At 71.4% G+C, this 44,210-nt stretch carries 36 protein-coding genes, 2 tRNA genes and 1 pseudogene; 32 read left to right on the top strand and 7 right to left on the bottom strand.

Annotated elements, in window-relative coordinates:
- From GA0115233_RS29535 to GA0115233_RS29510, 6 genes are all read left to right on the top strand, one after another.
- On the top strand, positions 1-357 hold a 357-nt coding region (locus GA0115233_RS29535), incomplete at its 5' end, for a hypothetical protein (protein WP_176711986.1).
- Between the two features lie 335 nt (positions 358-692).
- Positions 693-1,808 carry a DegT/DnrJ/EryC1/StrS family aminotransferase gene (locus GA0115233_RS29530; RefSeq protein WP_093723374.1) on the top strand — a complete coding sequence of 372 codons (1,116 nt, stop codon included), beginning with the start codon at positions 693-695 and terminating at the stop codon, positions 1,806-1,808.
- Positions 1,805-2,830, top strand: a complete 1,026-nt coding sequence (locus GA0115233_RS29525) for a Gfo/Idh/MocA family protein (RefSeq protein WP_093723373.1) — start codon at positions 1,805-1,807, stop codon at positions 2,828-2,830. Before GA0115233_RS29530 ends, GA0115233_RS29525 begins: the two co-directional genes overlap by 4 nt.
- Positions 2,820-4,379: a glycosyltransferase family 4 protein gene (locus tag GA0115233_RS29520; protein ID WP_255310396.1), complete on the top strand. Its 1,560-nt coding sequence runs from the start codon at positions 2,820-2,822 to the stop codon at positions 4,377-4,379. The genes GA0115233_RS29525 and GA0115233_RS29520 overlap by 11 nt, the downstream gene beginning before the upstream one ends.
- Positions 4,376-6,025 (top strand): glycosyltransferase family 2 protein, encoded by a 1,650-nt coding sequence (locus tag GA0115233_RS29515; RefSeq protein WP_093723372.1) that lies wholly within the window; start codon positions 4,376-4,378, stop codon positions 6,023-6,025. Before GA0115233_RS29520 ends, GA0115233_RS29515 begins: the two co-directional genes overlap by 4 nt.
- Before the next feature lie 9 nt (positions 6,026-6,034).
- Positions 6,035-7,318, top strand: a complete 1,284-nt coding sequence (locus GA0115233_RS29510; protein WP_093723371.1) for a nucleotide sugar dehydrogenase — start codon at positions 6,035-6,037, stop codon at positions 7,316-7,318.
- Here the strand turns inward: GA0115233_RS29510 and GA0115233_RS29505 are convergent.
- Entirely contained in the window at positions 7,305-7,916 is a 612-nt protein-coding gene (locus GA0115233_RS29505) for an acyltransferase (RefSeq protein WP_093723370.1), read from the bottom strand. The genes GA0115233_RS29510 and GA0115233_RS29505 overlap by 14 nt on opposite strands.
- 240 nt (positions 7,917-8,156) lie before the next feature.
- Here GA0115233_RS29505 and rplU point away from each other — a divergent pair, with 240 nt between their 5' ends.
- From rplU to GA0115233_RS29470, 7 genes are all read left to right on the top strand, one after another.
- Positions 8,157-8,477 (top strand): 50S ribosomal protein L21, encoded by a 321-nt coding sequence (gene rplU, locus GA0115233_RS29500; RefSeq protein ID WP_004001309.1) that lies wholly within the window; start codon positions 8,157-8,159, stop codon positions 8,475-8,477.
- A 14-nt stretch (positions 8,478-8,491) separates the two neighbouring features.
- Positions 8,492-8,746 (top strand): 50S ribosomal protein L27, encoded by a 255-nt coding sequence (rpmA, locus tag GA0115233_RS29495; protein ID WP_073938528.1) that lies wholly within the window; start codon positions 8,492-8,494, stop codon positions 8,744-8,746.
- A 156-nt stretch (positions 8,747-8,902) separates the two neighbouring features.
- Entirely contained in the window at positions 8,903-10,345 is a 1,443-nt protein-coding gene (gene obgE, locus GA0115233_RS29490) for a GTPase ObgE (protein WP_093723369.1), read from the top strand.
- Positions 10,346-10,440: 95 nt separating this feature from the next.
- Positions 10,441-11,634 (top strand): hypothetical protein, encoded by a 1,194-nt coding sequence (locus GA0115233_RS29485; RefSeq protein WP_093723368.1) that lies wholly within the window; start codon positions 10,441-10,443, stop codon positions 11,632-11,634.
- A gap of 191 nt (positions 11,635-11,825) precedes the next feature.
- Positions 11,826-13,325, top strand: a complete 1,500-nt coding sequence (locus GA0115233_RS29480) for a bifunctional cytidylyltransferase/SDR family oxidoreductase (RefSeq protein WP_093723367.1) — start codon at positions 11,826-11,828, stop codon at positions 13,323-13,325.
- 125 nt (positions 13,326-13,450) lie between these two features.
- Complete coding sequence (locus GA0115233_RS29475) at positions 13,451-15,499, top strand: hypothetical protein (protein ID WP_255310395.1); 2,049 nt, start codon at positions 13,451-13,453, stop codon at positions 15,497-15,499.
- 200 nt (positions 15,500-15,699) lie between these two features.
- Complete coding sequence (locus GA0115233_RS29470; RefSeq protein ID WP_093723365.1) at positions 15,700-16,908, top strand: glycosyltransferase family 2 protein; 1,209 nt, start codon at positions 15,700-15,702, stop codon at positions 16,906-16,908.
- Positions 16,909-16,952: 44 nt separating this feature from the next.
- Here the strand turns inward: GA0115233_RS29470 and GA0115233_RS29465 are convergent, their stop codons facing one another.
- Both GA0115233_RS29465 and GA0115233_RS29460 read right to left on the bottom strand, forming a co-directional pair.
- Positions 16,953-19,010, bottom strand: a complete 2,058-nt coding sequence (locus GA0115233_RS29465) for a hypothetical protein (RefSeq protein WP_255310394.1) — start codon at positions 19,008-19,010, stop codon at positions 16,953-16,955.
- A gap of 115 nt (positions 19,011-19,125) precedes the next feature.
- Positions 19,126-20,553 carry a polysaccharide pyruvyl transferase family protein gene (locus GA0115233_RS29460; RefSeq protein ID WP_093723364.1) on the bottom strand — a complete coding sequence of 476 codons (1,428 nt, stop codon included), beginning with the start codon at positions 20,551-20,553 and terminating at the stop codon, positions 19,126-19,128.
- A 178-nt stretch (positions 20,554-20,731) separates the two neighbouring features.
- Between GA0115233_RS29460 and proB the strand changes: the two genes are divergently transcribed.
- From proB to GA0115233_RS29435, 5 genes are all read left to right on the top strand, one after another.
- Positions 20,732-21,859, top strand: coding sequence for a glutamate 5-kinase (gene proB, locus GA0115233_RS29455; protein WP_093723363.1), 1,128 nt, complete (start codon positions 20,732-20,734; stop codon positions 21,857-21,859).
- Positions 21,860-22,032: 173 nt separating this feature from the next.
- A complete protein-coding gene (locus GA0115233_RS29450; protein ID WP_093723362.1) occupies positions 22,033-22,509 on the top strand; it encodes a hypothetical protein in 477 nt (158 codons plus the stop codon).
- Positions 22,510-22,621: 112 nt separating this feature from the next.
- Positions 22,622-23,908 (top strand): glutamate-5-semialdehyde dehydrogenase, encoded by a 1,287-nt coding sequence (locus GA0115233_RS29445; RefSeq protein ID WP_093723361.1) that lies wholly within the window; start codon positions 22,622-22,624, stop codon positions 23,906-23,908.
- Positions 23,909-23,995: 87 nt separating this feature from the next.
- Positions 23,996-24,580 carry an SCO2584 family spore wall biosynthesis protein gene (locus GA0115233_RS29440; RefSeq protein ID WP_176711985.1) on the top strand — a complete coding sequence of 195 codons (585 nt, stop codon included), beginning with the start codon at positions 23,996-23,998 and terminating at the stop codon, positions 24,578-24,580.
- A 100-nt stretch (positions 24,581-24,680) separates the two neighbouring features.
- Positions 24,681-25,754, top strand: a complete 1,074-nt coding sequence (locus GA0115233_RS29435) for an SCO2583 family membrane protein (protein ID WP_093723359.1) — start codon at positions 24,681-24,683, stop codon at positions 25,752-25,754.
- A 3-nt stretch (positions 25,755-25,757) separates the two neighbouring features.
- On the opposite strand, the gene GA0115233_RS29430 is transcribed toward GA0115233_RS29435, so the two are convergent.
- Positions 25,758-26,858 carry a M48 family metallopeptidase gene (locus GA0115233_RS29430; protein WP_093723358.1) on the bottom strand — a complete coding sequence of 367 codons (1,101 nt, stop codon included), beginning with the start codon at positions 26,856-26,858 and terminating at the stop codon, positions 25,758-25,760.
- 292 nt (positions 26,859-27,150) lie between these two features.
- Here GA0115233_RS29430 and GA0115233_RS41245 point away from each other — a divergent pair, with 292 nt between their 5' ends.
- The 6 genes from GA0115233_RS41245 (at position 27,151) to GA0115233_RS29400 (ending at position 31,104) form a co-directional block, all read left to right on the top strand.
- On the top strand, positions 27,151-27,315 hold the full coding sequence (locus GA0115233_RS41245; protein ID WP_093723357.1) for a hypothetical protein: 165 nt from the start codon (positions 27,151-27,153) through the stop codon (positions 27,313-27,315).
- Positions 27,316-27,377: 62 nt separating this feature from the next.
- The gene (gene nadD, locus GA0115233_RS29420) at positions 27,378-28,016 is read left to right on the top strand and encodes a nicotinate-nucleotide adenylyltransferase (protein ID WP_093723356.1); all 639 of its coding nucleotides are present in this window, start codon (positions 27,378-27,380) and stop codon (positions 28,014-28,016) included.
- Between the two features lie 19 nt (positions 28,017-28,035).
- Entirely contained in the window at positions 28,036-29,694 is a 1,659-nt protein-coding gene (locus GA0115233_RS29415) for an LCP family protein (RefSeq protein WP_093723355.1), read from the top strand.
- Between the two features lie 100 nt (positions 29,695-29,794).
- Entirely contained in the window at positions 29,795-30,241 is a 447-nt protein-coding gene (gene rsfS / locus GA0115233_RS29410; protein WP_093723354.1) for a ribosome silencing factor, read from the top strand.
- The gene (locus GA0115233_RS29405) at positions 30,238-30,909 is read left to right on the top strand and encodes a histidine phosphatase family protein (protein ID WP_093723353.1); all 672 of its coding nucleotides are present in this window, start codon (positions 30,238-30,240) and stop codon (positions 30,907-30,909) included. Before rsfS ends, GA0115233_RS29405 begins: the two co-directional genes overlap by 4 nt.
- Positions 30,910-31,031: 122 nt before the next feature.
- Positions 31,032-31,104, top strand: a tRNA-Ala gene (locus tag GA0115233_RS29400).
- Between the two features lie 21 nt (positions 31,105-31,125).
- Here the strand turns inward: GA0115233_RS29400 and GA0115233_RS29395 are convergent.
- A complete protein-coding gene (locus GA0115233_RS29395; RefSeq protein ID WP_093723376.1) occupies positions 31,126-31,983 on the bottom strand; it encodes a helix-turn-helix transcriptional regulator in 858 nt (285 codons plus the stop codon).
- A 213-nt stretch (positions 31,984-32,196) separates the two neighbouring features.
- On the opposite strand from GA0115233_RS29395, the gene GA0115233_RS29390 reads away from it, so the two are divergent.
- The 3 genes from GA0115233_RS29390 to GA0115233_RS29380 all read left to right on the top strand — a co-directional run bounded on the left by GA0115233_RS29390 (position 32,197) and on the right by GA0115233_RS29380 (position 34,260).
- A complete protein-coding gene (locus tag GA0115233_RS29390) occupies positions 32,197-33,558 on the top strand; it encodes an MFS transporter (RefSeq protein WP_255310397.1) in 1,362 nt (453 codons plus the stop codon).
- A gap of 247 nt (positions 33,559-33,805) precedes the next feature.
- Positions 33,806-34,039, top strand: coding sequence for a hypothetical protein (locus GA0115233_RS29385; protein WP_003976229.1), 234 nt, complete (start codon positions 33,806-33,808; stop codon positions 34,037-34,039).
- Positions 34,040-34,187: 148 nt separating this feature from the next.
- Positions 34,188-34,260: transfer RNA gene (locus GA0115233_RS29380), tRNA-Ala, on the top strand.
- 122 nt (positions 34,261-34,382) lie between these two features.
- On the opposite strand, the gene GA0115233_RS29375 is transcribed toward GA0115233_RS29380, so the two are convergent.
- Positions 34,383-35,993, bottom strand: coding sequence for an NADH-quinone oxidoreductase subunit NuoF family protein (locus tag GA0115233_RS29375; protein WP_093723352.1), 1,611 nt, complete (start codon positions 35,991-35,993; stop codon positions 34,383-34,385).
- On the bottom strand, positions 35,990-37,315 hold the full coding sequence (locus tag GA0115233_RS29370) for a hypothetical protein (protein WP_093723351.1): 1,326 nt from the start codon (positions 37,313-37,315) through the stop codon (positions 35,990-35,992). The genes GA0115233_RS29375 and GA0115233_RS29370 overlap by 4 nt, the downstream gene beginning before the upstream one ends.
- 422 nt (positions 37,316-37,737) lie before the next feature.
- Here GA0115233_RS29370 and leuS point away from each other — a divergent pair, with 422 nt between their 5' ends.
- The 5 genes and pseudogenes from leuS to GA0115233_RS29340 all read left to right on the top strand — a co-directional run.
- A complete protein-coding gene (leuS, locus tag GA0115233_RS29360; protein WP_093723349.1) occupies positions 37,738-40,608 on the top strand; it encodes a leucine--tRNA ligase in 2,871 nt (956 codons plus the stop codon).
- A gap of 158 nt (positions 40,609-40,766) precedes the next feature.
- Positions 40,767-41,513 (top strand): hypothetical protein, encoded by a 747-nt coding sequence (locus tag GA0115233_RS29355; protein WP_093723348.1) that lies wholly within the window; start codon positions 40,767-40,769, stop codon positions 41,511-41,513.
- A gap of 71 nt (positions 41,514-41,584) precedes the next feature.
- A complete protein-coding gene (locus GA0115233_RS29350; RefSeq protein WP_093723347.1) occupies positions 41,585-42,430 on the top strand; it encodes a DegV family protein in 846 nt (281 codons plus the stop codon).
- 96 nt (positions 42,431-42,526) lie between these two features.
- Complete coding sequence (locus GA0115233_RS29345) at positions 42,527-43,447, top strand: ComEA family DNA-binding protein (RefSeq protein ID WP_093723346.1); 921 nt, start codon at positions 42,527-42,529, stop codon at positions 43,445-43,447.
- Between the two features lie 80 nt (positions 43,448-43,527).
- Positions 43,528-44,210 (top strand): annotated as a pseudogene (locus GA0115233_RS29340) (MBL fold metallo-hydrolase); the annotation flags it as partial.

The raw sequence follows: 44,210 nt of genomic DNA, 5'->3' as shown, positions 1-44,210 counted from the left end.
GCCCGTCCGCGCCGCCGTGCGGTGCGCAAGGCCACCGCGCCCACCGCGCCCGAGGAGGCGGCCGTCGTGGTCGTCCCCGCGGCCGCTGAGACCGTCACGGAGACGGCCGCGGAGTCGCCCGCCGAGGAGGCCCCGGCCACCGAGGAGGAGCCCGCCCCGGCCAAGAAGGCCGCGGCGCGCAAGACGGCGAAGAAGGCCACCGCCAAGAAGGCCGCGACGAAGAAGACCGCGGCCAAGAAGACGGCGGCGAAGAAGACGACCGCGAAGAAGGCGACGGCCAAGAAGGCCGCGGCGAAGAAGACCGTGGCGGCGGAGCAGAGCCTGCCGTCGGTCTCGGCCACGACCGACGAGGCCTGACCGGCACGACCGGCCTGACCGGCCTGACCGGCCTGACCGGCACGACCGAGGAGCCGGGGGCCACAGCGCCCCCGGTCCCACCCGGCCCACCCGAGCGCGGGGCACCGACCACATCGGTGCCCCGCGCTTTCGCGTTCGTCCGGTCGGGTCATTACCTGCCGTAACAGGTGTGTCCTGATTTCGCACGGGTCACCCTTTATCCACTTTCCGTGGCTATCCGAGCCGCAGCGAGAACGTCCAAGGGATGCGGACGTACTGCGCTCGACGACCGTCCCTCCCGGCCCGGCACGACGTGGTGCGTCCCCTTGTGGGTCGCCCAGGAGGAGAGGGAGTCGATGGACGACGCCCAGGAGCCGGTACCGGCTGCCAAGCCCGTTGTCGACGAGGAGGAGATCGAGGCCGCGGTGCGCGTGCTGCGCAGCGGCCGGGTCGTCCAAGGACCCGAGGTCAGCGCCTTCGAGGAGGAGTTCTCCGCGCTGGTGGGCGGACGCCACTGCGTCGCCGTCAACTCCGGCACCTCGGCGTTGCAGCTGACGCTGATGGCCCTGGGGATCGGCCCCGGCGACGAGGTGATCGTCCCCTCCTTCTCCTTCGCCGCCTCGGCCAACGCCGTGCGGCTGACCGGCGCGGACGTGGTCTTCGCCGACATCGAGCCGCACACCTTCGGCCTCGACCCGGCCGCCGTCGAGGCCGCGGTCACCCCGCGCACCGCCGCCGTCCTGCCGGTCCACCTCTACGGCCACCCCGCCGCCATGGACCGGATCACCGCGGTCGCCGAGAGGCACGGGCTGGCCGTGGTCGAGGACGCCTGCCAGGCGCACGCCGCCGCGCTGCACGGCACGCCGGTCGGCGCGTTCGGGGTCGCCGGGGCCTTCAGCTTCTACCCGACCAAGAACATGCACAGCCTGGAGGGCGGCATGGTCGCCACCGCCGACGCGGAGATCGCCCGCACCCTGCGGCTGCTGCGCAACCAGGGCATGGAGCAGCGCTACGCCCACGAGATCATCGGCGCCAACGTCCGTATGACCGACGTCTGCGCCGCCGTCGGCCGGGTGCAGCTGGCCAGGCTGCCCGGCTGGACCGAGCGGCGGATCGCCAACGCCGCCCACCTCACCGCGCACATCACCGCGCCGAACGTGGTGACGCCGGGCACCGCCGAGGGCGCCCGGCACGTGTACCACCAGTACACGGTGCGCGTCCGGGGCGACCGGGACGCCGCCACCGCCCGGCTGACCGAGGCCGGGATCGGCAACGCCGTCTACTACCCGACCCCGATCCACCGGCTCAAGCCGTACTGGGAGCCGGACCAGAAGGCGGGCCGCACCTGGGACCTGCCGGAGACCGAGCGCGCGGCCGCCGAGGTCGTCTCGCTCCCGGTCCACCCCGCCCTTTCCCGGCGGGACCTGGACCGTGTCGTGACCGCTGTGAACACCCTGGGGGAGCTGCTGTGAGCACCGCGAGACCCCTGCGGGCCGGACTGGTCGGCCTCGGCTCGATGGGCCGCCACCACGCCCGTGTCCTGGCCGGTCTGGACGGCGTCGACCTGGTCGGTGCCGTCGATCCGGTGGGCGACTCCGACGGCGCCGCGCAGGGCGCGCCGGTCCTCGCCACGGTGGAGGAACTGCTGGCTCTGGGCATCGACTACGCCGTCGTCGCCTGCCCCACCGGTCTGCACGAGGAGATCGGCCTCCGGCTCGCCGAGGCCGGTGTGTGCGCCCTGGTCGAGAAACCGGTCGCCGACACCGTCAAGGGCGCCCGTCGTCTGGTGGAGGCGTTCGAGGCGCGCGGGCTGGTGGCCGGGGTCGGGCACATCGAGCGCTGCAATCCGGCGCTGCGCTCGCTGCGCGACCGTCTCGAAGCCGGGGAGCTGGGCGACGTCTACCAGGTCGTCACCCGCCGCCAGGGCCCCTTCCCGCACCGCATCGCCGATGTCGGCGTGGTCAAGGACCTGGCCACGCACGACATCGACCTCACCGGCTGGATGACGGGCCACGCCTATGTGTCGGTCTCCGCGCACGTCGTCTCCAAGAGCGGCCGGCCGCACGAGGACATGGTCTGCGCGGTCGGCCGACTGGACGACGGCACCATGGTCAACCACCTGGTGAACTGGCTCAGCCCGCTGAAGGAACGCTTCACGTCGGTCACCGGCGAGCGCGGCTGCTTCGTCGCCGACACCCTCACCGCCGACCTCACCTTCCACTCCAACGCGGCGGTCACCACCGAGTGGGAGGCCCTGCGCGCCTTCCGGGGCGTCTCCGAGGGAGACATGATCCGCTACGCCATCCCCAAGCGGGAGCCGCTGCTCGTGGAGCACGAGCTGTTCCGGGACGCGGTCCTCGGCAGGCCCGCCGACATCTGCACCCTGCGCCAGGGCATGCGCACCGTCGAAGTGGCCGCCGCGGTGCTGGAGTCGGCGGTCTCGGGCCGCAGCGTCGAACTGCAGACGGAGGAGCTGGCGGCCCATGGCAACTGAGCACGACACCGAGACCCGCCGGGTGGCCACGCGCGGACGGATCGTGATGCTGGTCGACAACGGCGTCCGCGGCGACTCGCGCGTGCAGAAGGAGGCCCGCTCGGCGGCCGAGGCCGGCTGGGACGTCGTCCTGCTGGGCAGGGCCAAGGGCCGGAAGCCGGAGAGCTGGCGGATCGGCGAGGCCGAGGTCCGGCTGATCCCCGTGCCCACGCCGATGGTCCGGCGCCGCCACGAGTACCGCCGCGCCGTGCTGCGCTCCCCGCTGGCCTACCGGCCCGGCCCGCTCGCCGAGTACCGCAAGCAGCGCGTCAAGGCCTGGCGTGCCGACCTCAACATCCGGCTGATCCTCGCCCGGCAGGAGGGCACCGCCCTGACCCGGCTGCGGCTGGCGGTGCCGCGGCTGACGGCAAGGGCGGCCTACCCCTGGGTGAAGCTGCGCCACCGCAGGACGCGGGCGCTGGACAAGCGCCGCAAGGACATGGACTCGCCCCTGGACCGTTTCACCACCGCCTTCTGGCTCAGGACCATGGGCGACCGCAGCTGGCGCCGCCTCGACCCGCACCTGTGGGACTTCGAGCTGGCCTACGGCAAGGTCGTCGACGAACTCGAACCGGACATCGTCCACGCCAACGACTTCCGCATGCTCGGCGTCGGCGCGCGGGCCAAGCTGCGCGCGCGGGCCCGCGGCAGGGACGTTCGGCTCGTCTGGGACGCCCACGAATACCTGCCCGGCATCAAGCCGTGGAGCCCGCATCCGCGCTGGCACGTTGCCCAGTGCGCGCACGAGCGCGAGTACGCCCGGCACGCCGACGCGGTCACCACCGTCTCGGAGACCCTCGCCGGGATGCTCCAGGTGCGGCACGGGCTCAAGGAGCGCCCCACGGTCGTGCTCAACGCCCCGGACGCCGAGATCTCGCCGGAACAGGCCGCCGAACCCGTCCCCGACCTGCGGGAGCTGTGCGGTATCGGCCCCGAGGTGCCGCTCACCGTCTACAGCGGCTCGGCCGCCCCGCAGCGCGGCCTGGACATCATGGTCGAGGCGCTGCCGCTGCTGCCCGAGGTGCACACGGCGTTCGTCGTGCTCAACACCGAGTCCCCGTATGTGCGGACCCTGCGGGCGCGGGCGGAGGAGCTGGGCGCCGCCGACCGGCTGCACCTCGTGCCGTACGTGCCGCACTACCAGGTGGCGCGGTTCCTGTCGGCCGCGGACGTCGGGGTCATCCCTATCCACCACTGGCCGAACCACGAGATCGCGCTCATCACCAAGTTCTTCGAGTACTCCCACGCCCGGCTGCCCCTGGTGGTCAGCGATGTGCGGACGATGGGCGCCACCGTCACCCGGACCGGTCAGGGCGAGGTGTTCCGCGCCGAGGACCTGGAGGACTACGTGCGCGCGGTGAAATCGGTGCTCGGCGACGCCGAGCGGTACCGGGGCGCGTACGACACGCCGGGGCTCCTCGACGGGTGGACGTGGGAGGCGCAGGCCGAGGTGCTGGACGGCGTTTATGCGCGCCTGGCCGGCGAAAGAGCACGAGAGCGGTGGGCATGACCACGCCCGACGTCACCGTGATCGTCGCCGTCTACAACACCATGCCGTACCTGACGGAGTGCCTGAACTCCCTGATCGGGCAGAGCATCGGCCTGGACCGGCTGGAGGTCGTCGCGGTCGACGACGGCTCCACCGACGACAGCGGACGCGAACTCGACCGCTTCGCCGAGCGGTACCCGGACACCGTCAAGGTGATCCACCAGGCCAACTCCGGCGGCCCGGCGGCCCCCAGCAACCGTGCCCTGGAGCTGGCCGGGGGCCGGTACGTGTACTTCGTCGGCTCCGACGACTACCTCGGCGAGGAAGCGCTGGAGCGCATGGTGGCCGTCGCCGACGAGCACGGCTCGGACGTCGTCGCCGGCCGGATGACCGGCGTCAACGGGCGGTACGTGCACCAGGCGCTGTACAAGGAGAACGCGGTCGACGTCAGCCTGTACGACTCGGCGCTGCCGTTCACCCTCGCCAACACCAAGCTGTTCCGGCGGGAACTGGTGGACCGGTACAAGCTGCGCTTCCCGGAGCATCTGCCGGTCGGCAGCGACCAGCCCTTCACCATCGAGGCGTGCGTGCGCGCGCGGCGGATCTCGGTGGTGGCCGACTACACCTGCTACTACGCGGTCAAGCGCGGCGACGCGAGCAACATCACCTACCGCGCCGACCACCTGGCCCGGCTGCGGTGCACCGCGGAGATCATGGACTTCACCGCGCGGCTGGTGGAGGAGGGACCGCGCCGGGACGCGGTGCTGCTGCGGCACTTCACCTGGGAGCTGGCCAAGCTGGTCCAGGACGACTTCCCCGCCCTGGACCGCGCCCTCCAGCGGGACATCTGCGCCGGGATCGCCCGGCTCGCCGACGCCTACTTCACCGACGGCATCCGCGACGCCATGGACGTCAAGCGCCGGGTGCGGATCTGTCTGGCGCGGGCCGGGGCGGTGGACGAGCTGTGCGAGGCGATCACCTCGGAGAAGCTGCGCGGGGCGCCGCCGTTCGTCCTGGAGGGCGGGCGAGCCTTCGCCCGCTACCCCGGCTACCGCGATCCGCGCGTCGCCCTGCCCGACCGCTGCTTCGAACTCGTGGGCGAGGCGGTGCCGGGGCGGCTGGCCAAGGGCACCGAGCTGCTCGCCTCCGCCTGGGAGCAGGAGGGCGAGGGGATCACGTACACCGCGTCGGTCAGGACCGGCGTCGTCGGCGATGTCTCCGGTGCCGTCCTGCGGCTCGCCCACGGGGCCATGCCGTCCTCGGCCGACAAGCCCGGCGCCCGCAGGCTCCCGGACGGGCACGGCCTGCCCGAGCCGGTCGGCGAGTTCCGCACCGAGCCCGCCGCGGACGGCTCCGGCACCGTGCTGCACGCCCGCGTCCCGCTGGAGCGGCGCGACGCCAGACTCGGCGTCCGCCTCTACCTGGACGTCGCCGGGGACACCTACGAGATCCCGGTGCGCGGCAAGGGCAAACCGATGCCGCTGGCCCGCCGCTGGGGCGCCCACGACGATCCGTACCGGGCCTCCGCCCTGGTCAACTCCAAGGGACGGGTGGTGATCGACACCGCCCGTATGTTCCCGCCGAAGCCGTCACTGACCGAGCGGGTGAGGGCGCGCCTCACGCGCGGCGCACAGCCGGCGCGACCCGCAGCGAAGAGGAAGCAGTAGCGACCGCCCATGAACATCTGTGTAGTAGCGCTCGGCAAGATCGGACTCCCGCTGGCCGTGCAGTTCGCCACCAAGGGCCACCGGGTCATCGGCGCGGACGTCGACGAACGGGTCGTGGACCTGGTCAACGCCGGTGCCGAGCCGTTCCCCGGCGAGTACGACCTCGACGTCCGGCTCAAGCGGGCCGTCGACGCCGGGCTGCTGACCGCGACGACGGACACCGCAGCCGCGGTCGCCGAGGCCGAGGCCGTCGTGGTGGTGGTCCCGCTGTTCGTGGACGCCGAGGGTGTGCCGGACTTCGGCTGGATGGACGCGGCGACGAAGGCCGTCGCGCAGGGACTGCGGCCCGGCACCCTGGTGTCGTACGAGACGACGCTCCCGGTCGGTACTACCCGCACCCGCTGGGCGCCGATGCTCGCCGAGGGCTCCGGGCTCGGGGCGGGCGAGGAATTCCACCTGGTCTTCTCGCCGGAGCGGGTCCTGACCGGCCGGGTCTTCGCCGACCTGCGCCGCTATCCGAAGCTGGTCGGGGGCATCGACGAGGCCTCGACGACCCGTGGCGTGAAGTTCTACGAGCAGGTCCTCGACTTCGACGAGCGCCCCGACCTGCCGCGGCCCAACGGCGTCTGGGACCTCGGCACCGCCGAGGCCGCCGAGCTGGCCAAACTCGCCGAGACGACGTACCGCGACGTCAACATCGGCCTGGCGAACCAGTTCGCGCGCTTCTCCGACGCCCACGGCATCGACGTCCAGAAGGTCATCGAGGCCTGCAACTCCCAGCCCTACAGCCACATCCACCAGCCGGGGATCGCCGTCGGCGGCCACTGCATCCCGGTCTATCCGCGGATGTACCTGTGGAACGACCCCGCGGCGACCGTGGTGCGCTCCGCCCGCGAGGCCAACGCCGCGATGCCCGAGTACGCCGTCGACCTGCTGGCGGCCGCGTACGGCGACCTGAGCGGGGCGCCCGTCCTCGTGCTCGGCGCGGCTTACCGCGGGGGAGTGAAGGAGACCGCCTTCTCCGGGGTGTTCCCCACGGTCGAGGCGCTCCGGGCGCGCGGCGCGCTGCCGTACGTCTCCGACCCGCTCTACACGGCCGAGGAACTGACCGCGCTCGGCCTCCTGCCGCACCGGGGTGAGAAGGTGACGGCGGCGATCCTCCAGGCCGACCACGCCGAGTACCGCGCGCTGACCCCGGCCGACCTGCCGGACGTCACGGTCCTGGTGGACGGGCGCCGTGCCACCGACCCCGAGGCCTGGCAGGGCGTGCGCCGCATCGTCATCGGGGGCTGACGGCGCGCTCGGTCAACACGCCCTCCTTCTCCTCGTACAGGGCGCCGGTGCGCGGGCACTCCCACACGCCCGGTTCGCCGGGCCGCTCGACCAGGCGGACGCCAGTCCGGCCGACCCAGCCGACCCGGCGGGCGGGGACGCCCATGACCAGCGCGAAGTCGGGGACGTCCTTGGTGACGACGGCGCCCGCGGCGACCATGGCCCAGCGGCCGATGCTGAGCGGCGCCACGCACACCGAGCGCGCCCCGACGGACGCCCCCTCGGCGATCCGCACCCCGACGGCCTCCCAGTCACCGCCGCGCTTCTGGACGCCCTCGGGGTCCACGGAGCGCGGATTGTGGTCGTTGGTGAGCACCACGGCGGGGCCGATGAAGACACCGTCCCCGAGCTCGGCGGGCTCGTAGACGAGGGCGTAGTTCTGCAGCTTGCAGTTGTCGCCCATGCGTACTCCGGAGCCGACGTACGCGCCGCGGCCGATCACACAGCCCGTGCCGAGGCGGGCGTGCTCACGGATCTGCGCCAGCTCCCATACGCTGCTTCCGGCGCCGATCTCGGCCGTGTCGTCGACCTGTGCGCCGGGCTGGATCCTGTAGCTCACTTCTCCGCCTCCGGTGATCGGCTCCGCTGCGTGAGCATACGGCGACGGGAGCGAAGGGGCCCGGTTTGACCCCCATGGCGTGGCCCCGTAACCTTGACCGTCGGCGTGTCCGTGGATATAGGCGCGCCACATCCCCGTAAACCTCTTCCTCCGGAGCACTGGGTGTCCTGGAGAGGCTGTCCGCGTGCCGGGCGGCTGGACTGCGGGGGTGCCGTTCCCGAGCGAGAGAGTGAGATCCGCGTGTACGCCATCGTGCGCAGCGGTGGTCGCCAGCACAAGGTTGCTGTCGGCGACATCGTTGAGGTTGACAAGATTTCCACTGCCAAGGTGGGCGACACGGTCGAGCTCTCGACCCTGCTCGTTGTCGACGGCGACTCCGTGACCAGCGACCCGTGGGTGCTGGCCGGTATCAAGGTCCAGGCCGAGGTCGTGGACCACCACAAGGGCCAGAAGATCGACATTCTGCGCTACAAGAACAAGACCGGCTACCGCCGTCGTCAGGGCCACCGCCAGCAGTACACGGCGATCAAGGTCACTGAGATCCCCACGGCTGCGAAGTAAGGGACTGAGGAGAGATGGCACACAAGAAGGGCGCATCGTCCACCCGTAACGGCCGCGACTCGAACGCTCAGCGGCTCGGCGTGAAGCGCTTCGGCGGTCAGGTCGTCAACGCGGGCGAGATCCTGGTCCGTCAGCGCGGCACCCACTTCCACCCGGGCGCGGGCGTCGGCCGTGGCGGCGACGACACGCTGTTCGCCCTGCAGGCCGGCGCGGTGCAGTTCGGCACCAGCCGTGGCCGCAAGGTCGTGAACATCGTTCCGGTCGCCTGAGCAGGCTGATCGGAAGCTTTCGCGAGGCGGACCTCACTTCCCGGTCGGGAAGGCGGGTCCGCCTTTCGCGTGTTGTAGACGTGTTGTAGACGTGATGTAGACAGAGACACATACAGCACACCGAGACATTTCGTACGTAACTGGAGGCACTGAACCATGACCACCTTCGTGGACCGCGTCGAGCTGCATGTCGCCGCGGGTAACGGAGGCCACGGCTGTGCCTCCGTCCACCGTGAGAAGTTCAAGCCGCTCGGCGGACCGGACGGCGGCAACGGCGGGCGCGGCGGCGACGTCATCCTGACCGTCGACCAGTCCGTGACCACGCTGCTGGACTACCACCACTCCCCGCACCGCAAGGCCACCAACGGCAAGCCCGGCGAGGGCGGCAACCGCTCCGGCAAGGACGGCCAGGACCTGGTCCTGCCGGTCCCGGACGGCACCGTGGTGCTCGACAAGGCGGGCAATGTCCTCGCCGACCTGGTCGGCCACGGCACGTCCTTCGTCGCCGCCCAGGGCGGCCGGGGCGGTCTCGGCAACGCGGCCCTCGCCTCCGCCCGCCGCAAGGCGCCCGGATTCGCGCTGCTCGGTGAGCCCGGGGACCTCCAGGACATCGTGCTGGAGCTCAAGACGGTCGCCGACGTGGCGCTGGTGGGCTACCCGAGCGCGGGCAAGTCGTCGCTGATCTCGGTGCTCAGCGCGGCCAAGCCGAAGATCGCCGACTACCCCTTCACCACGCTGGTGCCCAACCTCGGTGTGGTCACCGCCGGTTCGACCGTCTACACCATCGCCGACGTGCCGGGCCTCATCCCGGGCGCCAGCCAGGGCAAGGGCCTGGGCCTGGAGTTCCTGCGGCACGTGGAACGGTGCAGCGTGCTGGTGCACGTCCTGGACACGGCCACCCTGGAGTCCGACCGCGACCCGGTCTCCGACCTCGACGTCATCGAGGCGGAGCTGCGCGAGTACGGCGGCCTGGACAACCGGCCGCGGATCGTCGTGCTGAACAAGATCGACGTACCGGACGGCAAGGACCTCGCCGAGATGGTGCGGCCGGACCTGGAGGAGCGCGGCTACCGCGTCTTCGAGGTGTCCGCGGTCGCCCACACCGGGCTGAAGGAGCTGTCGTTCGCCCTCGCCGACCTGGTCGCCAAGGCGCGCGCGGCGAAGCCGAAGGAGGAGGCGACGCGGATCGTCATCCGGCCCAAGGCCGTGGACGACGCGGGCTTCACCGTCGTACGCGAGGACGACGGGCTGTTCCGGGTGCGCGGCGAGAAGCCGGAGCGCTGGGTGCGGCAGACCGACTTCAACAACGACGAGGCCGTCGGCTACCTCGCCGACCGGCTCAACCGCCTCGGTGTCGAGGAGGAGCTGATGAAGGCGGGCGCCCGCGCGGGCGACGGCGTGGCGATCGGCCCCGAGGACAACGCCGTGGTCTTCGACTGGGAGCCGACCGTCATGGCCGGTGCCGAGATGCTCGGCCGCCGCGGCGAGGACCACCGCTTCGAGGCCCCGCGCCCCGCGGCCCAGCGCCGCCGCGACAAGCAGGCGGAACGGGACGAGTTCCAGCGCGAGTTCGACGACTTCGACCCGTTCGAGGGCTGACGGGGCCGTCCCGGAGGGCGGTGGATGTGGCCCTCGTCACATCCACATCCCGCTCTTATCCAACCCTCAGGAACACCTCCTACCGTCCCCTGACCATGGAGACGGACTGTACGAGAGACGACGTACCGGCCGACCGTGCGGTGGCTCCGCTGGCGGCCGGTACCCGGTTGCTGCACATCGGGCCGCACAAGACCGGGACCACGGCGCTCCAGGGCGCGCTGTTCGCGGCCAAGGAGGCGATGGCCCAGCACGGCGTCGACTTCCCGGCCACCAGCAGACACCCCATGTCGGCCGCCCTGGCGGTGTGCTCCCGCCCCGGGATGATGGGCAACAGCAAGCCCACCGACCGGCACTGGGAGACCCTGGTCGGTCAGGTCGCCGCCACCGGCCGGCGCACCTCCGCGGTCAGCAGCGAATTCTTCGCCGACGCGCCCGACGACGCGACGATCGCCCGGATCGTGGAGGAGCTCGGGGGCGACCGGGTGCACGTTCTGGTCACCCTGCGCCCGCTGGCGCGGATCATGCCCTCGCAGTGGCAGCAGTACGTGCAGAACGGGCTGCGCATGGGCTACGAGGACTGGCTGGAGCACATGCTGCGCAAGCCGCCGTACGAGAAGCCCAACCCCAGCTTCTGGCGGCGGCACCGGCACGACCGGCTGATCGAGCGGTGGGTGCGGGCGGTCGGCCCCGGACGGGTCACCGTCGTGGTGGTGGACGACACCGACCGCGGTGGCCTGATGCGTACCTTCGAGGCATTGCTGGGGCTCCCGGAGAATCTCCTTCAGGAGGTTCCGGACACCGCCAACCGTTCCCTCACCCTCGCCGAGACCGAAATGCTGCGGAATCTTAATGTGGAATTCCGCGGGAACGAGCTGCCCGAGGAGCTCTATTCACAACTCGTCCGATATGGCGCCGTCATGCATATGAAGAACGCGTGCGTTCCCGGTCCCGGCGACGTGAAGATCCGCACCCCCCGGTGGGCCGCCGAGGCGGCGGCCGGGATCGGGGCGGAGGCGGCGGAGCGGATCGGCGCGTCGGGCGTGCGGGTGATCGGGGACCTCGCCCTGCTGTCCGCCGTACCGAGGCAGCCCGACACCCCGGCCGACGCCGAGCCGCGCATCGCGCCCGAGGTCGCGGCGCAGGCACTGTACGGGGCGCTCGCCGCGGCAGCCGCGGCGCCGGTGCGCAGCTCCGTGCCCGCGCAGTCGCGTACGGTTCACCAGACACCGTCCAAGGAACTGGTGAAGGTTCTCGGACACCGTTGCCTGAAGAAGCTGCGCCGCCGGTGATCTGTGCGGTTACTCACAGCTACGCCCAGCAATTCCCCAGGGAACCGGGAAGGCATTCCCGACCGTCACCAGGAGTGCGAGGTGAATGAAGGGTTGCGCGCCCATATGCGGCGGGCGGCGCTCACCTTGCACAGCGGTTACCGGAAGTGGGACCATTTCCGCGTTCCCAGTCGCCACAAGGTAGGTCACCTGTGTCCCAGCACATAGCCAAGCCCCGTACCACCGCAGTGATCCTGGCCGGTGGTACCGGTCAGCGCGTGGGTCTCTCCATCCCCAAGCAGCTGCTGAAGATCGCCGGCAAGGCAGTCATCGAGCACACCTTGACCACCTTCGAGAAGGCCGACTCGATCGACGACGTCATCGTGCTGATGGCGCCGGGCTACGTGCCCGACGTCGAGAAGATCGTGGCCAAGGCCGGGTTCAAGAAGGTCACCAAGATCATCGAGGGTGGCTCGACCCGCAACGAGACCACCGAGCGGGCCATCGCGGCGCTCAGCGAGGGCCTCGCGGAGGGTGAGGACCGCAACGTCCTCTTCCACGACGCCGTGCGCCCGCTGCTGTCACAGCGTGTGATCGACGACTGTGTCACCGCCCTGGAGCGCTACCAGGCCGTCGACGTCGCCATCCCGTCCGCGGACACCATCATCGTGACCCGCACGCACGGCGAGGACGGCGAGTTCATCACCGAGATCCCGGACCGCTCCCGGCTGCGCCGCGGCCAGACTCCGCAGGCGTTCAAGCTGTCCACCATCCGGCGGGCCTACGAGGTCGCGGCCGGCGACCCGAACTTCCAGGCCACCGACGACTGCACGGTCGTGCTGAAGTACCTGCCGGACGTGCCGATCCACGTGGTCGCGGGCGACGAGTACAACATGAAGGTCACCCAGCCGGTCGACGTCTTCATCGCCGACAAGCTGTTCCAGCTGGCCTCCACCGCCGCGCCCGAGCAGGTCTCCGAGGAGGCCTACCGCGAGCTGCTGACCGGCAAGACCGTCGTCGTCTTCGGCGGCTCCTACGGCATCGGCAAGGACATCGCCGAGCTGGCCGAGTCCTACGGCGCCAAGGTGTACGCCCTCGGCCGCTCCACCACCGGTACGCACGTGGAGAACCCGGAGGAGGTCGACGACGCGCTGTCCAAGGCGTACGCCGAGACCGGCCGGATCGACTACGTCGTCAACACCGCCGGTGTGCTGCGCATCGGCAAGCTGGCCGAGACCGACAACGCCACCATCGAGGAGGCGCTGAAGGTCAACTACCTGGCGCCGGTGCAGATCGCCCGCTCCTCGTACAAGTACCTCTCCGAGACCAAGGGCCAGCTGCTGCTGTACACCTCCAGCAGCTACACCCGGGGCCGCGCCGAGTACAGCCTGTACTCCTCCACCAAGGCCGCCATGGTCAACCTGACCCAGGCGCTCTCCGACGAATGGGCGGGTGACGGCGTTCGGGTGAACTGCATCAACCCCGAGCGCACCGCGACCCCCATGCGGACCAAGGCGTTCGGCCAGGAGCCGGCGGGCAGCCTGCTCTCCTCCGAGGCGGTCGCCCGCACCTCGCTCGACGTGCTGCTCTCCGAGCTGACCGGTCATGTCATCGACGTCCGCCAGCAGGACCCGACGGCCGCCGCGGGCCAGGCCTCCGGCTTCGAGGCCGCGTTGGCCAGTGTGCTGGACCGTCAGGACGGCGTGGCATAATCAACAGTTAATAAGCCTTTAGGAATTCAGGCCCCTGTTTCTTCTGATGAAGAATTGGCAGGGGCCTGAGTCCTTGGCCCCTCGTTCCTCAGACCGGCAACCCCTCCCCCAGAGCAGGTTTATCCGTGATCTCCACCGCTATACGCGTCGCCCGGGTGGGCAGCGCGGCCGAGCTGGCCGCGGCGGTCCTCATGATGCTGGGCTTCCCCTGCCTCATGGTGGCCGCGCTCGTCCCGAGCGTCCCCGCCTTCGCGGCCGGTGCCGCAGTGACGTACCTGGCGGACCACTATCTGCACCGCAAGGGCAGCTACCTGGTCAACCGACTGAGCAAGGTGCGTGCCGGGCTGTCGATCCGCTTCCTGATCCGACAGCTGCTGCTGATCCTGCTGCTGGCCCGCCTGGACCTCTCGGACAACCTGGTCTACTACGCCGCGGTCGCCGGTTTCATCGGCTTCTACGGCCTGCAGGCCCCGCACGGCGCGCTGGTCACCCTGATCCGCAACCGCCGCCGGATGCCCGTCGCCACCCGCAACGTCGACCTGGCCTCGCGCATCCGCATCCCGGACGCCCCGCCGCGCGCCCTGCTGGACCGGTCCGCCGAGAAGATGCTCCACCTGGACCTGGCCGCCGTCGTCGGCGTGCTGGTCTCGGCCTTCCTCGACGAGCCGCTCGCCGGGTTCATCGGCATCGGCGTCACCCTGCTCCTGGGCACCTTCTACGTGCTCGCCCTGGTGCCGTACATCCGCGGCAACCGGATCCCGCCGAACGCGGACACCGTGCTGGCCGCCGTCGACGGCTGGCTGTCCGAGTACCGCCCCGAGACGGTGCTGTACTTCTCCGGCTCCAAGGACTCCGCCTACCAGGTCAACATGTGGCTGGAGACCATGGAGCAGCTCGACTCCAAGCCGCTGATCATCCTGCGCGAGCGGGTCATCCTGGCCAACCTCGCCCCGACCACGGTCCCCGTCATCTGCGTGCCCGGAGGGGTGCACCTGATGAACATGGACCTGAGCACCGTGCGCGTCGCGCTGTACGCGGCGAACGTGGGCAAGAACATCCACCTGCTGCGCGTGCCCACCATGAAGCACGTCTTCATCGGCCACGGCGACAGCGACAAGCTCGCCAGCGTCAACCCGTTCAGCAAGGTCTACGACGAGGTGTGGACCGCGGGCCGGGCCGGCCGCGACCGGTACGCCATAGCGGACGTCGGCGTCCGTGACGAGGACATCGCCGAGGTCGGCCGCCCGCAGCTGGCGCCCATCCAGACCTGGCAGGGCGTGCCCGAGGGCCGCATCCCGACCGTGCTGTACGCGCCCACCTGGGAGGGCTGGGACGGCAACCCGGGCAACACCTCGCTGGTGCTGGCCGGCGAGAACATCGTCAAGCGTCTGGTCAAGGCCGATCCGCCGGTCCGCGTCCTGTACAAGCCGCACCCCTTCACCGGCACCGTCAGCGCCGAGGCCAAGGCCGCCCACGCGCGGATCACGGCGCTGATGGAGAAGGCCCGCGCGGAGCGCGCCGCCGACTCCCGCTTCCGGGTCGACGCCGCCGCGCTGAGCGCCGCCAAGGCCGAGCTGGCACGGATCGAGGCGCGTCTCGCGGAACTCGCCGGAACGGGCAAGGAGCGCGGCGACGAGGCCGAGGCCAGCCGTGACGGCCTGGTGGACATGGCCCGGCACGAGGAGATCGCCCGGCTGCGCGCGGAGTGGAACGACGCCTACTGGCGGTCCTTCGGCACCCACGAGCACCGTGTCATCACCGGCGCCGAGCCGCGGCTGTACGACTGCTTCAACGTCTCCGACGCCATGGTCTCCGACATCTCCAGCGTGGTCTCCGACTTCATCGCCAGCGGCAAGCCGTACGCGGTGACGGACTCCGCCGGGCTCGGCGAGGAGGAGTTCAAGCGGCAGAACACCGCGGTGCGCGCCGCGGTGATCCTCTCCAACAGCGCCGCCGAGCTGGGCGGGCTGCTGGACGCGGTCCGCGACCCGTCCGCCGACCCGCTGGCCGAGGACCGCGTCGAGCTCAAGCGGTATCTGCTCGGCCCGGACGAGCCGCCCTCCATCGAGCAGTTCAACACCGCGGTCGCGAACCTCGCCCTGAAGGCCGAGACCCGCAACCTCGGCCAGGAGGCCCGGATCGCCGCGGCGGAGTCGGCGGAACTGACCGGCTGACAACTCGCCCTGGAAAAAGCCCTGTTCGGCCCCCGTGGAGTTCAACTCCACGGGGGCCGACGGCATTTCACGCCCCGCTCCAGCCGGTGAGGTGGGTCACAAATAGCGCAATGCTAGGCAACCTTGCGCCGGGCTGAACCGTCTTCTAGGTAGCGAAAAGGAGAAACGGGAGAAATAGCACCCGTCTGTTTGGGGGGAACGTGACCGTGACGCAGCCTGATGTGTCCGTCATCATCGGCGCGTACGAAGCGATGCCGTATCTGGTCGAGTGCCTGGCGTCCCTGGAGGCGCAGACGCTGGACCCGGCGCGGATCGAGGTCATCGCGGTGGACGACGGCTCCACGGACGGAACCGGTGACTGCCTGGAGGAGTTCGCCGCCCGCGTGCCCATGCCGGTGACGGTGATCCGGCAGGAGAACTCCGGCGGCCCGAGCGGCCCGCGCAATGTCGGCCTCGGCAAGGCCACCGGGCGGTACGTCTTCTTCCTCGACGCCGACGACCGGCTGGGCGCCGAGGCGCTGGAGCGGATGGTCGCCATGGCCGACCGCAACGGCACCGATGTGGTTCTCGGCCGCATCGAGGGCGTCAACCGGGGGGCGCCGAAGTCGATGTGGCACCGGACGCTGGAGCGCACCGATGTCTTCTCCTCCAACATCAAGTTCACGCTGAGCGCCCAGAAGCTCTTCCGCCGGGAGCTGCTGACCCGGCACGGCATGCGCTTCGACGAGTCCCTGTTCACCGGCGAGGACGCGCTGTTCACGATGGAGGCGTACCTGCGGGCCGACGGCGTCTCCGTGCTCGCCGACTACACCTGCTACTACCTGGTGGGCCGCGAGGACGGCAAGCAGGTCACCAAGAGCGGCGGCTACACCCTGCGGTTCGACTCCGCGCGCTCCCTGATGAACCTGATCACGGAGATGGTCCCGGCCGGCCCCCGGCGCGACACGCTGATGGTCCGCCCCTTCGCCGTCACCCTGCTGCCGCAGTTCGGCCCGAAGTTCCTCAAGGACAGCGACCAGGTCCGGCGCCACAAGATGGAGCTGGCCGCGCCCCTGCTCGCCGCCCACTGGCACGAGGGCGTGGCCCGCCAGTTGAAGGTCGAGGAGCGGCTGCGCGTGCACCTGGTCGCCACCCGGCAGACCGAACGGCTGGTGGAGGTCCTGAAGTTCACCAAGGCCAAGAAGCAGCCGGCGGCCCTCCTGGAGAAGAAGGGCCGCCGACTGTACCTGGCGTATCCGTACTTCCGGGACTCGGCCGCGGGCATACCGGACTCGGTCTACCTCGCCTCGCCCCGCGAGGCCCGGGGCGTGCCCGGGTACCGCGAGGACGACAAAGATTCCGTGCTGCGCCGGGCCGCCCGCAGGCTGGGCAGGGCCACCCGGCCCGAGCGGACGAGGGTGCGGGTCTGACCCGAGCGTCGGCCGTGCGACTCACCGGTCACCGGGGGAACCCCTCAAGAGGTCGCCGTTCCGTCGAGTGTCTCGGACTTGCGCTCGTCGCGCTGGGCCGGGACCGGGGGGATGGTGTGGGCCGCTGTTCGCTCCCTGCGCTGTTCGGCGGCCGAGTACAGGGCGCGTACCGCCGTGTTGAAGCGCTCCTGGGAGGTCGGTTCGTCCGGGCCCAGCAGGTATCGCTTCAACTCCAGCCGGGCATCCGCCAGTTCGTCCAGCTCCGGGTCGCGTACCGATGCCAGGAGCTCGGGCATTCCGGCCGCGTCGGGGGTCAGCACGGTTGCCGCGCGGACGGTCGGGAAGGTCTTGCGGAACACGTCCTGAGCCAGACCGCTGGTGTTGGCCACGGCGTACGGCTTGCCGCTCGCCAGGAAGTCGCTGACCACGCTGGAGACATCGCTGATGAGCAGGTCGGACCGGTTGAAGCAGGAGAAGAGGGTGGGCCGGAGGCCGAGCACGATCTGGTGCTCCCACTCAGGCAGCGAGGCCCAGTAGGCGTCCTCCCAGGCGGTCGTGGCCTCGGCCACCGCGCGCGCCCGTCCCTCCTCGGGCGTCGACTGGGCCAGCATCCGCTCGACCTGGTCGGCGGCGGCCCGGAAGTCGGTCGCGGTGATCCGGTCCAACTCGGCCGTACGCCGGGCCAGTTCACCGTTGTCGGCGGGGCGCGGTCCCGACCGCTCCCGGTTGGCGGCCCGGATCAGGTCGCGGATGCGCATGTCGGCGGCACCGGCGCGCGGATCGACCGAACCGGTCAGCGGGTGCGGCTTGTACAGGAGGCGCACCTTCGGGTCCGCCAGCAGCGCCCGGACGATGTTCTCGCCGGCCTCGATCACCGAGGTGTTCCCCGGGTTGCCGTCCCAGCCCTCCCAGGTCGGCGCGTACAGCACGGTGGTGTACGTCCCGGCGGGCGGGCCCGCGTACGGCTCCACGGCGTCCAGCTGCGGGCGGCCGATCTCCACGACGTCCTTGTCCTCGACCCCGACCTCGGCCTGCGCGTACCGCTCGCGCGCCGCGGGACCGGCCACCCACACCTCGTCGTACGCCTTCGCGTACGGGTTGCAGGAGGACAGTTTGTCGCTCTCGCCGTGGTTGACGAAGGTGTGCTTGAGCGTGGGGATGCGCAGCACCTGCGAGGTCTTGCCGGAGTTCGAGGGATGGATGAGCACCCGGAGCGTGGACTGCTCCAGCCGCATCAGCGTGGACACCTTCGGCAGGCACAGGATCGGTACGTCGGTCGCCGCGAGCTTCTGCACCATGAACCGCTCGCGCAGCACGATCAGCGGCCGTCCCTCCAGCTGGGCGAGCGGTTCCAGCCACATGTTCGCCTGGTACGCCGAAGAGGTGCCGCCGGAGAAGTACAGGCCGACGGTCGGCCGGTACTCCGCCAGCCAGCGGTCGAGCCACTCCAGGGTCTCCCGCTCGCCCGCGGGCCGGCGGCCGGGCAGCAGCCGCAGCGCCAGGTCGCCCAGGCCCACGACGGCCAGGCCGAGCGAGAGGGCGAGGCCGAGGGCCGCGAGGCGGCGGTCGGCGGTGGCGACGGTGGCCAGCAGACCGGCCGTCGCGGGCAGGCCGTAGACGAGCAGCCGTGGGCCGGGGCGGCGCAGCAGCAGGGGCGGGGCGGGGGACAGGCGCAGCGCGGAGGCGTCGATGTTCCGCGTCACCACCGGCAGGGTGCGGGTGCGGCGGACCAGGATCGAGGCCGCCTGGATCGCGCCGTGCAGCGCGTAGAAGGCGAGCAGCGCCGCGATCAGCGGGGTGTACGAGGACTCCCGGTCCTGTCCGCCGAGCCTCAGCAGCGCCACCACCAGCAGCAGGTCCCGCAGCACATGGCGGACGGTGACGTCCAGGTGCGACTTGGCGAAGACCGCCAGGATGCCGCGCTGCCAGCGGTGCAGGAAGCCTTCGACGGCGAGGCTGACGGCGGTCGCGCCGATCAGCAGCGGGACGTTGGGACGCAGGGCGGCGAAGGCCTGGGCGCAGAACGCGACCACCAGGACGGCGGCCGGCAGGGGCCTGGCCGGGACGCGGAGGCGGGGTGGGCGGGGGATCCGTAGGGGCACTGCGGTCACTCCAAGGTCGGGCGCATACGTGCGTCCGGGTTAACGCGCGCCTGCCTCCGGACGACACGCGGGTGACGTCCGGAGGCAGGCTTCTTGGAGTGGTGGGGCGGACCGCCTAGCGCTCGGGGCGGATCGCCTTGCGCAGGGGCGTGCCGACCACGCGGCGGGCCCGGCGGTAGACGGAGGTCCGCTGGACCGGGACGGCCGAGGTGACGGTCCGCGTCGACTTGGCCTCGGCGAGCTGCTTCTTCAGCTTGGCGTTGTCCGAGGCCAGCTGCCCGATCCGGGTCTGCAGCCAGCCGAAGCGGGCGGCCAGCTCGGCCGGGTCGTTGTCGATCCAGGGGCGGATGCCGGGCGGGAAGGACAGCGAGCGCAGGCGCTCCTCGAACGCCTGGCCGCCGTCGCCGTGCGTGAAGGTGTTCTGCAGGCCGTTGCGGTCGAGGAAGCCGGTGAACCGCTCGAAGCGCTCCTGGTGGCCGTTGACCAGCGGGCCGAAGTCGGCCTCCTCGTACAGCCGGGCCGGGTCGACGTCCGCGTCGGCACCGAGCTGGTCGATCCGGTGGTGCGGGATGTCGAAGTAGCGGCACAGCTCCAGCGTGCGCGAGTCGCCGCACAGCACCGTCGCGGGCGTGCCCGCCAGCAGCGCGGCGATGTTGCCGTGGATGCGCGAGCCGAAGGAGTAGTCGAAGCCGCGCAGGTCGTCGATCCAGGTGACCGGGTCGATGTAGACGCGCGCCTTGCCCTCCTGGTACATCGGGTGGTCCGGGTGCGTCGGCATCGCCGTGATCTTGCCGTTCGGACCGGCCACCTCGCGCCAGTGCAGCTGCTTGCCGTCGGTGAGGTTCTGGCCGATGTAGCGCAGGTTCGGGTAGCGCGCGTGGGTCTCCATGATGATCCGGCCCACGCCCTGCGACCGCACCGCGCTGTGCGAGCCGTTGATCGCCACGCGGGACTCGGGGGTCAGCGCCGGGACCTTCTTGCGGACGGTCAGTTCCTTGCCGTACATGAACATCGACGGGCAGCCGATGACCTCGACGTCCCGGAAACCCATGTCCTTGAGGTACTGAGCGGTGAACTCGCCGCGCACGCCGATCGACGCACTGCGGTCGAGTACGGCGGAGACGAACTCACGCACCGAAGGCTCAATGGGCTTCAGGCGCGCCGGGTCGTAGGTCAGGCTCGTCTGGGCACCGACACCCACCACGACCACCGGGATCTTCAGCTGCTTGATCAGCTGCGTCATTCGCTTCAGCGACGCCTCGAAGGACGGCCGGAAGGCGTTGGCGAGGGGGACGACGAAGGCGTCGTACTCGTCGTTGATCCGGCCTGCCGCCTTGGTGTCCGTCTTGATGCCGTTGGAGACGACCTCGGTGCCGGGCGTCTGCAGGATCTTGTGGGTGGCGTCGCTGAAGATCAGGTTGCCGGAGTTGGTGGCTATGACGTCGCGATGGAGGGCTTCCTCGATCGAAAGGACGTCGAAGGGGCTCTTCCCCGATCTGAGGAGGATGCGCCGCGCGGGGGGAACATTCGATGACACATGCATCAGATTAAGTTTGAGAGCTCTTTCATTTCTATAAGCAACCAGTACAACCTTTTTGCCGTACGCAAAGCGTGAGGGGGCGGCTACGGCCCCGCTGTCCGGTTTCCGGACCGATGCGCGGTGGACGGCCCCCTTCGCGTAGATTGCGGTGCAGTCGACGTGTGAGGGGACGGAACAGCAGGTGACAGGCGTAAGGCAGGCCGTCGGCGAGGCCCGCAGGATCGTCGTCAAGGTGGGTTCCTCGTCCTTGACCACCGCCTCCGGAGGTCTCGACGCGGACCGCGTGGACGCCCTCGTGGACGTCCTCGCCAAGAGCCGCAGCGGTGGAGAACGTGAGATTGTTCTCGTTTCGTCCGGCGCCATCGCCGCCGGTCTCGCCCCGCTCGGGCTGCGCCGCCGGCCCAAGGACCTGGCCCGCCAGCAGGCCGCCGCCAGCGTCGGCCAGGGACTGCTCGTCGCCCGCTACACCGCCTCCTTCGCCCGCTACGGCGTCCGCGTCGGCCAGGTGCTGCTCACCTCCGACGACATGAGCCGCCGCGCCCACCACCGCAACGCCTCCCGCACCCTCGACAAGCTGCTCGCGATGGGCGCCCTCCCGGTCGTCAACGAGAACGACACCGTCGCCACCGACGAGATCCGCTTCGGCGACAACGACCGCCTCGCCGCCCTCGTCGCCCACCTGGTCCGCGCCGACCTGCTGGTGCTGCTCTCCGACGTGGACGGCGTCTACGACGGCGACCCCAGCAAGCCCGGCACCTCACGGATAGCGCAGGTCCGCGGGCCCGAGGACCTCGCCGGCGTCGAGATCGGCAGCGCGGGCAAGGCCGGGGTCGGCACCGGCGGCATGGTCACCAAGGTCGAGGCCGCCCGGATCGCCGCCGCCGCGGGCATCCCGGTGGTGCTCACCAGCGCCGTCCACGCGGCCGAGGCGCTGTCCGGCGGGGACACCGGCACCTACTTCCACGCCACCGGCAAGCGCTCCGCCGACCGGCTGCTGTGGCTCCAGCACGCCTCCACCCCGCAGGGCTCGCTGACCCTGGACGACGGGGCCGTGCGGGCGGTCGTGGAGCGCCGCAAGTCGCTGCTGCCGGCCGGGATCGCCGCCGTCGAGGGCGAGTTCAGCGCCGGGGACCCGGTGGAGCTGCGGGACACCGCCGGGCGGGCGGTCGCGCGCGGCATGGTCAACTTCGACGCCAAGGAGATCCCCCAGCTGATCGGCCGCTCCACCCGTGAGCTGGCCCGCGAGCTGGGCCCGGCCTACGAGCGCGAGGTCGTCCACCGCGACGATCTGGTGCTCCTGGAGCCCTGAAAACCGGCCCTTGGGGCTCCGCGTCCGAAAACAGGGGGAACGCCCCGGTGATTGTGTCGCCCTGAGGTGGACGTTCCGCAAAAGCGCCACACGACCGCTTGCGGACTGCTCAACTTTGTCTCAAGGACAAAATCCGCCGAGCGCAGCTCGACCGAGGGACGAAGGAGGCCGTCGTGAGACGAGTACGCCCTGGGGCGGCGGCGTCCGGCGGTGGGATCGGCGGCACCTCCTCCCGGGCGCCCGGCGAGGAGCGGGCCCTGACCAGTGTCGCGACCGGTGACGCGGTCGGCGGCGGACAGGCCGAGGACCTGCCCCGGCTGTGGCACGTCACCCTCAGCGTCTCCGGCGAGGAGGCCCCGCTGAAGGAGGTCCGGCGCGCCCTTGAGCAGCTCGCCCACGACCACCCCTTCCTGCTGACCAGCCGCTACGCGGGCGACCACGCCGAGATCCGGTACTGGGAGGAGGCCCGCGATCTGCACGACGCGGCGGCCGTCGCGCTGCGCCTGTGGGGCGAGCACCGGCAGAGCGCGGGGCTGCCGCCCTGGGAGATCGTCGGCCTGGAGGTCATCGACCGGGTGACCTACCACCAGCGCGTCGCCGAGGGGTACGGCCCGCCCCCGGCCAGCCCGGTGGGCGTGCACCCGTACTGACGGGGCGCGTGGAACAGCCGTCGAGAATCCCTTTTGGGTGACCTTCAGACGGCTTGTCTCGCGGTGTGGGACGTCCCGTGAACCGGTCCGTCCGGCGCACTACCCTTCCTGCATGACCACGCTCTCGCCGTACGACTCGATGACCCCGGTCACCCAGGCCGCCTACCGCGCCAAGGCCGCCGCCGCCCAGCTCGCGCCGCTGCCGCGGTCCGTCAAGGACGACGCGCTGCTCGCCATCGCGGACGCCCTAGAGGTCCGTACCGCCGAGATCGTCGAGGCCAACGCCAAGGACATCGCCGCCGCCCGCGAGGCCGGCACCAGCGAGGCGATCGTCGACCGGCTGACCCTCACGCCGGAGCGGGTGCGGGCCATCGCCTCCGACGTGCGGGACGTGGTCGCGCTGCCCGACCCGGTCGGCGAGGTGGTCCGCGGCTCGACCCTGCCCAACGGCATCGACCTGCGCCAGGTCCGCGTCCCGCTCGGCGTCGTCGGCATCATCTACGAGGCCCGCCCGAACGTCACCGTGGACGCCGCCGCCCTGTGCCTGAAGTCCGGCAACGCCGTCCTGCTGCGCGGCTCGGCCTCCGCCTACGGGTCCAACACCGCCCTGGTGAAGGTGATCCGGGACGCCGTCGGCGGCGCCGGACTGCCCGCCGACGCCGTCCAGCTCGTCCCCGGCCAGAGCCGGGAGAGCGTGGGCGAGCTGATGCGCGCCCGCGGCCTGGTGGACGTCCTCATCCCGCGCGGCGGCGCCTCCCTGATCCGGACGGTCGTCAACGAGTCCACGGTCCCTGTCATCGAGACCGGCACCGGCAACTGCCACGTCTACATCGACGCCCAGGCCGACCTCGACATGGCCGTCGAGGTGCTGATCAACTCCAAGGCCCACCGGGTGAGCGTCTGCAACGCCGCCGAGACCCTGCTGGTCCACCAGGACATCGCCGCCGAGTTCCTGCCCCGCGCCCTGGACGCCCTGGCCGACGCCGGGGTCACCGTGCACGCCGACGAGCGGGTCATGGCGTACGCGAAGGACTCCCGCGCGACCGTGGTCGAGGCCACCACGGAGGACTGGGAGACCGAGTACCTCTCCTACGACATCGCCGCCGCGGTCGTGGACTCCCTGGACCGGGCCGTCGAGCACATCCGGCTGTGGACCTCCGGCCACACCGAGGCGATCGTGACGACCTCGCAGCAGGCCGCCCGCCGCTTCACCCAGTTGGTCGACTCCACCACGGTCGCCGTGAACGCCTCCACCCGGTTCACCGACGGCGGGCAGTTCGGCTTCGGCGCGGAGATCGGCATCTCCACCCAGAAGCTGCACGCCCGCGGCCCGATGGGCCTGCCGGAGCTGACCAGCACCAAGTACATCGTCACCGGTGACGGGCACATCCGGAGCTGACCCGCGAGCGGCCTGAACGCGTCTCACCGGGCGGATGAATTTCCGTACCGTCTGCCCAAATTGACCCCCCGCGACTACTCTGGAGCCGTGCCGGAGGACGTGGGGGGCACGCCGTTCCCTGACGGCTGGGAGCCCGACGACGACCACGACCGCGGGGTGTCGGACGAAGAGTTCGCCTCCGTGGTCTTCGACGAGGCCTTCGTACAGGCGGCCAAGGTCCACGAGCCGACCGCCGTCGAACGCCTCCTGGCCGCGGCCCAGGCCAGAGCCGAGGCATCCGAGGCCGAGGCCCGCCGCACGCGCGGCAGATCCGAGCGGTACCAGGAAGGGTACGGCCCGGACGGCACCGGCGGTTTCGGCCATGATCCGGACTTCGACGACCTGGACGACACCGACGTCCTGGAGGGCCGTTGGGGTGCCCCCGGCACCCACGGCAAGCAGGTCCGCTGGCACCGGCCCGTGGCCTGGATACTCGCCGTCGTCATGGGCGTCGGCATGGTCGCGCTGGCCTTCGCCGCCGTCTACCGCAGCGCCTCCTCGGGCAGCCGGGAGCAGGTTCCCCCGCCGCCCGGCGCCACGACCGGCGTGGAACAGGGCGGCGCGTCGGCGGTACCCTCCGCCTCCGCCGACCATTCCCAGCCACCCATCTCGGCCGTACCGCGAACGCCCTGAACAGAGCCCGGCCACAACCCGCCACGACTGGTGAGAACCTGTCAGAACTTGTCGTACAGCGGGGCGTTTATGTGGGCGCCGTCAGACCTACCCTGAAGATATGGGCGGGCCTGGAGACCCACCTGAGGGGACACCCGAGGGCGGACCCGGAGGTGGCGAGGACGAATACCGATCCGTCGTCTTCGACGAGTCGTTCGTCCGTGCTGCCCGCCTCCAGGAGTTCTCCGCGCAGGAACGCATCGACGACCACGCGCCCGCCGTCCGCCGCCGCCCGCCCCTGCGCCGCGGCGGCCTGTCCCGGCAGGCGCTGATCCTGGTCCTGCTGATCGCCGTCGCCTTCGGCACCGCGATCTACATGGGCGTACGGCACCCCTACCAGACCCCCGCCGGGACACCGGCCGCCGAGCCGCTGCGGATGACCGTGATCCCGCTCGCCCCGAGCGGCAAGGTGCCCGGTTCCACCGACACCGAGGCGCTCTTCGCGCGCAGCCCCGCCGCCCAGTACCGGATCGGCGCCGAGGGCGTGCCGCTGCCCGCCGCCCGGCGCACCGCGCACTTCTCCGACGGCCAGGTCGTGGACGCGCTGACCGTCGCCAAGGACTACATCGTCCGCTCCGCGCTCTACCCCGAGGTGATCCTGGGCGAGGAGGTACGGCCGGTACGGGTGCTGATCGACCCCGACCAGCTCGACCAGTTCGACCGGAGCTTCGACCACCCGGTCGCCGACGGCAGGCACGCCCCGACCGGCTGGCTGACCCGCTTCGACCCGGGCGGCGTCGAGCTCGCCGACCGCGGGATCCGGGTCCAGGGCAGCCTCTCCTTCGGCGAGACCGACTCCACCACCCTGGAGGTCACCGCCGACCACACCGTCGTCTACGCGCTGCGCCCGGCCGGCTCCGGCGCGAAGGCGGAGGCCTCCCTGTTCACCGTCCGGCGCGAGCTGCACTTCCGCTTCGACCACGACGACCTGCGCCTGCACCAGGCCCAGCTGCTGGTCTCCTACGTCCAGGCGGGCCCGCTGTCCTGCGCCGACGACTCGGCGAACCGGCTGCGCCCGCTGCTGGCCGGCCAGACCGCCAAGGAGGGCGGCCCGGCCGGTACGGACCCCTACGCGACCGGGAACGCCACCGCGCTGTGCGGATCGCTGGCGCCCGGCGCGCTGCCGAAGGTCTGAGGCTCAGCTCCCGTCGCGCGGGGTGTCCGCGGGCGGCTCGTCGCCGCCGTCGCGCGGCGTCGAGGAGGTGAAGCCGCCGAAGCCGCGCCGGACCCGGCCGCCCAGGTCGCCCGCGCCGCCCGCGATGTCGGTGACCAGCTTCATCAGCGGGTCCTTGGACGACTTCACGTGCGAGGCGTAGTGGGACGCCGACTCGCGGAAGGAGTCGGTCACCGAGGTGTCCTTGTCCTCGGAGCGGCGCGGGTAGTGGCCGTCCATGATCCGCTGGTAGTCGCGGGACTCCGCCCACTTCTTCAGCTCGGCCGCGCGGACCGTGGTGAAGGGGTGCGAGCGGGGCAGCACGTTGAGGATCTTCAGCACGGAGTCGCGCAGGTCGCCGCCCGCCTCGTACTCCTCGGCCTGCTTCAGGAACGCGTCCACGTTCATCTCGTGCAGGTGGTTGCCGCCCGCGATCTTCATCAGGCCGCGCATCGACGCCTGGAGGTCCTGGCCGACCAGCAGCCCGGCACGGTCGGCGGACAGCTCCGACTTGCGGAACCACTCGCGCAGCGCGGTGACGATCGCCATGATCGCGACATTGCCGAGCGGGATCCAGGCGACCCGGATGGCGAGGTTGGTCAGGAACAGCAGGATGGTGCGGTACACGGAGTGCCCGGACAGGGCGTGGCCGACCTCGTGGCCGATGACGGCCCGCATCTCCTCCTCGTCGAGCAGTTCGACCAGGCCGGTGGTCACCACGATGATCGGCTCGTCCAGGCCGATGCACATCGCGTTGGGCTGCGGGTCCTGGTTGACGTACATCGGCGGGACCTTCTCCAGGTCCAGGATGTAACAGGCGTCCCGCAGCATGTCGTTGAGGTGCGTGAACTGCTGGTCGGAGACCCGCACCGAGTCGGAAAGGAACAGCAGTCTGAGGCTTCGCTCGGGCAGCAGACCGCTCAGCGCCTTGAAGACGGTGTCGAACCCGCTCAGCTTGCGCAGCGCCACCAGGGCGCTGCGGTCGGCGGGGTGCTCGTACGCACGCGAGGAGATGCCGGGAAAGCGCCTGCGCTGCCGGCTCGGCACGTGCTCGTGTCCGTCCTGCTGATGGCCGTCGTCGGACATGTGGTCCCCCATGTGCGTCTGTGTGGCCGTGCGGCCCTTGGGCCCCGGAGCAGGCTCCAGCCTAGGCGCGGTCGCCTTCGGCGGGCAGTACGGCGAAGGCACCCCGTCCCGACTGGTTCCTGCCGGGGGTACAAGCTGAAGGACGAACGGGGCGCCGGATAAGTTGCCTCGGCGCGAATGCGGCGGCCGGCCGGGGTGCCCCAACGGCGGAGTCGGCGTGATCGGCGCCGAGCCGCCCGCTTACGATGAGCCGACATCTTTATCCCGCCCACACCCGAAGGTCCTGCCGAAGATGAGCTTCCAGAGCACCGCTGCCCAGTTGGTCACCCTCGCTTCCGAGGGCGGAGAGCACGGCGGCAACCACGACAGCCTCAACCCGCTGGTCACCGGCGGCGGTGCCTTCGTCGCCCTGATGCTGCTGCTGTGGATCACCACGCGCTTCAACCGCGACCGCTGAACCGAGAGCCCGAGGGGTCTGGCTTCCGCGGCCCACAGGCCGGGCCGGTAGGGTCTGCACGCATGGGAGAGCAGGACATGCCTACCGGCCCGGGCAGCGGCCCGTCGAACTCCGGCAAGCGCCGGCTCGGCGTCATGGGCGGAACGTTCGACCCGATCCACCACGGGCACCTGGTGGCGGCCAGTGAGGTCGCCGCCCAGTTCCACCTGGACGAGGTGGTGTTCGTCCCCACCGGTCAGCCGTGGCAGAAGACCCACCGCAAGGTCTCCCCGGCCGAGGACCGCTATCTGATGACGGTCATCGCGACCGCCGAGAACCCGCAGTTCTCGGTGAGCCGCATCGACATCGACCGCGGCGGACCGACCTACACCACGGACACCCTGCGCGACCTCAAGGCGCTCAACCCCGACACCGACCTGTTCTTCATCACCGGTGCCGACGCCCTCGGACAGATCCTCACCTGGCGGGACACCGAGGAGCTGTTCTCCCTCGCGCACTTCATCGGCGTCACCCGGCCCGGCCACCACCTGGCCGACCCGGGGCTGCCGGAGGGCGGTGTATCTCTGGTGGAGGTTCCCGCCCTCGCCATCTCCTCCACGGACTGCCGTGCGAGAGTCGCCAAGGGCGAACCGGTCTGGTATCTGGTGCCGGACGGAGTCGTGCGCTACATCGACAAGCGCGAGCTGTACCGCGGCGAGTGAGCCGAGAGGGGCACCACCGGTGAACAACCGATACGACGCGTACGGGGGCGACCAGTACGAACTCGTCGGCTACGACGAGTACGGGCAGCCTGTGTACCGACAGGTCCCGCCGCAGCAGAGCCCCCAGCAGCCCTACGACCCCTACGCTCAGCAGCCGTACGGCTACGACCCGTACGCGACCGGCCAGCAGCAGCCGGTCCAGTCGTACGACACCTACGCCCCCTACGACCCGTACGGGCAGACCGCGACGGGCGACCCCGGGGCCGCCCCGGCCTACGACCCCTACGGGCAGACCGCGGTGAGCGGGCAGCAGCCGCGGGTCGCCGAGCAGACCGCCTACATCCCGCAGCAGTCCGGGCCCGCCGAGGAGGAGCCCGAGCAGCGGGAGCCGGAGCAACGGGACTACCGCACCGAGCAGTTCGCCTTCGTCGAGGACCCGGACGACGACTCCGAGGACGTCATCGACTGGCTGAACTTCACCGAGAACCGCACCGAGCGGCGCGAGGAGGCCAAGCGCCGGGCCCGCAGCCGCATGGTCGCCCTCGTGGTGGTGCTGGCGCTGGTCGCGGTCGGCGGCGTCGGCTACCTCTGGTACGCGGGCAAGCTGCCCGGCCTGTCCTCCTCCGACGGCAAGGGCGGCACCACCACGGCCGCCGGGGCGCAGAAACGCGACGTGGTCGTCGTCCACCTGCACAACACCAAGAACGGCGACACGGCGACCGCCCTGCTCGTCGACAACGCCACCACCCAGCAGGGCACCACCGTCCTGCTGCCCAACTCGCTCGCCCTGACCGGCGACGACGGCACCACGACCACGCTCGCCAAGTCCGTCGAGGACGACGGCTCCTCCGGCACCCGCGAGGCCCTCGACACGGTCCTCGGCACCCGGATCCAGGGCACCTGGCGGCTGGACACCCCGTACCTGCAGAACCTGGTCGACCTCGTCGGCAACATCGACATCGACACCAACACCGACGTGCCCGACCCGTCCGCCAAGTCCAAGGGCGCCGCCCCGCTGGTCAACAAGGGCGAGTCGCAGACCCTCAGCGGCAAGATGGCCGTCGCCTACGCCACCTACCGCGGCTCCGGCGAGGCGCAGAACGCCCAGCTGGAGCGGTTCGGGCAGGTCATGCAGGGCGTGCTGCGCAAGCTGTCCTCCGACGCGGGGGCGGCCACGATCACCGTGCAGACCCTCCAGCAGATCCTCGACCCGTCCATGACGGACAAGGACCTCGGCACCTTCCTCGCCGGGCTCGCCGACCTCGCCAAGGGCGGCGACTACAAGACGGCGCTGCTGCCGGTGCAGGACGACGGGACGCTGACCGCGGAGACCAGCGCCAGCGTGGTCAAGGACGTCCTCGGCGGCACCGCGAAGAGCCCCGACCAGGGCGCGGCCGTGCGGGTCTCGGTGCAGAACGCCACCGGTGTGAAGGACAACACGGAGAAGGCCCGGGTGGTCCTGCTCAACGGCGGCTTCACCTTCCTTGAGGGCGGCACCGCGGGCTCGGCCCGGGCCACGTCCGAGGTCGTCTACGCCGAGGCGGCCGACAAGGAGAACGCCACCGAGGTCGCCAAGACCCTGGGCCTGCCCACCAGTGCCGTCACGAAGGGGAAGGTCACCACCAACGCGAACGTCGCGGTGATCCTCGGGCAGGACTACAAGCCGTCGTCCTCGTAGTCCCGCCCGGCGGCCCCGGGCGGGGCGAGGAATCCCGTGGGGCGACGTCGGCGGTCATGAGACCCTGGAGTCCAATCGACCGCCGACGGAAAGCCTTGTAGTGACCGCCACTGACCGTTCCATCGAGCTGATCAACACCGCCGCCCAGGCGGCCGCGGACAAGCTCGCGCACGACATCATCGCCTACGACGTCAGCGACGTGCTGTCGATCACCGACGCCTTCCTGCTCGCCTCCGCGCCCAACGACCGTCAGGTCAAGTCGATCGTCGACGAGATCGAGGAGCGGCTGAACAAGGAGCTCGGCGCCAAGCCGGTCCGCCGCGAGGGCGACCGCGAGGCCCGCTGGGTGCTCCTCGACTACGTCGACATCGTCGTCCACGTCCAGCACAGCGAGGAGCGCGTCTTCTACGCCCTTGAGCGGCTGTGGAAGGACTGCCCCGAGCTGGAGCTGCCCGCGGACGCCAAGGCGACCCGCGGGAAGGCCGAGGAGCACGCCAAGCTGCAGGCAGCCGAGGAGGCGGCCGAGCCGGGCGGTGAGTGGGCATGAGCTCCACCGGCGAGGTGAACGCCGGGCGCCCCGGCCGGGGGCGCCGCGTCATTCTGTGGCGGCACGGGCAGACCTCGTGGAACGTCGAGCGCCGCTTCCAGGGCTCCACCGACGTCGCCCTCACCGAGACCGGGGTCGCCCAGGCCCGCCGCGCCGCCCGGCTGCTGGCCTCGCTGCGGCCCGACGCGATCATCGCCTCCGACCTCCAGCGCGCCGCGCGCACGGCCGGTGAGCTGGCCGCGCTCACCGGCCTGGACGTCACCCAGGACGAGGGCCTCAGGGAGACCTACGCGGGCGTCTGGCAGGGCCTGACGCACGAGGAGATCATCGCCCGGTACGGCGAGGAGTACGCCGCCTGGAAGCGCGGTGAGCCCGTCCGCCGCGGCGGTGGCGAACTGGAGACCGAGGTCGCCGACCGCGCCGCCCCGGTGGTGCTGCGGCACGCCGAGAAGCTGCCCGACGACGGCACCCTGGTCGTGGTGAGCCACGGCGGCACGATCCGCACCACCATCGGCCGCCTCCTCGGCCTCGAACCGCGCCACTGGGAGAGCCTCGGCGGCCTCTCCAACTGCTGCTGGTCCGTCCTCGGCGAGGGCGCCCGCGGCTGGCGGCTGCTGGAGCACAACGCCGGCACGCTGCCGGAGCCGGTGCTCGGCGACGACGACTGACGTCCTGCCGGGGTGGCTCCGGACCCGGATTTCACTTTCCGGCAGGTCGCAGGCTAAAGTTCTTCTTGTTCGCCCCGCCGAGCGGGAAGCGAAAACCTCATGCGGCCACCACCGCGTGACAAGGGGCTATAGCTCAGTTGGTAGAGCGCCTGCATGGCATGCAGGAGGTCAGGAGTTCAATTCTCCTTAGCTCCACAGATCAGGATCCCGTCCCCGTCAGGGGGCGGGATTTTTCGTGTACTCCCTGTCCATCAGGGCCGCCGTGGCGCGCTCGGTCTCCTCGTCGTCCGGTGTGTAGACGACGATCCGGCACTCCGGCATGCCGTTGACCGACAGCGACACCGTGGCCATCCGCAGCTCGCCCACCTCCGCGTGCCGGAAGACCTTCACCCGCCGTCCGGGCCGCAGCACGTCACCGCTGCGCCACAGCCGGGCGAAGAGCGGGCTGGCCGCGGACAGCCGGGCTATGAAGTCCTCCCAGACGGGCTCCCCGGCGTGGCGGCCGTAGCCGTCGCGCAGGGTCGCCACCATCACCGGCAGCTCCTCCTCCCGGAAGGCCAGCGGGCAGTCCTCCTCCTGCGCCGTGAACAGCACCCACAGCGCGTTGGCACTGCCCTCCTGGAGCGTCTCGCCCCCGAACGTGAACACGGTCAGGAAGGCGGCGTTGGCGGCGAGGATGTCGTAACGCGCGTTGTAGACCACCGCCGGGCGCGGCACGAGGGCGTCCAGGATGCTGCGGATCTCGGGGCCGACGGTCACCACCGGCGCCTGCGGGGCGGGGTCGACGGGCACCTCGGCCAGGTGGTACAGGTGCTCGCGCTCCGGGGCGTCCAGCCGCAGGGTGCGCGCCACGGCGTCCAGCACCTGCGGCGAGGCGTTGATCGGGCGGCCCTGCTCCAGCCACGTGTACCAGGTCACACCCACCCCGGAGAGCTGCGCGACCTCCTCCCGGCGCAGGCCCGGTGTGCGGCGCCGCTGCCCCGGCGGCATGCCCACGTCCTGCGGAGTCACCCGGGCCCGCCGGCTGCGCAGGAAGGCGGCCAGCTCGGGCCGCCGGCGCTGTGTCGTCCCCATCGTCACGCCCCCATCGTCGCCGCCGGATCCGCCCCCTGCCAGGTGCTGTCAGTACCAGCATCAGCGGGCTCTCGGCACCCGTACCGCACCCTCGTCAGGCTCGACGCCATGACGACAACACCCCGGACCGGACCGGCTCCCGCAGCCGGCACCAGTCCCGCGATCAGTGAAACACCCCGCACTGACAACCGGCCCCGCGCGCTGCTCGCGGTGCTGCTCGGCGCCCAGTTCATGGCCCTGCTGGACGTCTTCATCGTGAACGTCGCGGCCCCCACCCTCAGCCGTGAACTGCACGCCTCCGGCGCCGACCTGCAACTCGTCGTCGCCGGGTACGCCATCACCTACTCGGTGCTGCTCATCACCGGCGCCCGGCTCGGCGAGCGCCTGGGCCACGGCCGGGTGCACCTCGCCGGGCTCGCCCTGTTCACCGTCGCCTCGCTCGCCTGCGGGCTGGCGCAGGGCGTCACCGAGCTGATCGTCTTCCGGCTGGCGCAGGGCGCCGGTTCGGCGCTGATGATCCCTCAGGTGCTCAGCCTCATCCAGCGGACCTTCACCGGCGCCTCCCGGGCCCGCGCCCTCGGCGCCTACGCGGCGGTCCTCGCCACCGGGGCCGCGGCCGGCCAGGTGCTCGGCGGGGTCCTGGTCGCCGCCGACGTGTTCGGCACCGGATGGCGGCCGGTGTTCCTGGTGAACGTGCCGGTCGGCGCCGTACTCCTGGTGCTCGGGCGGCGCGTGCTGCCGCGGCACGAGGCGGGGCACCGGACGGCGCGGGGTCTCGATCTGCCGGGGCTGGTGCTGCTCGGGGCGGCCGTGTCGCTGTTCACGGTGCCGCTGGTGCTCGGGCAGGAGCAGGACTGGCCGCTGTGGGCCTGGCTGTCGCTGGCCGGGTCGGCGGTGGTGTTCGCGCTGTTCTGCGGCTACGAGTCCCGGCTCGCCCGGCGCGGGGGCAGCCCGCTGATCGCGCCCCGGGTGCTGCGCCACCCCGGCATGGGCACCGCCGCCTTCCGCATCCTCGCGGTGATGGCCGTCAACGGCGGGTTCCTGTTCGCGCTCACCCTGCACCTCCAGGGCGGCCTCGGGCACAGCGCGCTGCGCACGGGGCTGACCTTCGCGCCGACCGCCGTGGTCTTCGGGCTGGTCGGTCTGACCTGGCGGATGTGGCCCGCCGCCTGGCAGCGCGCCCTGATCCCGGCCGGGTTCGGGCTCACCGCGCTGTCCCTGGCGGGCATCGCTCTCGCGCTGGAGGGCGGGGGCGACGGGGGAGCGGCGGTGTACGTCGCGTACGCGGGGATGGGCGCCGGTCTCGCGCTCGGCTTCAGCCCGACCCTGACCGGAGCGCTCGCCGCCGTACGGCCCGAGGACGCCCCGGACGCCAGCGGACTGCTCGCCACGGTCACCCAGCTCGGGCAGCTGACCGGGGTCGCGGTATTCGGCACACTGTTCCTGAGCCGCGTTGAGTCACTCGGGGCCTCTTCGGCGTATACCTCTGCGGAGGCGCTTTTCGCGTGCCTGTTCGCACTGGCCGGAACCGCCGCGGTGGCCGCCGTGTCCGGACTGGTACTGAGGCGTCGCTGACCGTATTGGCCCGGCCGTGGCAGAATCAAACGGCCGGAAGGGGGCGCGGCCCGAACGGGAGGGAGCAGTGATGCCTGCGAGCATCCTCGGACGGGGCGGTGGCCCCTCCGACGCCAGCTGGACACGGGACACGGTGCCCCGGCTCAGCTGCCCTTCCTGCGGTTCCGCCCATGTCGCCCAGGTACTCGGTGACAACGGCGGGATTTCCTACGTGTGCACGGCCTGCGGCCACAGCTGGAGCTGATCGATGGGTGCACACAGGCGAAAGTGCGACTGGTGCGGCAGCGGGACGCCGATCGTGCGCGACATGGAACCCGTGAACCCGGACTACCAGTACTGGTGCGAGGAATGCGCGCGGGCGCTGATCATAAAAGGCGACCCCATCGAGACGTACCGCGAGCTGGAGGGCGAGCCGATCTACGGCCGGCTCCTGGAGGAGCACTGCACGCTCAAGCGGTTCTACTCGTTCGTGACGGCGTGACAGGTCTGCGGGGAAGTCTGTGGGAGCATAACGGACATTGCGCCCCAATCGGTCGGCTGGGTAATCGATTTGGGGCGCACCCCGGAGACCGTGTAATGTTGGCGTCGCCGCCGGGGAAACCGACAGGAAAACCCGGGGGACCAGGCAAGGGGCTATAGCTCAGTTGGTAGAGCGCCTGCATGGCATGCAGGAGGTCAGGAGTTCAATTCTCCTTAGCTCCACAGTGAGATCCCGCCGGATCGTAAAGATCCGGCGGGATCTTTTTCGTATGCGCCGGCGCCCGGTCGCACGGGCATGAAAAAGGGCCGCCCAGGGGAGTGGGCGGCCCTGTGGGGTGGGCGCGTCAGCGGCCCAGGGCGCGGCGGCCGCGGCCCTGGGAGAGCACCGGGAGGTTCGTGCGCGAGGGCGCCCGCTCCGCCTGGTCCTCGATGCGCAGCGCGAGCGCCGGGCAGCGCCGGACCGCGCGCAGCGCCTTCGCCTCCGCGTAGCGCGGGACTTGGGCCTGGGCGACCGTGGGGAAGCCGTCGGCGCCGAGTTCGAAGACCTCCGGGAGGATGTCCGCGCACAGGCCGTGTCCCCGGCACAGGGTCCAGTCGACGTAGATCTTCTGGCGGCTGGGGCCGTTCTCCTCGGACTCTCCGCCGCCGGGGATGCCCGTAGGCATCCTGCCCCCCTCGAAGAGCGGCAGTACGCCCTCCACGGGCCGTCCGCAGCCGTTGCCGAGGACATGGGCGGCCAGGTCGTCCGTGAACGCCTTGATGGTCGACTCCAGGAACATCGCCGAGCCGTCCGGGTGCGAACACGCGCCGCGCCGCTTCACGTTCTTCGCGACCTGCTTGAGCGCCTCAAGGGCGGCCGGACCGCCGCCGTTGAGGATGTCCTCCATACCGCGCGCCGCGGCCGGCAGACCCAGGTAGCAGGGGCCGCACTGGCCCGCGCTCTCCTCGGCCAGCCACTGCGCCACCCGGAGGGATTCGCCGAGCGGGCAGGTCTCCTGGGTGATCGGCAGGATGGCGCCGGCGCCGAGCGCGCCGCCCACCGCGTCCAGCGAGTTGCGGGAGACGATCGCCTCGTTGACGGTGGCCGCGTCGATCCACTTGCCGTGGTAGCCGCCGGTCAGCACGCCCTGCGGGACCGGCGGGGCGCCGGCCAGCTGGAGCACGTACCGCAGCGGCACGCCCGTGGGGACCTCGATCACCATCGGGCGGGCGACCGCGCCGGACACCGTCAGCATCACGGTGCCGGGCTCGTCGTACAGGCCGGTGTTGCCGTAGCGCTCCGGGCCGATGCGGGCCGCGATGGCGAGCTGGGCGAAGGTCTCGGCGTTCGACAGCAGGGTGGGGGCGCCGCCGACGCCGCTCTTGGAGGCGCTGATCTTGCGGCCGGGCGGGATCGCCGGGCCGCCGTCGATGGAGCGGATCAGCGACGCCGCCGCTCCGGTGACCATGCGCACCGGGTTGCGCTGCACGCGGGCCCGCAGCGCGGAGCGGCGGCCGTTGCTCAGGCCGCGCTCGGCCAGCGCGGCCTCCATGGAGCGCTGGGTCGACTCACGGGTGACCCCCACCACGAGCGTGCGGGCACCCAGGGCCTCGGCGACGAGCAGCGCGCCGTCCAGGATCAGGTGCGGGGCACGGTTGATGAGCACCGTGTCCTTGCGGCAGGCCGGTTCGTCCTCGCTGCCGTTGACGACGACGACCGGCCGGACGCCGCGCTTGATCGCCGCTTCGGCGACCGAGCGCAGCTTCTTGTGGAAGGGGAAGCCCGCGCCGCCGCGGCCCTTCAGGTTGATGCGTTCGGAGAGCTGCGCGAGCTGCTCCCCGCCCAACGGTTCGAGCGGCCCGTGCACCTTGAGGTGCATGGGCAGATCCAGTCTTTCGACAAGGTCGAAGCCCGACGTGAGCTGGGGAAGGCCGACCACGCGGACTTCTGGTACGTCGGGCAGGGCCTCGTTCACCTATAGCCTCCGGAAGGCGTGTTCCAAGGTTCGCCCGAACCCGGCGCGTCGAACGACTGACCGGGGGCTGGTTCATTGGCGGGACCGCTGTTGTACGTGTCGTTGGAGTTGTACGTGCCGTAGAGGCCATTCGACTCACCGGTGTTGTACACATCACCTCCCGCGTACCCGGCGGCGCCCGAAGTGTCATAGGTCGGGATGTTGTATCCCGTGTCCGTGAGTGGGTCGTACGCGGACGGCGGCGCCTCCCCGACCGGCGGGGGCGAGGGGATCGGCCAGTTCCCGGACGTGCTGGAGACGTTGTCCACGCGCGGCATCGCCTCGGTGGCCTGCATGTCCAGCGGCAGGTCCATACGCGCGGTCTGGTCGGTCGCGAAGGACTGCCCGCCGGGGTCGGGCGCGAAGGACTGCTGGCCGCGCGAGGGCGTGTTGACGGCGCGGTAGGCGGCCGCGAAGCCGTTGGCCGGTTCGGCCGCCGGGGGTTCGGCGAGCCGGGACTCGTAGCCGGGCAGCGCGGAGGAGGTGGTGGCGGACGGCCTCTCGGACCGGTCCGCCTTGGCGGCGGCCGGGGCGGCGGTGGCCTCGGCCATCCGGGCCCGGCTGGCCTCCAGGCCCTCGCGGGGCGAGCGCTCCTCGTTGTCGCCCACGATCAGGGCGATCCTGTCGGCGATCTTGCGCTTGACCGGGCGCGGCGCCGCGCGCACCGCCAGGGCGACGGCGACGCCGGCCACGCACATGCCGTACATGATCACGAAGATGGGCTTGGCCTGGCGACCCGCGTAGAGCCCGTGTACGAGTGCGCAGCACCAGGCCGGGTAGGCCAGCATGTGCATCGCCCGCCAGCGGGCGGCGACCGGGGCCGGGGAGGCGAAGGCGCTGCGCAGGGCGCCGGTGATGCCCACGAAGATCATGAGCAGCGCAGCCGTCGAGCCGAGGCCGATCAGGCCGCCGAGGCCGGTGACACCCAGCGAGAAGGGGATCACGGCGGCGATCGGCTCGGTGTGTTCGAGTACGAGTTTGGTCGTGATGTGCAGCATCAGGAAGGCGAGCGAGGCGACCGCCATGGTGCGGTGCACGGCCTGGCCGATGATCCGCTGGCGCGTGTTCAGCACGATCCGGTCCTGGGCGACCAGGCCCCAGATCACCGAACAGCTCAGGGAGACGAGCGAGAGCACTCCGGCACCGAAGTTCAGGAACTCGCGGAGCCAGTCGCCTCCGAGCAGCACGATCACGGGTATGAGCAGCAGGACGACAGCCGTCGCCGCCCCGTAGGCCGAACGGCCGGGCCGGGGGAGCGAACGGGTACTGCGTTGAGGGTTCATGGGGGCAACTCCGAGCGGTTCGGGAAAGCGGTCCCGCTGCCGCACTCTAAGTGGCTCCTGAACCGGGCAGGCGCCATTTGAGTTATTGCGTTGTTATCAATGCGCCGTGCGGGGTCGGTGTTGTCCTGCTAGGGGCCCTTACGCCGGGTAAAAATTGAACTTCGTTCAAGTTCTCTGAATCTTCACAACAGGTTCGAAGACCGGAGGGGTCGGTATCTATTGGTCCCGAGCCGGTCGACGGCTGCGGTACCCTGACGCCATGCGTGCCGTACGCCTTCTGCTTAGCGAGCCGCGCTGATCAGCACCGGCCACCGTCGGAAAGTGGCCGGCATCGGCGCGGCGTCCCCTCCTGTGTGAGGGGATTTTTCGTTTCGGGAGAAACCGCAGCGCTTGCAGAGACGATCGATGGAGCTTTGAGGATCATGAGCGAGACGAACCCCGCTGCCGCCCCTGAGGTGGCCGCGCCGCACCGCTACACGGCGGCCATGGCCGCCGAGATCGAGGCACGCTGGCAGGACTTCTGGGATGCCGAGGGCACCTACGCGGCCCCCAACCCCAAGGGCGACCTGGCGGGCGACCCCGAGCTGGTCGCCAAGCCCAAGAAGTTCATCATGGACATGTTCCCGTACCCCTCCGGTGCGGGCCTGCACGTCGGCCACCCCCTGGGCTACATCGCCACCGACGTCTTCGCCCGCTTCCAGCGGATGACCGGCCACAACGTCCTGCACACCCTGGGCTTCGACGCCTTCGGCCTGCCCGCCGAGCAGTACGCCGTGCAGACCGGCACGCACCCGCGCGTGTCCACCGAGGCCAACATCGAGAACATGAAGGCGCAGCTGCGCCGCCTGGGCCTGGGCCACGACAAGCGCCGGTCGTTCGCCACGATCGACCCGGACTACTACAAGTGGACCCAGTGGATCTTCCTGCAGATCTTCAACTCCTGGTACGACGACGAGGCGAAGAAGGCCCGCCCCATCTCCGAGCTGGTCGCCCAGTTCGAGAGCGGTGAACGCGCCGTGCCCGGCGGCCGGTCCTGGAACGAGCTGACCGCCGCCGAACGCGCCGAGGTCCTGAGCGAGTATCGCCTGGCCTACGCCTCCGACGCGCCCGTCAACTGGTGCCCCGGCCTGGGCACCGTGCTGGCCAACGAGGAGGTCACCGCCGACGGCCGCTCCGAGCGCGGCAACTTCCCCGTCTTCAAGGCCAAGCTGCGCCAGTGGAACATGCGCATCACCGCCTACGCCGACCGGCTGCTGGACGACCTGGAGGCGCTGGACTGGCCCGAGGCCATCAAGCTGCAGCAGCGCAACTGGATCGGCCGCTCCGAGGGCGCCCGCGTCGACTTCCCGATCGACGGCGAGAACATCACCGTCTTCACCACCCGCCCCGACACCCTGTTCGGCGCGAGCTACATGGTGCTGGCCCCCGAGCACCCGCTGGTCGAGAAGTTCACCCCGGACGCCTGGCCCGAGGGCACCCACGACGTGTGGACCGGCGGCCACGCCACCCCGGCCGAGGCCGTCGCCGCCTACCGGGCGCAGGCCGCGTCCAAGTCCGACGTCGAGCGGCAGGCCGAGGCCAAGGAGAAGACCGGCGTCTTCATCGGCGCGTACGCCACCAACCCGGTCAACGGCGAGCAGATCCCGGTCTTCATCGCCGACTACGTCCTGATGGGCTACGGCACCGGCGCCATCATGGCCGTCCCCGGCCACGACAGCCGTGACTTCGAGTTCGCGCGCGCCTTCGAGCTGCCGATCCGCTGCGTGGTCGAGCCGACCGACGGCCGCGGCACCGACACCGCCGACTGGACCGAGGCGTTCGTCTCCTACGACGCCAGGATCGTCAACTCCTCCGGCGAGGGCGTCTCCCTGGACGGCCTGGGCGTCGTCGAGGCCAAGGCCCGCATCACCGAGTGGCTGGAGCGCACCGGCCGCGGCCAGGGCACCGTCAACTTCCGGCTGCGCGACTGGCTGTTCAGCCGCCAGCGCTACTGGGGCGAGCCCTTCCCGATCGTCTACGACGAGGACGGCGTCGCGCACGCGCTGCCCGAGTCGATGCTGCCGCTGGAGCTGCCCGAGGTCGAGGACTACTCCCCGCGCACCTTCGACCCGGACGACGCGAACACCCAGCCCGAGACGCCCCTGTCCCGCAACGAGGACTGGGTCAACGTCACCCTGGACCTGGGCGACGGCCCCAAGAAGTACCGCCGCGAAACCAACACCATGCCCAACTGGGCCGGTTCCTGCTGGTACGAGCTGCGCTACCTGGACCCGCACAACTCCGAGAAGCTGGTCGACCCGGAGATCGAGCGGTACTGGATGGGCCCGCGCGAGGGCCAGCCGCACGGCGGTGTCGACCTGTACGTCGGGGGCGCCGAGCACGCCGTGCTGCACCTGCTGTACGCGCGCTTCTGGTCCAAGGTCCTGTACGACCTGGGGCACGTCTCGTCGGCCGAGCCGTTCCACAAGCTGTTCAACCAGGGCATGATCCAGGCCTACGTCTACCGCGACAGCCGCGGTATCGCGGTACCGGCCGCCGAGGTGGAGGAGCGCGACGGCGCCTACTACTACCAGGGCGAGAAGGTCTCCCGGCTGCTGGGCAAGATGGGCAAGTCCCTGAAGAACGCCGTCACCCCGGACGAGATCTGCGCCGAGTACGGCGCCGACACGCTGCGCCTGTACGAGATGGCCATGGGCCCGCTGGACGTCTCCCGGCCGTGGGACACCCGCGCGGTGGTCGGCCAGTTCCGGCTGCTGCAGCGGCTGTGGCGCAACATCGTCGACGAGGCCACCGGCGAGGTCACCGTCACCGACGCCGAGCCCGACGAGGACACGCTGCGCGCCCTGCACAAGGCCATCGACGGCGTGCGCGGCGACCTGGAGGGCATGCGGTTCAACACCGCCATCGCCAAGGTCACCGAGCTGAACAACCACCTGACCAAGACGGGCGGCGCGCTGCCGCGCTCGGTCGCCGAGCCGCTGGTGCTGCTGGTCGCCCCGCTGGCCCCGCACATCGCCGAGGAGCTGTGGCGCAGGCTGGGCCACGACGACTCGGTGGTGCACCAGGACTTCCCCGTCGCCGACCCGGCCTACGTGGTCGACGAGACGGTGACCTGTGTCGTCCAGGTCAAGGGCAAGGTCAAGGCCCGCCTGGAGGTCTCGCCGTCCATCTCCGAGGAGGAGCTGGAGAAGGTCGCGCTGGCCGACGACAAGGTCGTGGCGGCGCTGGGCGGCGCGGGCATCCGCAAGGTGATCGTGCGGGCGCCGAAGCTGGTGAACATCGTTCCGGCCTAGCCGGTGGACTCGGGCCGGGTGCGACCGGCCGGACGGGCCGCCTCCGGGTGGTCCCCTACGGGCAGGTTCGGGGTTCTGTTGGAACTCCGGGCCTGCCCGTGGCGTTTACCGTGGAGAGCAGCGCGGCGCACGCAGGCGTGGATTCGAGGAGGAGCACAGTGGAAGCAGCGATCGCAGTGGTGGCCCTGCTCTTCGTGCTTCTCGTGGTGCTCGGCGCCTGGGCCACCGTGAAGGCGGTGGGAGCGGCCAAGCGTGCCGCCGACCGCACGATCACCCAGGCCCGCCGCACGGTCGAGGACCACACCCTGCGCGCCAAGTCCCTCGTCCAGGTGGGCCCGCAGGCCGAGCTGGCCCAGCTGCGGCTGAAGCTGCGCACCTCGATGCGCGCGACCCAGGACGCGCTGCACGCGGGCGCCGCCGAGGACGAGTCCCTGAAGGAGTCCCTCGCCCTCTTCCAGCGGCTCAGCGCCCACGGCCACGAGCTCGACGGCGAACTGCGGCGCCTGGAGAGCGAACCGGACCGTACGACCCTCGCCGAGCGGCTTCCGGGGCTGCGGGAGCGCACCGAGCGGATCGTCTCCTCGGCGGACTCGCTGCGCTGGGCGGCCCGCGACCGGGCCCGCCGGTTCGCCGACGACGACCTGGACTCGCTGAGCGCGCAGATCGACATGGAGGCCGGCGCGCTGCGGCACTGGACCACCGAGGAGGAGGCGTCCACCGCGACGCCGCCCCCGCCGTGGCCCGAGGCCCCGGCTCCCGAGGCGCCGGAAGCCGAGCAGACCTGGCCGGGCGGCGCGCGGCGGGAGACCGCGGAGCAACCGACCATGCCCGCCATCACCCCGCCCGAGCCGCGTCCCACGTACCCGTGGGAGAAGAAGCAGCCGCGCCCCGAGAGCACCACCTGATCCGGCCACGACGGCCCAGGTGACAGGGGCCGGGCTGCCGCGGGGGCACTACGCCAGGTAACCTCCAGCTCATGTCCCGCCATGTCGCGATCGTCACCGATTCAACGGCCTACCTGCCGCCGCGGACGATGGATCGCCACGGCATCACCTCGGTGCCCCTGACCGTGGTCCTCGGCGACGAGGCGCTGGAGGAGGGCACCGAGATCTCCACCCGCTCGCTGGCCCAGGCGCTGCAGAAGCGGCGCCCCGTCACCACCTCCCGCCCCAGCCCCGAGCGGTTCGCCGAGACCTACCGCCAGGTCGCCGAGTCCGGCGCCACCGGCATCGTCTCCCTGCACCTGTCCGCCGAACTGTCCGGCACCTACGACGCGGCCGTGCTCGCCGCCCAGGACGCGCCGGTGCCGGTACGGGTGGTGGACACCGGGATGATCGCGATGGCCCTCGGGTTCTGCGCGCTCGCCGCGGCGGAGGTCGCGGAGTCGGGCGGCACCGTCGACGAGGCGGTCGCGGCGGCCGAGAAGCGCGCCGAGGGGACCGCCGCCTACTTCTACGTCGACACCCTCGACTATCTGCGCCGGGGCGGCCGGATCGGCGCGGCCCAGGCGCTGCTCGGCTCGGCGCTCGCGGTGAAGCCGCTGCTCCAGCTGAACGGCGGCCGGATCGAGCCGCTGGAGAAGGTGCGCACGGCGTCCAGGGCGATCGCCCGCCTGGAGGAGATCGCCGCGGACCGGGCGGGCGCCGCGCAGGTCGACATCGCCGTGCACCATCTCGCCGCCCCGGACCGGGCGTCAGCCCTGGCGGACCGGCTGCGGTCGCGGGTACGGGGGCTGGCGGCCCTGCATGTGAGCGAGGTGGGCGCGGTGATCGGGGCGCATACCGGGCCCGGATTGCTGGGGGTTGTGGTTTCGGCGCGGTGACCCTTGTGAGTGAGCGGGTTATCCACAACCGGGGGGATTCTCCCCGGGAATTGAGCAAGATCATCGCGGTGGGGCGAGTTGTCCGATCCTCGTCGCATGGCACTTGGATCACGTACGCGCAGTTCACGCCCGGGCACCTCGGCCGGTGGGCCGGGTGAGGAGATCCGCCGGAGGGCGGAGGCCCTGTTCGGGGAACGGGCGGTGGTGGGGCGGGAGTCGGACCCCGGCCCGCCCGATGCGGAGGACGACCGGCCCCCTTGGCGGGGGCGGGCCGGGCTCGCGCTGCGGGAGCGGCTGCCGCTGTGGGCGCAGGCCCGATGCGGGCTGGAACGGCGGAGCGTGGTCGCGCTCGCGGTTCTGCTGGTCGTCGCGGCCGGGTTCGCGGCACAGCACTTCTGGAGCGGACGGACGCAAGGGGTGCGGGCGCCGGAGGTGGTGCGGGCCGGGGAGGCCGAGCCGGGAGGCGGCGCGGCGGACCGGGCCGCGTTCGGGACGGGCGCGGAGCCGTCGGACGGGACCGGTGCAGCGGCCTCCGACGCATCCTCCGGCGCATCCTCGGCGGCGTCCGAGATCGTCGTGGACGTCAGTGGCAAGGTCCGGAAGCCGGGGATCCACCGGCTGCCCGCTGGGTCGCGGGTCGAGGACGCGTTACGGGCCGCGGGTGGGGTGAAGCCGGGGACCGGTACCGACGGGCTCAACCGGGCGCGGTTCCTCGTCGACGGCGAGCAGGTCGTCGTGGGCGGCCCGGCACCGCCAGCGCAGGGCCCTGCCGCTGTGCCGGGTGGCGCGCCCGGGGCGGGTGCCGCGCCCGGGTTGGGACCGGCGGCCCCCGTCTCCCTCAACACCGCCACCGCCGAACAGCTCGACACCCTCCCCGGGGTCGGCCCGGTCCTGGCCCAGCACATCATCGACCACCGCACCCGCACCGGCGGATTCCGCTCGGTCGAGGAACTGCGCGAGGTCAACGGCATCGGCGAACGCCGCTTCGCCGATCTGCGGAATCTCGTACGGCCATGACGGGCGCCGTATCCGCGGAGACCGCGTCCGCCGAGTCCCGTACGACTGCCGCGAGCGCTCCCGGGACCGTGCGGGAGGAGGTGCACGCGGCCTCCGGGCACCGGCTCGGCGCGTCCCACCCGCGCCAGGAGGGGCCGACGGATATGCGCCTCGTGCCACCGGCGCTCGCGGCCTGGGCGACGGCGGCGCTGACGCTGACGGCATCCGGTGGGTGGGTGGTCGGGGTGGTGGCCGTGGCCCTTGTCCTGGGGGCCGTGCTGCTGGGGGTGCGAAGGTCGGCACGGTCTGCGCGGTCGGTGTGGTCGCGGGTGTCGCTCGCCGCGGTGCTGCTCTGCGTCGCGGCGGCCGCCGCCTCGGCCGGGCTGCACGGGGCCGATCTGCGGCGCGGCCCGGTGCCGGAACTGGCGCGCAGGTACGCGACCGTGACCGCGGAGGTGGAGCTGACCTCCGATCCCCGGCTCACCCGGCCCCGGGTCGACGGCAACCGGACGGCTCCGACGGCCGTGCTGATCGACGCACGCGTGCGGCGGGTGGCGGTCGGCGGAGGTGCGGCGGTGGGGACGCGGGCGCCGGTGCTGATGGTGGTGCGGGCGGAGAAGGGGTCGCCGTGGCTGGGGCTGCTGCCGTCCACGCGGCTGCGGGTGACCGCGCGGCTGGCGCCCGCGCTGACCGGCGGCGACCGGGTCGCGGGCGTGCTGCGGGTGCGGGGCGGGGCGGCCCCGGAGGTCGTGGCGCGAGCGTCGGCGGTGCAGCGGTTCGCGGG

This window comes from Streptomyces sp. DI166, from assembly GCF_900091315.1.
GTDB classification, from domain to species: domain Bacteria; phylum Actinomycetota; class Actinomycetes; order Streptomycetales; family Streptomycetaceae; genus Streptomyces; species Streptomyces fuscus.
Note: the sequence above shows the minus strand (reverse complement) of the source record. Positions and strands in the feature narration are given on the sequence as shown.

What these genes read in the sequence shown, in the direction of transcription:
- obgE (WP_093723369.1), top strand. Translation starts at nt 8,903, where the DNA reads ATGACCACCTTCGTGGACCGCGTCGAGCTGCATGTCGCCGCGGGTAAC.
- GA0115233_RS29485 (WP_093723368.1), top strand. Translation starts at nt 10,441, where the DNA reads ATGGAGACGGACTGTACGAGAGACGACGTACCGGCCGACCGTGCGGTG.
- GA0115233_RS29460 (WP_093723364.1), bottom strand. Translation starts at nt 20,553, where the DNA reads ATGCATGTGTCATCGAATGTTCCCCCCGCGCGGCGCATCCTCCTCAGA.
- GA0115233_RS29350 (WP_093723347.1), top strand. Translation starts at nt 41,585, where the DNA reads ATGTCCCGCCATGTCGCGATCGTCACCGATTCAACGGCCTACCTGCCG.
- GA0115233_RS29405 (WP_093723353.1), top strand. Translation starts at nt 30,238, where the DNA reads ATGAGCTCCACCGGCGAGGTGAACGCCGGGCGCCCCGGCCGGGGGCGC.
- GA0115233_RS29430 (WP_093723358.1), bottom strand. Translation starts at nt 26,858, where the DNA reads ATGTCCGACGACGGCCATCAGCAGGACGGACACGAGCACGTGCCGAGC.
- GA0115233_RS29520 (WP_255310396.1), top strand. Translation starts at nt 2,820, where the DNA reads ATGGCAACTGAGCACGACACCGAGACCCGCCGGGTGGCCACGCGCGGA.
- leuS (WP_093723349.1), top strand. Translation starts at nt 37,738, where the DNA reads ATGAGCGAGACGAACCCCGCTGCCGCCCCTGAGGTGGCCGCGCCGCAC.
- GA0115233_RS29515 (WP_093723372.1), top strand. Translation starts at nt 4,376, where the DNA reads ATGACCACGCCCGACGTCACCGTGATCGTCGCCGTCTACAACACCATG.
- GA0115233_RS29345 (WP_093723346.1), top strand. Translation starts at nt 42,527, where the DNA reads ATGGCACTTGGATCACGTACGCGCAGTTCACGCCCGGGCACCTCGGCC.
- GA0115233_RS41245 (WP_093723357.1), top strand. Translation starts at nt 27,151, where the DNA reads ATGAGCTTCCAGAGCACCGCTGCCCAGTTGGTCACCCTCGCTTCCGAG.
- GA0115233_RS29530 (WP_093723374.1), top strand. Translation starts at nt 693, where the DNA reads ATGGACGACGCCCAGGAGCCGGTACCGGCTGCCAAGCCCGTTGTCGAC.
- GA0115233_RS29385 (WP_003976229.1), top strand. Translation starts at nt 33,806, where the DNA reads ATGGGTGCACACAGGCGAAAGTGCGACTGGTGCGGCAGCGGGACGCCG.
- GA0115233_RS29445 (WP_093723361.1), top strand. Translation starts at nt 22,622, where the DNA reads ATGACCACGCTCTCGCCGTACGACTCGATGACCCCGGTCACCCAGGCC.
- GA0115233_RS29395 (WP_093723376.1), bottom strand. Translation starts at nt 31,983, where the DNA reads ATGGGGACGACACAGCGCCGGCGGCCCGAGCTGGCCGCCTTCCTGCGC.
- nadD (WP_093723356.1), top strand. Translation starts at nt 27,378, where the DNA reads ATGGGAGAGCAGGACATGCCTACCGGCCCGGGCAGCGGCCCGTCGAAC.
- GA0115233_RS29510 (WP_093723371.1), top strand. Translation starts at nt 6,035, where the DNA reads ATGAACATCTGTGTAGTAGCGCTCGGCAAGATCGGACTCCCGCTGGCC.
- GA0115233_RS29435 (WP_093723359.1), top strand. Translation starts at nt 24,681, where the DNA reads ATGGGCGGGCCTGGAGACCCACCTGAGGGGACACCCGAGGGCGGACCC.
- rpmA (WP_073938528.1), top strand. Translation starts at nt 8,492, where the DNA reads ATGGCACACAAGAAGGGCGCATCGTCCACCCGTAACGGCCGCGACTCG.
- GA0115233_RS29370 (WP_093723351.1), bottom strand. Translation starts at nt 37,315, where the DNA reads ATGAACCCTCAACGCAGTACCCGTTCGCTCCCCCGGCCCGGCCGTTCG.